This is a genomic window from Paraburkholderia sp. GAS448 (assembly GCF_050435685.1).
Lineage (GTDB): Bacteria > Pseudomonadota > Gammaproteobacteria > Burkholderiales > Burkholderiaceae > Paraburkholderia.
Map to the genome: position 1 here is coordinate 230,687 of NZ_JBNDKT010000006.1, position 57,671 is coordinate 288,357.

The 57,671-nt window shown below is 60.0% G+C and carries 49 protein-coding genes (1 of these 49 cut by a window edge); 32 read left to right on the forward strand and 17 right to left on the reverse strand.

Annotation, left to right across the window (positions count from 1 at the left end; all coding sequences use genetic code 11):
* Positions 1 to 817 carry the 5' portion of a TetR/AcrR family transcriptional regulator gene (locus P3T23_RS14560; RefSeq protein WP_429316868.1) on the reverse strand. 131 nt of this gene lie to the left of the window's left edge, so only the first 817 of its 948 coding nucleotides appear in the window; its start codon is at positions 815 to 817; its stop codon lies beyond the left edge, outside the window.
* Positions 818 to 996: 179 nt separating this feature from the next.
* Here P3T23_RS14560 and P3T23_RS14565 point away from each other — a divergent pair, with 179 nt between their 5' ends.
* The 7 genes from P3T23_RS14565 to P3T23_RS14595 all read left to right on the forward strand — a co-directional run bounded on the left by P3T23_RS14565 (position 997) and on the right by P3T23_RS14595 (position 11,223).
* Positions 997 to 1,851 carry an enoyl-CoA hydratase/isomerase family protein gene (locus tag P3T23_RS14565; RefSeq protein ID WP_429316988.1) on the forward strand — a complete coding sequence of 285 codons (855 nt, stop codon included), beginning with the start codon at positions 997 to 999 and terminating at the stop codon, positions 1,849 to 1,851.
* 555 nt (positions 1,852 to 2,406) lie between these two features.
* Positions 2,407 to 3,807, forward strand: coding sequence for an MFS transporter (locus P3T23_RS14570; RefSeq protein ID WP_429316869.1), 1,401 nt, complete (start codon positions 2,407 to 2,409; stop codon positions 3,805 to 3,807).
* A gap of 301 nt (positions 3,808 to 4,108) precedes the next feature.
* Complete coding sequence (locus tag P3T23_RS14575) at positions 4,109 to 5,848, forward strand: CocE/NonD family hydrolase (protein ID WP_429316870.1); 1,740 nt, start codon at positions 4,109 to 4,111, stop codon at positions 5,846 to 5,848.
* A gap of 65 nt (positions 5,849 to 5,913) precedes the next feature.
* On the forward strand, positions 5,914 to 6,702 hold the full coding sequence (locus P3T23_RS14580; RefSeq protein ID WP_429316871.1) for an enoyl-CoA hydratase/isomerase family protein: 789 nt from the start codon (positions 5,914 to 5,916) through the stop codon (positions 6,700 to 6,702).
* 84 nt (positions 6,703 to 6,786) lie between these two features.
* Entirely contained in the window at positions 6,787 to 8,508 is a 1,722-nt protein-coding gene (locus tag P3T23_RS14585; RefSeq protein WP_429316872.1) for an AMP-binding protein, read from the forward strand.
* 122 nt (positions 8,509 to 8,630) lie between these two features.
* On the forward strand, positions 8,631 to 10,385 hold the full coding sequence (locus P3T23_RS14590) for an FAD-dependent oxidoreductase (RefSeq protein ID WP_429316873.1): 1,755 nt from the start codon (positions 8,631 to 8,633) through the stop codon (positions 10,383 to 10,385).
* A 136-nt stretch (positions 10,386 to 10,521) separates the two neighbouring features.
* Positions 10,522 to 11,223 (forward strand): TetR/AcrR family transcriptional regulator, encoded by a 702-nt coding sequence (locus P3T23_RS14595; protein WP_429316874.1) that lies wholly within the window; start codon positions 10,522 to 10,524, stop codon positions 11,221 to 11,223.
* Between the two features lie 12 nt (positions 11,224 to 11,235).
* On the opposite strand, the gene P3T23_RS14600 is transcribed toward P3T23_RS14595, so the two are convergent.
* Positions 11,236 to 12,303, reverse strand: a complete 1,068-nt coding sequence (locus P3T23_RS14600; protein ID WP_429316875.1) for a maleylacetate reductase — start codon at positions 12,301 to 12,303, stop codon at positions 11,236 to 11,238.
* 100 nt (positions 12,304 to 12,403) lie between these two features.
* Positions 12,404 to 13,288 (reverse strand): intradiol ring-cleavage dioxygenase, encoded by an 885-nt coding sequence (locus P3T23_RS14605; RefSeq protein ID WP_429316989.1) that lies wholly within the window; start codon positions 13,286 to 13,288, stop codon positions 12,404 to 12,406.
* Positions 13,289 to 13,419: 131 nt separating this feature from the next.
* Here P3T23_RS14605 and P3T23_RS14610 point away from each other — a divergent pair, with 131 nt between their 5' ends.
* From P3T23_RS14610 to P3T23_RS14620, 3 genes are all read left to right on the forward strand, one after another.
* Entirely contained in the window at positions 13,420 to 14,385 is a 966-nt protein-coding gene (locus tag P3T23_RS14610) for a LysR family transcriptional regulator (RefSeq protein WP_429316876.1), read from the forward strand.
* A gap of 220 nt (positions 14,386 to 14,605) precedes the next feature.
* Complete coding sequence (locus P3T23_RS14615) at positions 14,606 to 14,908, forward strand: Dabb family protein (RefSeq protein WP_429316877.1); 303 nt, start codon at positions 14,606 to 14,608, stop codon at positions 14,906 to 14,908.
* Complete coding sequence (locus P3T23_RS14620) at positions 14,889 to 15,341, forward strand: BON domain-containing protein (protein ID WP_429316878.1); 453 nt, start codon at positions 14,889 to 14,891, stop codon at positions 15,339 to 15,341. The genes P3T23_RS14615 and P3T23_RS14620 overlap by 20 nt, the downstream gene beginning before the upstream one ends.
* A 31-nt stretch (positions 15,342 to 15,372) precedes the next feature.
* Here P3T23_RS14620 and P3T23_RS14625 read toward each other — a convergent pair whose 3' ends face one another.
* Positions 15,373 to 15,681, reverse strand: a complete 309-nt coding sequence (locus tag P3T23_RS14625; RefSeq protein ID WP_429316990.1) for a LysR substrate-binding domain-containing protein — start codon at positions 15,679 to 15,681, stop codon at positions 15,373 to 15,375.
* Between P3T23_RS14625 and P3T23_RS14630 the strand changes: the two genes are divergently transcribed.
* The 8 genes from P3T23_RS14630 (at position 15,645) to P3T23_RS14665 (ending at position 21,005) form a co-directional block, all read left to right on the forward strand.
* The gene (locus tag P3T23_RS14630) at positions 15,645 to 16,007 is read left to right on the forward strand and encodes a hypothetical protein (RefSeq protein ID WP_429316879.1); all 363 of its coding nucleotides are present in this window, start codon (positions 15,645 to 15,647) and stop codon (positions 16,005 to 16,007) included. The genes P3T23_RS14625 and P3T23_RS14630 overlap by 37 nt on opposite strands.
* Before the next feature lie 42 nt (positions 16,008 to 16,049).
* Entirely contained in the window at positions 16,050 to 16,472 is a 423-nt protein-coding gene (locus P3T23_RS14635; protein WP_429316880.1) for a DoxX family protein, read from the forward strand.
* Between the two features lie 105 nt (positions 16,473 to 16,577).
* Complete coding sequence (locus P3T23_RS14640; RefSeq protein WP_429316881.1) at positions 16,578 to 17,339, forward strand: SDR family NAD(P)-dependent oxidoreductase; 762 nt, start codon at positions 16,578 to 16,580, stop codon at positions 17,337 to 17,339.
* 102 nt (positions 17,340 to 17,441) lie between these two features.
* Positions 17,442 to 17,705, forward strand: coding sequence for an integrase arm-type DNA-binding domain-containing protein (locus P3T23_RS14645; protein WP_429316882.1), 264 nt, complete (start codon positions 17,442 to 17,444; stop codon positions 17,703 to 17,705).
* Between the two features lie 791 nt (positions 17,706 to 18,496).
* Positions 18,497 to 19,096, forward strand: a complete 600-nt coding sequence (locus P3T23_RS14650) for a transglycosylase SLT domain-containing protein (RefSeq protein ID WP_429316883.1) — start codon at positions 18,497 to 18,499, stop codon at positions 19,094 to 19,096.
* A 10-nt stretch (positions 19,097 to 19,106) separates the two neighbouring features.
* Positions 19,107 to 19,436, forward strand: a complete 330-nt coding sequence (locus tag P3T23_RS14655; protein ID WP_429316884.1) for a nuclear transport factor 2 family protein — start codon at positions 19,107 to 19,109, stop codon at positions 19,434 to 19,436.
* A gap of 18 nt (positions 19,437 to 19,454) precedes the next feature.
* Positions 19,455 to 20,222 carry a glucose 1-dehydrogenase gene (locus tag P3T23_RS14660; RefSeq protein ID WP_429316885.1) on the forward strand — a complete coding sequence of 256 codons (768 nt, stop codon included), beginning with the start codon at positions 19,455 to 19,457 and terminating at the stop codon, positions 20,220 to 20,222.
* A 243-nt stretch (positions 20,223 to 20,465) separates the two neighbouring features.
* Positions 20,466 to 21,005, forward strand: coding sequence for a MarR family winged helix-turn-helix transcriptional regulator (locus tag P3T23_RS14665; RefSeq protein WP_429316886.1), 540 nt, complete (start codon positions 20,466 to 20,468; stop codon positions 21,003 to 21,005).
* A 301-nt stretch (positions 21,006 to 21,306) separates the two neighbouring features.
* Here P3T23_RS14665 and P3T23_RS14670 read toward each other — a convergent pair whose 3' ends face one another.
* Positions 21,307 to 23,055, reverse strand: coding sequence for an FAD-binding protein (locus P3T23_RS14670; RefSeq protein WP_429316887.1), 1,749 nt, complete (start codon positions 23,053 to 23,055; stop codon positions 21,307 to 21,309).
* A 555-nt stretch (positions 23,056 to 23,610) separates the two neighbouring features.
* On the opposite strand from P3T23_RS14670, the gene P3T23_RS14675 reads away from it, so the two are divergent.
* Positions 23,611 to 24,141, forward strand: a complete 531-nt coding sequence (locus P3T23_RS14675) for a MarR family winged helix-turn-helix transcriptional regulator (protein ID WP_429316888.1) — start codon at positions 23,611 to 23,613, stop codon at positions 24,139 to 24,141.
* Between the two features lie 89 nt (positions 24,142 to 24,230).
* Here the strand turns inward: P3T23_RS14675 and P3T23_RS14680 are convergent, their stop codons facing one another.
* The 7 genes from P3T23_RS14680 to P3T23_RS14710 all read right to left on the reverse strand — a co-directional run bounded on the left by P3T23_RS14680 (position 24,231) and on the right by P3T23_RS14710 (position 32,255).
* Positions 24,231 to 25,343: a Gfo/Idh/MocA family protein gene (locus P3T23_RS14680; protein WP_429316889.1), complete on the reverse strand. Its 1,113-nt coding sequence runs from the start codon at positions 25,341 to 25,343 to the stop codon at positions 24,231 to 24,233.
* 94 nt (positions 25,344 to 25,437) lie between these two features.
* A complete protein-coding gene (locus P3T23_RS14685; RefSeq protein WP_429316890.1) occupies positions 25,438 to 25,947 on the reverse strand; it encodes a nuclear transport factor 2 family protein in 510 nt (169 codons plus the stop codon).
* Between the two features lie 245 nt (positions 25,948 to 26,192).
* Positions 26,193 to 27,140 carry a 3-keto-5-aminohexanoate cleavage protein gene (locus tag P3T23_RS14690; protein WP_429316891.1) on the reverse strand — a complete coding sequence of 316 codons (948 nt, stop codon included), beginning with the start codon at positions 27,138 to 27,140 and terminating at the stop codon, positions 26,193 to 26,195.
* Between the two features lie 634 nt (positions 27,141 to 27,774).
* Positions 27,775 to 28,059 (reverse strand): ATP-binding cassette domain-containing protein, encoded by a 285-nt coding sequence (locus tag P3T23_RS14695; RefSeq protein WP_429316892.1) that lies wholly within the window; start codon positions 28,057 to 28,059, stop codon positions 27,775 to 27,777.
* A gap of 73 nt (positions 28,060 to 28,132) precedes the next feature.
* Positions 28,133 to 29,215 (reverse strand): substrate-binding domain-containing protein, encoded by a 1,083-nt coding sequence (locus P3T23_RS14700; protein WP_429316893.1) that lies wholly within the window; start codon positions 29,213 to 29,215, stop codon positions 28,133 to 28,135.
* Between the two features lie 812 nt (positions 29,216 to 30,027).
* The gene (locus P3T23_RS14705; RefSeq protein ID WP_429316894.1) at positions 30,028 to 31,485 is read right to left on the reverse strand and encodes an NAD-dependent succinate-semialdehyde dehydrogenase; all 1,458 of its coding nucleotides are present in this window, start codon (positions 31,483 to 31,485) and stop codon (positions 30,028 to 30,030) included.
* Positions 31,486 to 31,496: 11 nt separating this feature from the next.
* Positions 31,497 to 32,255, reverse strand: a complete 759-nt coding sequence (locus P3T23_RS14710; protein WP_429316895.1) for an SDR family NAD(P)-dependent oxidoreductase — start codon at positions 32,253 to 32,255, stop codon at positions 31,497 to 31,499.
* Between the two features lie 176 nt (positions 32,256 to 32,431).
* On the opposite strand from P3T23_RS14710, the gene P3T23_RS14715 reads away from it, so the two are divergent.
* Positions 32,432 to 33,217 (forward strand): IclR family transcriptional regulator domain-containing protein, encoded by a 786-nt coding sequence (locus P3T23_RS14715; protein ID WP_429316896.1) that lies wholly within the window; start codon positions 32,432 to 32,434, stop codon positions 33,215 to 33,217.
* Between the two features lie 357 nt (positions 33,218 to 33,574).
* Here P3T23_RS14715 and P3T23_RS14720 read toward each other — a convergent pair whose 3' ends face one another.
* Complete coding sequence (locus tag P3T23_RS14720) at positions 33,575 to 34,405, reverse strand: IclR family transcriptional regulator domain-containing protein (protein WP_429316897.1); 831 nt, start codon at positions 34,403 to 34,405, stop codon at positions 33,575 to 33,577.
* Positions 34,406 to 34,527: 122 nt separating this feature from the next.
* Between P3T23_RS14720 and P3T23_RS14725 the strand changes: the two genes are divergently transcribed.
* The 4 genes from P3T23_RS14725 (at position 34,528) to P3T23_RS14740 (ending at position 38,574) form a co-directional block, all read left to right on the forward strand.
* On the forward strand, positions 34,528 to 35,799 hold the full coding sequence (locus tag P3T23_RS14725) for an aromatic ring-hydroxylating dioxygenase subunit alpha (protein WP_429316898.1): 1,272 nt from the start codon (positions 34,528 to 34,530) through the stop codon (positions 35,797 to 35,799).
* 2 nt (positions 35,800 to 35,801) lie between these two features.
* A complete protein-coding gene (locus tag P3T23_RS14730) occupies positions 35,802 to 36,272 on the forward strand; it encodes an aromatic-ring-hydroxylating dioxygenase subunit beta (RefSeq protein WP_429316899.1) in 471 nt (156 codons plus the stop codon).
* A gap of 55 nt (positions 36,273 to 36,327) precedes the next feature.
* The gene (locus P3T23_RS14735) at positions 36,328 to 37,314 is read left to right on the forward strand and encodes a 2Fe-2S iron-sulfur cluster-binding protein (RefSeq protein WP_429316900.1); all 987 of its coding nucleotides are present in this window, start codon (positions 36,328 to 36,330) and stop codon (positions 37,312 to 37,314) included.
* A gap of 261 nt (positions 37,315 to 37,575) precedes the next feature.
* A complete protein-coding gene (locus P3T23_RS14740) occupies positions 37,576 to 38,574 on the forward strand; it encodes an ABC transporter substrate-binding protein (protein ID WP_429316901.1) in 999 nt (332 codons plus the stop codon).
* A 352-nt stretch (positions 38,575 to 38,926) separates the two neighbouring features.
* Here the strand turns inward: P3T23_RS14740 and P3T23_RS14745 are convergent, their stop codons facing one another.
* Together P3T23_RS14745 and P3T23_RS14750 are read right to left on the reverse strand one after the other, a co-directional pair.
* Positions 38,927 to 39,799: a 4Fe-4S dicluster domain-containing protein gene (locus P3T23_RS14745; protein ID WP_429316902.1), complete on the reverse strand. Its 873-nt coding sequence runs from the start codon at positions 39,797 to 39,799 to the stop codon at positions 38,927 to 38,929.
* Positions 39,769 to 42,726, reverse strand: coding sequence for a molybdopterin-dependent oxidoreductase (locus tag P3T23_RS14750; protein ID WP_429316903.1), 2,958 nt, complete (start codon positions 42,724 to 42,726; stop codon positions 39,769 to 39,771). Before P3T23_RS14750 ends, P3T23_RS14745 begins: the two co-directional genes overlap by 31 nt.
* A 542-nt stretch (positions 42,727 to 43,268) precedes the next feature.
* On the opposite strand from P3T23_RS14750, the gene P3T23_RS14755 reads away from it, so the two are divergent.
* From P3T23_RS14755 to P3T23_RS14785, 7 genes are all read left to right on the forward strand, one after another.
* Positions 43,269 to 43,808: a MarR family winged helix-turn-helix transcriptional regulator gene (locus P3T23_RS14755; RefSeq protein WP_429316904.1), complete on the forward strand. Its 540-nt coding sequence runs from the start codon at positions 43,269 to 43,271 to the stop codon at positions 43,806 to 43,808.
* 1,166 nt (positions 43,809 to 44,974) lie between these two features.
* On the forward strand, positions 44,975 to 46,021 hold the full coding sequence (locus P3T23_RS14760; protein ID WP_429316905.1) for a cupin domain-containing protein: 1,047 nt from the start codon (positions 44,975 to 44,977) through the stop codon (positions 46,019 to 46,021).
* A 306-nt stretch (positions 46,022 to 46,327) separates the two neighbouring features.
* On the forward strand, positions 46,328 to 47,437 hold the full coding sequence (locus tag P3T23_RS14765) for a Gfo/Idh/MocA family protein (RefSeq protein ID WP_429316906.1): 1,110 nt from the start codon (positions 46,328 to 46,330) through the stop codon (positions 47,435 to 47,437).
* Positions 47,438 to 47,530: 93 nt separating this feature from the next.
* On the forward strand, positions 47,531 to 47,926 hold the full coding sequence (locus P3T23_RS14770) for a nuclear transport factor 2 family protein (RefSeq protein WP_429316907.1): 396 nt from the start codon (positions 47,531 to 47,533) through the stop codon (positions 47,924 to 47,926).
* Positions 47,927 to 48,762: 836 nt separating this feature from the next.
* Positions 48,763 to 51,240, forward strand: coding sequence for an ATP-binding cassette domain-containing protein (locus P3T23_RS14775; protein WP_429316908.1), 2,478 nt, complete (start codon positions 48,763 to 48,765; stop codon positions 51,238 to 51,240).
* A gap of 29 nt (positions 51,241 to 51,269) precedes the next feature.
* Complete coding sequence (locus P3T23_RS14780; RefSeq protein WP_429316909.1) at positions 51,270 to 52,265, forward strand: ABC transporter permease; 996 nt, start codon at positions 51,270 to 51,272, stop codon at positions 52,263 to 52,265.
* Positions 52,266 to 52,491: 226 nt separating this feature from the next.
* The gene (locus P3T23_RS14785; RefSeq protein ID WP_429316910.1) at positions 52,492 to 53,532 is read left to right on the forward strand and encodes a porin; all 1,041 of its coding nucleotides are present in this window, start codon (positions 52,492 to 52,494) and stop codon (positions 53,530 to 53,532) included.
* 551 nt (positions 53,533 to 54,083) lie between these two features.
* Here the strand turns inward: P3T23_RS14785 and P3T23_RS14790 are convergent.
* Both P3T23_RS14790 and P3T23_RS14795 read right to left on the reverse strand, forming a co-directional pair.
* Positions 54,084 to 54,686 (reverse strand): cysteine hydrolase family protein, encoded by a 603-nt coding sequence (locus P3T23_RS14790; protein WP_429316911.1) that lies wholly within the window; start codon positions 54,684 to 54,686, stop codon positions 54,084 to 54,086.
* 359 nt (positions 54,687 to 55,045) lie between these two features.
* The gene (locus tag P3T23_RS14795) at positions 55,046 to 55,462 is read right to left on the reverse strand and encodes a hypothetical protein (RefSeq protein WP_429316912.1); all 417 of its coding nucleotides are present in this window, start codon (positions 55,460 to 55,462) and stop codon (positions 55,046 to 55,048) included.
* Between the two features lie 747 nt (positions 55,463 to 56,209).
* Between P3T23_RS14795 and P3T23_RS14800 the strand changes: the two genes are divergently transcribed.
* Positions 56,210 to 57,403: a TIGR03118 family protein gene (locus P3T23_RS14800; protein WP_429316913.1), complete on the forward strand. Its 1,194-nt coding sequence runs from the start codon at positions 56,210 to 56,212 to the stop codon at positions 57,401 to 57,403.
* Positions 57,404 to 57,671: the final 268 nt, after the last annotated feature.

A 57,671-nucleotide genomic window follows, 5' to 3' on the forward strand; every position in this document is an offset into this window, starting at 1 on the left:
ATGAATCCACCACCTTGGGATCCGATGAGGAAACATTGGCGGTTGCCTGCATCTCCGGACCGAAGCCTGAAAGGGTTGACGTCAGGCTGATCAACAAATAATGGAAGATGATGGGTTCGCATTGGGGCAACGCGCCTTCTTCCTGTGCAGCACGAATCTGTGGCAGCAGCCAGTTAATCAGGGGCTTGAGCACCGTATCTGCGAGCCATTGCAGCCTCGGGCTATAGCTCAGGAATTCCTGAAGCATGAAGCGATGGAACTCCGGATAGTTGACCGTGAATTTAAACAGGGCCTTGTACATCCCTTTCACGTGGTCTGCGGCACTGACAGCGGGCGTCTCCGCCAGATAGGCGTCCCACTCGTGACGAATATGTTCGAAGACGTATTCGGCTACCTCCTGCCAAAGAATGTCTTTCGAACGGTAGTGGTAGGTGATGAGCGGGTGCTGCAATCCGACCCGGTCCGCGATACTGCGTATGCTCGCAGCCTCAAAGCCCTTCGCGGCGAATTCCGAAAGCGCGGCATTCAGGATGGCGGAACGCGTCTCCTGCGCACGTTGCTGCTCCGCACGCCGAAGCTCTGTCGGACGTCCCTTTCTGGCAGTGTTCTTGCTGGAAACTGTACGTTGCACCATATGGTTCTCGAATAGGAATTGAGTTGCCCGACCGCACTTTCGCAGGGGCCTGGCATGACGGTGGCGCTCGATGCCGCTTTCGGCTGCCGGTCTTAAGTGCCGCGCCGTGAGAGCAACCGCAAAAACTGTACGAAAGTATAATACATTGGATCCCGCGTTCTGCTTACTCCTCCGGGCGGCCACGCGCGTGTTTCCCCAACCTCTCTTTGCGGTAAGCCCTCCGCACAGAAGTCGCGCTTTTAAATTGAACAATAGTAAAATATAATGGCGTCGTGGGCGCGGGAAGATCCCGAATGACGCGTTAGGTCCACGTGATGTGTTAAGAAAATGCCGAATTGACGTGCCGACTCAGTGCCGCCTTGGTGGGGCATGCACCTGAACGGATCTCAGTTCCCCCACCAGAACACTGTGAACACGGGCATCGCCAAATGCAGAGAAACATCACCTTGACCTCCCGTGAAGATCTCGCGGTCATCACTTTGGGAAACGAAGCGCAGGCAAACGCGGTCGACCTGGAGTTCTGCACTGATCTATTGAATGCGCTCGCCGACATCGAGGCGCATGGCAGGTACCGCGCGGTCGTTCTGCGATCCACCGGGCGCATATTTTCAGCCGGCGGGAATCTCGTCCAGATTCTCGAAGGGCTGCAAAGATCCGACGGCTTTCTCGAAGCCCTGATCAGTCGGCTCAACGACCTGATTCTGAAGTTGCGGCGATTGCCGATACCTGTGATTGCGAGTGTACAGGGGGCTGCGGCAGGTGCAGGTTTTTCGCTGGTAATGGCGTGCGACCTCGTTGTCGCCTCACATGCGGCTCAATTTGTCGTCGGGTACGGCAAGCTGGGCACCTCGACCGACGGGGGACTTTCCTTCCATCTGGCGCGGCGCTTAGGGTCGGCACGCGCCCTCGAAATTCTGCTGGCGAAGGATTCGCTGAATGCGGAAGAAGCGAGCGCGCTGGGGCTGGTGCAGTCGGTTGTCGATCCAGCTTCGCTGGAAGAAGCGACATTCGCATTGGCGCGGCGTGTAATGGACGTGCCGCCGGCTGCTGTCAGCGAAATGAAAGAACTCGTCGGCAAGGCATCGGAGTATGGGCTCGCACAACATCTCGAGGACGAAAAGCAGGCGTTTTTGAGGTGTGCCTCGACGGAAGCATTCAGTCAGCGAGTCGCCGGATTCGTCGGGCGATCGAATTCACAAAGAAAATCGCCGACCTGAATTCTTCGGGAGCAAGGGATTGACCACCAGGCCAATTCCCAATACACGCCGCTTTTTCGAGAAATGACTTTGCCAGGGTCGTACTGTCTGGCGCGCTTGGGGTGCGCTGCCTGAATACCATCACCGCGTACCTTCACCGCGCAGATGAAATGCATGTCTGCATCCCCCACCGGTATCGCAACTGCCGGGCTTCTTCACTCATCCCCTTGACCATTCCAGGCACGCCCGGAGCGGCGGCAGTCCGTCCGTAAGACCGCGCCCCATAGGGATAGTCCCAGTCTCACAATCCTGTACGAGCGGAAAGCTTTTAACTAGAATAAACCTGCACGATCGGAAAATATAAAGTTCGGCGACGCGAGCGCAGATGACGTATGTCACAAGTACGTCAGTGGCGCTTCGTGGTGACCTGAGGCGACGACGTCAGTTTCACTCTGGCCGCCTTCGGGAGAGTGAATCCGACGTACATGTTTGATACGACACTGAAGATTCACTTCAGCTTCCTACCGCAATGAAGCGGGTCCGAAGACCCTGCCTCGCACGCTACAAGGACAAGTAATGGAACGCAGAGACTACGTTCATCGCGACATACGCGGATTCTTCAATGATCTTCCGATAGGGAAGAAACAGTGGGTGGTGTTTATCCTTTGCTTTGCGGCGACCACGACCGAGGGATTCGATACGATTGTCATGGCGTTCATCGCACCTGCCGTCAGTCACGAGTGGCACCTTCCTCCCGCAGCCCTCGCGCCATTGGTTGCGATTGGGTTGTTTGGGCTGCTGGTCGGGTCAATCCTCGGCGGAGCGATGGCCGATCGGGTAGGGCGTAAGGTGGTGACCATCGCGGCAATCGCATGGTTTGGTATTGCGGCGATCGCATCCAGCGAGGCGCAATCGGTAGTGCAACTCGTTTTGTTTCGTTTTGTCACCGGTCTCGGCATTGGCGCCGCCATGCCTGCAACTTCAGCGTTTGCTGCTGAATATAGCCCCGATCGTTCGCGCGCCGCGATGCTCGCCACAATCATGTGTGGAATTCTGTTCGGCTCTGCGGCCGCTGGCTTTGTCACCTCTTTCGGAATAGGTGTGTTGGGCTGGAGAGGAATGCTGGCTTTGAGTGGCGTCCTGCCGCTCTGCGTCGCGAGTCTATTCGTCTGGCAAGTACCCGAATCGCCGCTCTACCTGGTGGCGAGCCGTAAGTCTAACGAAGCTGTCCAGCGGGTCTTGACCAGAGTCTTCCCGGCGGTTGACTGTTCCGGTTTTCATTTCGTCATCCGGGCGCCACGCGGTTCGAAGAAAGGAAGCCTGGCGCTCGTAGGAAAGGATTATCGGCTCGGCACCGTGCTCACCTGGATTACGGAATTTGCCGGGTATCTGGTCTTCTTTCTCGTTGGATACTGGTTGCCGACACATTTGAAGCAGAGCGGCCTGTCGATGCATGAAGCTTCCCAGGTGTCGTCGATGTTCCAGTTCGGCGCGCTTACCGGCGCGGTACTCTTCGTGTTCGTGGTGCGCCGCATCAACATTGCCACGGTCATTTGCAGCTCCTTCGCCGTAGGGGCGTTGCTCGTCGTCGTACTAGGCCTGTCCGAAGCGACATCATGGCTCGCGGGAATCATCTTCCTGGCCGGATTGGCGACCGGCGGCCCGCTAACCTGCATTAACACCATTCCGGGCATCTTCTATCCAACGGCGCTTCGTGCATCCGGTGCAGGATGGACAGTTGCAGTCGGGCGGGTTGGTTCAATCATTGGCTCATCGCTGATTGGCCTGATAGTCATTTCGGGCTACCCCTTTGTGCTCGTATGCGCTGTGTTGTCGATACCGCTCGTGATAGCCAGCGTCTGCATGGCGTTGATGGCGCGTATTCTCGCGGCGCAGCGCCGGCTGGAAAGCGAACATCTCGAAGCGATCAGTCCGGCGCCGCCTGACAGCGCGCTGCCAGACATCCCCGTGCATTGATGATGCTGAATCCCCGGCGCACCCATAATCCGGCGCGCCGGGTTGCCAATACCGCGTCATAAGGAAGACGTAGCAGCAACGACACGAGCATTGCCAACTCTGTGCTCGAGTTCCTGCTTACAGCCGTTGTTCGCCTTGCATACTTTACGAACGTGAAGTATAGTGGTTTGCAGAAGTCGTATTGTCGTGGGACATCGCCGAAGGGCAGGCGCGAAGTCCGACTTCCAAATATCTGGGCCGCGTTCGAATTCGTCAGCGGCCGCCTGTTGAAGTCGAACGTACCGATGTATCTGGAGGAGACATGATTGAAGAACGTGACGTCTACGTAACGATGCAGGATGGCACTCGTCTTGCCGTCGACGTCTATCGACCCGAGGGGAGCGGGAAGTATCCGGTGCTCTACGCTTCCGCTTTGCATAACAAGGATCTTCAGGGTCCGGACATTGCCGACGTGTTGCCTCCGCAACCCGCGCACGCTCCGCTGTGGTTTGGGCCGGTGGAAGCGGGTGACACCCGGCGCTTTGTGGCGAACGGCTACGTGCACGTGATCGCGCAGCCGCGGGGTTCGGCCAAGTCCGAAGGCCACTATGGCGAAGAAAACACCGACCACTACGACATGATCGAGTGGATCACGCAACAGCCCTGGTCGGACGGGAAAGTCGGAATGGTCGGCATCTCGGGGTTCGCGGGCGAGCAATGGCGCGCGGCCGCACAAGGGCATCCGGCGCTCAAGGCGATCTTTCCCTACGACGCATGCAGCGCCTACGGTGGCATGTTCGGGTTTCGCGATTTCAATCCTGGCGGCGTCATCCATACGTTCCCGTATCTGCTTGACGTTTTCAGCACGGTGCATGAGTCGCGCAATGTGCCCGGACCGCTGCCGGATGAGCAGGAAGCGCTCTGGCGCGAGGCCATGCGCAATCCCGACTACAAGATGTACATCAACCTCTACAACATTCTGACGCAGAAGGGTCAGCGTACGTGGGTGATGTACCACATCATGACGAACCCCTGGGAGCCAGACGGGACCGTCGAGCGGAGCGAAGAGATCTTCAAGAAGATCAAGGTGCCGTTCTATACGGGCTCCGGTGCCTATGCATACACCTACAAACTGCATTGGCTGGGCGCCCAGCACTATTTCGCCAACGTCAAGCAACCGCGCAAGCTGGTCTTTACCGGTCCGGCCCACCTGGAACGCCCGTTCCACCAGTACCACGACGAAGTCATCCGCTGGTACGACTACTGGCTCAAGGGTGTCGACACCGGCATCATGGACGAGCCCCCGGTCCGTTACTGGGTCATGGGCGCCAACGAATGGCGCACGGGCACCGACTGGCCTCTGCCCGAGACGCAATGGGCGAAGTATTACCTTGGTGGCTGGGAGCGACTTTCCACGGAAGAGCCGCGACCCGCGGCGGAAGTGGGCAATGCGTTGCGCGAGCCGGACGTCTTCACCCAGATGCCGCTCAAGAAGACAAGCAAGGTCGAGCGCCTGCGCTATATGACGGATCCGCTTGCGCACGATGTCCTGGTGGCCGGTCCAATCTCGCTCACGCTCTATGCCGAGATCGACCAGCCGGACACGAACTGGATCGTCGTGCTCAAGGACGTGGGCCCGGACGTGTCGGTCGTTACCGCGCGCGTCGGCGAACGCAACGTTCCCGATACTTTGCCCGAACGTGAGCTGACTCGCGGTTGGTTGAAGGCGTCGTACAGGGCATTGGATACGGACCGCTCCACGCCTGGGGAACCGTTCCACAAGCTGACGAAGGATTCAATCGAGCCTGTTACTCCGGGCGAGATCGTCAAGTACGAGATCCAGGTGTTGGCGACAGCCAACCAGTTCAAGGCTGGCCATCGCATCTGCGTCGAGATTTGCAGTCTTGACGTGCCGACCGGAACCGGCGCGATGACCGACGTCGAATACATTCCGTATCACGTAGGCAGCAGCAATACGGTGACTCACAAGATTTACCGCGACGCTGACCGGCCATCACATTTGCTGCTCCCCATCATTCCGCTGAATGATGCGACGTCCTGAATTACAGAACCTTGAAGGGCGTCATGCGCGCCCGGTGAATTTGACCGACAACATGAGGTTAGCAAATGAAGAGCATTCGTTTTGAGCGTCGCGGGAAGGAAGGGCATATCGTGCTGGCGAATCCGCCCTACAACCGGCTTGACGCGCGTTTTGCCCAATGCCTCCGGGACGCGGTTCACGAGGCGAGCGAAAGCGATATCCGGGTTCTCGTCGTTCGTGCAGAAGGGCCGCATTTCAGTCTCGGCGGCGAGGTTCGCGAATGGCCGGGCAAGGACCTGAACTGGTTCCGCACGTTCGTCGCGGAGGTCAATACGTCGTATCGCGCCATCGAGGCCTTGCGTGTGCCGACCGTGGCGGTCGTGCAGGGGCTGGCATTCGGTGGCGGACTGGAGCTCGCTCTCGCCTGCGATTTCATCGTGGCCGCGTCGAATGCCGTGTTCAGATGCGTCGAGGTCACCACCGCCATGCTGCCCATCGCGGGTGCACTGCAGCGGCTGGCCGAGCGCGTGGGGCGTAGCCGTGCTTCGCGTTTTGCCATGCTGGGCGAACCGATTCCGGGAAGCCTTGCCGGGGAGCTTGGGATTGCCACACACGTGGCAGAACCGGATCAGCTCGAAAGCGTCGCCCAGGCACTGGTGACGCGGCTCGCGGACGGCCCGACGCTGTCGTTTGCGGCGACGCGCACCCTGCTCAAGACGTGGTCGAGTGGCGGTGTGGCAGGTGCAGATGTAGCACTGCTCGATATCACGATGGGCTTGTACGTCACGGAAGACGCCACCCGCGGCTTCGCCAACACGGCCGAAGCGTTCGACCGCGACGAGGAGCCTGGCGATCTGGTGTTTTACGGCAAATAGCGCGGCGGCGGTTACAGCAGACGTATGACCCTGGTTCAGCGCACACCTGAACCGGGATTCACAGCAGCGTTGGAGAATGGATTTATGCAAACCTTACCCGGTCCCCTTGCGCTTATCGCACCTGCCGACGGCATTGCCTATGTGCGCGGTGCCGCGAATGTTCCGTTGACCGAAGCCACAATCGGCGAGTTTCTGAGGGATACGGCGCTACGTTTTCCGGACCGGCCAGCCGTGGTGTTCCGCGACCAGGGCGTGCGCTGGACATGGAGAGAATTTGACGAGCGGGTCGATCGGCTTGCCGCGGGTCTGTTGTCCCTGGGCATAGCAAAGGGTGACCGCGTCGGCATCTGGTCGCCCAATCGATTCGAATGGCTGCTCACGCAGTTCGCCACGGCACGTATCGGGGCAGTGCTGGTCAACATCAACCCCGCCTACCGGGTCTCCGAACTCGAGTATGCCTTGCGCAAGGTGGGGTGCAAAGCGCTCGTGACGGCCGAGCAATTCAAGAAATCGAACTACATCTCGATGCTGCTCGACATAGCGCCGGAACTTGCGACGCAGCGTGCCGGCGAGCTGCAATGTGCGCGCCTGCCAGAGCTTCGCACCGTGATATCTGTCGGGGAACCCGGCGTACAAGGGATACTGCCGTTTTCTGCTGTGATGCTGGAGGGCGAGGCGATGCTTCGCGCCGAAGGACCAACGACGGTGGTGCTGTCTGCTCACGACCCAATCAATATCCAGTTCACGAGCGGCACGACGGGAAACCCGAAGGGAGCCACGCTGACGCATCGAAACATCGTCAATAACGGGCGCTTCGTTGCGATGGCGATGAATTTTTCCGAAGTTGATTCGCTCTGCATCCCCGTTCCGCTTTACCACTGCTTTGGGATGGTGCTCGGCGTGCTGGCGTGCGTATCGGTCGGCGCGCAGATGGTCTTCCCGGGCGAAGGGTTCGATGCGGGCGCGACCCTCGCGGCGATCGCTGAAGAACGCTGTACGGCGCTTCACGGGGTGCCGACGATGTTCATCGCAGAACTCGAACATCCGGAATTCTCGACGTTCGACCTGAGCAGTTTGCGCACGGGCATCATGGCGGGTTCACCGTGTCCGGTAGAGACCATGAATCAGGTGGTCGCGAAGATGCACATGCGCGAGGTCACCATTGGGTATGGAATGACGGAGACCAGCCCGATATCGTTTCAGAGCTCAACGACAGACCCGCTCGATAAGCGCACGACCACCGTCGGGCGGATTCAACCTCACCTCGAAGTGAAGATCGTCGATACCTTTGGCAATACGGTTCCCGTTGGTGAAGCTGGAGAACTCTGCACAAAAGGATACTCCGTGATGCTGGGGTACTGGGACGACGACGAAAAGACGCGTGAAAGCATCGTTGGTGGATGGATGCGGACGGGAGACCTTGCAACCATCGACGCCGACGGCTATTGCAATATCGTCGGCCGGCTCAAGGACATGGTGATTCGCGGCGGCGAGAACATTTACCCTCGCGAGATCGAAGAGTACCTCTTCAGGCACCCCAAGATTCAGAATGTGCAGGTGTTCGGCGTGCCAGACGAGAAGAATGGCGAGGAACTATGTGCGTGGATCGTGCTTCGGCAAGGAGAGTATGTGACCGAGGAAGACATCCGGGAGTTTTGCCAGGGACAAATCGCGCACTACAAGATACCCAGGTATGTTCGCTTCGTCGACGATATGCCGTTGACCGTTACAGGGAAGGTTCAGAAATTCGTGATGCGAGAGGAGATGATTCGATTGATGAGTTTGAGCGAGAAAAAGACAGCGTGAGAGGGATGTGAAAGCCGGCTTGGCAAGCAGAACGCGCAATACCAGCTCTCTATTTAATTAGTCATCCACATCAAATATCCGAACGCACTGGGTGACAGGATTTGATATCAGGAGAAGTCGTCATGGCAGAAATTACTACAGATGTGCTTATCGTGGGAACCGGGCCCGCAGGCTCCGCTTGTGCAGCGCTGCTTTCCACCTACGGTGTCGAGAACATGGTCGTCAACATGTACCGCTGGCTGGCCAACACGCCGCGGGCGCATATCACGAACCAGCGAACGATGGAGGTCCTGCGTGACCTCGGAAAGGAAGTAGAGCAGGAGGCTTACCTGCACGCGACCAGTGATGATCTCATGGGCGGAACGGTATTCTGCGAAAGTCTGACGGGCGAGGAAATCGGCCGCGCGCCGAGCTGGGGCTTGCATCCCACGTCGCGAGGGGAGCGCCGCCTGGCGAGCCCGACCAAAATGAACGATTTGCCGCAGACGTTCATGGAGCCGCTGTTGTTCAAGACGGCTTGCTCGCGCGGCACTGAGGCGCGGATGAGCACGGAATACGTGAGCCACACGCAGACGGACGACGGCGTGATCACGGTATGCCGTGACCGGTTGAGCGGTGAGGAGTTCACGGTCAAATCAAAGTATCTGGTCGGCGCAGACGGCGGGAACTCCCAGGTCGCGAAGAATGCGGGGCTGCCTTTCGAAGGGAAGATGGGTGTGCGCGGCTCGATGAACATCTGGTTCCGCGCCGATCTCACGGAGCTTGTCGCGCATCGGCCCGCGGTGCTTTACCCGATCATGCAACCGGGTGCGGAAGTCGGCGGCATCGGAATGGGTCTGATCCGGATGGTGCGGCCGTGGAATGAGTGGTTGATCGTCTGGGGCTATGACATCAACGACCCGGCTCCGGTCATCGACGAAGCCAAGGCCACGGAGATCGCGCGTCAGCTGGTCGGCAAACCGGATCTCGAGATCAAGCTGCTGGGGGCGAATACGTGGACGGTCAACAACATGTACGCCACGCGCATGCAGGACGGGCGGGTTTTCTGCATGGGAGACGCCACTCACCGGCACCCGCCATCGGGCGGTCTGGGTTCCAACACTTCCATTCAGGATGCGTTCAATCTCGCCTGGAAACTCGCCGCCGTGATCAACGGGAAAGCGGGTGAAGCGCTTCTCGATAGCTATACGTTGGAGCGCGCCCCAGTCGCAAAGCAGATCGTCACGCGCGCCAATCAGTCGATTGCGGAATTCGCGCCGCTTTATGAGGCGCTTGGAATTGCGGAAACGACGGATGGGAAGGTCATGCAGGCCAACATGCATGCTCGCAGCCTGTCGACTGCGGCTGCTGAAAAGCAGCGAGAGGAAATTCGCGAAGCGTTGGCGTTCAAGAAATATGAACTGGACGCCCACGGGGTCGAAATGAATCAACGCTACCGCTCCGGCGCGATTGTGACCGACGGTCAGAAGGAACCGGCCTTCGAGCGCGATTCAGAGCTGTATTACCAGCCGACGACGTGGCCAGGCGCTCGCTTGCCCCACGCCTGGGTGTTCGACAAACAGGGACGGCAGCACTCGACGCTTGACCTCGCTGGGCATGGACGGTTCACTGTCTTCACCGGACTCGGAGGTGAGGCATGGGTTGAGGCCGCTGCACAGGTCGGCGAGGGACTTGGCGTCGAAATCGATGTGCGCGTCATTGGCCCGCGACAGTCGTATGCGGATCATGCCGGCGAGTGGGCGAGCGTGAAGGGGATCAGCGACTTCGGCTGTCTGCTGATCCGCCCGGACCACCACGTGGCCTGGCGCAGCTTTGAAGGGGTGGCTGATCCGGCTGCCGAACTTCGCCGCGTCATGCAGACCGTACTCGCAAAATAGGCGCTGCCGGCCGCGTCTTACCCCACGGCGTTCGCGCCGTGTAAGGGGTAAGACGCGCAATAGAAGGAGAGAACGGTGAAGGAGTGGATACCGCGGACACCAGGTGGGACCGATGGTTTTCCCCAGCGGGTGCGTCATGATGAAACAAAACTCTACCGCTAAAAATTCCGTCCGGACGCGCCAGGCGGCGGAGCTGAAGCGTGCTGGGCAGCAGAGGGCCCAGGAAACCCGTTCGGCAATTCTGGACGCCGCGTTGCTTGAATTCGCCTCCAGGCGTTTCGATGCTGCAAGCATTCGCAGCATTGCAGACCGGATTGGTGTGCAGCATCCGCTCATCACATACCATTTCCGATCCAAGGAGATTCTGTGGCAGGCCGTTGCCGAATACGTATTCGAGCGTGTCCGCAGTGAACGCGATGCCAATCTGTCGGGCTCGGATTCGGCAAGTGCAGTCGAACGTGTCAAACTGGCCTATCGGGCGCTATTCCGCTTCAGTGTGGAGTACCCTGAGTTTCATCGCTTCATGCTTCAGGAAGAGCTAGGCTACAGTTCAAGGCTGCAATGGATCGCGGATACGATTCTCAAACCACTGATTGCGTGGCTCCTGCCGCAGATTCGCGCCGCTCAAGACGAGCATGCTTTGCCGAAGGTCGAGCCTATCATTTTTCACTATATGTTAGTCAGTCTGACGTCGACGCTATCGGGCTTTGGCCCTGAAATCTCGGCGACGAGCCATCTCTCTCCGTCCGACCCGGCGTTGGTCGATGCATGCTGGCGCACAATCGAGCAGCTCGTCTTTAAGACATCACAGGCGTCCACGGCGCCGGCGGGCGTGTGAATACTTTGGAGTTCACGGCTTTGGCGCACTCCCTTCGAATGCGCGCTGAAGCAAGGCACGAATCGCATTGCGTTCCAGCGGCCGGGGATTCCAGTACGCATTGCTGCACGCGAGGTCGGCGGCGTGGTCCAACTGGTCTTCGCGCATGCCGATGTCTTTCAACGCGATGGGCGCGCCGTTTGCACGCGCGAGCTCGAATAGACCCTGTGCCGCGCTCTCATGTCCTACTGCTCTCGCGACGCGTTTCATGGCGTCGGGCGCAGCCTCGGCGTTGTAAGCCAGTGCATGCGGCAGTACGATCGTATGAGTCGGGGCATGCGGCAGATCGAAGCTGCCGCCAAGCGTATGGCAGAGCTTGTGATGCAGGGCCATACCGACGCTTCCGAGAACGGCGCCGCATAGCCAGGAACCGTACAGGGCGTCGGCGCGTGCAGACGGGTCGTCCGGATTGGCGACGATATCGGGCAGGCTGCGCGCGAGCGCTGTGATGCCTTCTTCCGCCATCAGGCTCGTAAGCGGATTCGCGTCACGCGAATATAAGCCTTCTGCCGCGTGCGCAATAGCGTTGATCCCGCTTGTTACCGACATGCCAACGGGCAGGGTGAGTGTCAGGTCTGGGTCGTAGATCACGGTTTTGGGCATGACGCGAATATCGGTTCCAGTCCGCTTCAGGCCTGTGTCCGTCAGCCCGTATATCGGTGTCATTTCGCTGCCGGCATAAGTGGTGGGCACGGCGAGAATGGGCAGGCTCGACTCGAGCGCGATCGCTTTGGCAAGCCCAATTGCTGACCCGCCACCGGCAGCGATGATGCAATCGGCGCCCAACGAGGCCGCGACCGTTCGTGCTTCGACAGCCAGTTCGAGTGGCACGTGCATGGCGGCGCGATCGAAAAGACCCGCTGAGTGGCTTCCCAGCTGCTCCGCCACCGATGCGCCGAGCGCGTGCTGTTCCGGACTGCAGAGAACCAACGCGCGCTGTGCGCCGAGCGCCAGCAGTTCGCGCTTTAGATGCACGCGTGATCCATTGCCAAATACGACACGCGTTGCGCGACCGTTATAGACAAAGTCGGAGAGGGGCACGGTGGACCTCGTGGAAGGAGGGGATTTGCTGTTGACGGGCTCGTCGAGAGCCCTTGGTCAAGACCAGGCTTTCAGGCGCGGGGCAACTTGAAACGCCGGATCACGATGCGTGGCCGACAGGATTCAGAACGAACCCATAGTCGAGCGTGTAAAACGGCGTGTCCATCGACGTACCGTCCGGTGCCACGCCTGGCGGGTGCTCAATCCAGTCAGCCACCAGGGTCGAGCGCACGCCGAACACGGCGTCCGAGTCGAGGTACTTGTCCCCGTTACGGAAGATATGCGTGATCAGAGGCTCGTACCCGGCCGCGTTGATCCAGAAATGCAGGTGTGCGGGCCGCCAGGGATGTCGTCCGAGCGCTTCGAGCATTCGCCCAACCGGGCCGTCATGAGGAATTGGATACGCCTCGGCGAGGATCGAGCGAAAGTGAAAGCGTCCATCAGCAAGCGTGCGCAGGCGACCGCGGCCTTGATGCTTCACTTCGGCTTGCTGCTGGGCAGCATACTGTACGTCGTAGTAGCCATCTTCGTCCGATTGCCAGACTTCGAGCGTCGCATCCGGCACCGCTTCCCCATGAAGGCCGCGAACGTGGCCCGTAACAAAGCACGGCAGGCCTGCTGCGCCATTGGATATGTCTTCGCCGTTCTCATAATCGGGTGCCCCTTCGACAAAGAACGGCCCGAGCACTGTGGTCTCGGTGCATGTGGGAGGCTTACTGTTGTTTTGCGTCGTGGTCAGCATCGACAGGCCGAGGGTGTCCGATAAAAGGATGAACTCCTGGCGTTTGTCATCAGTGATGTGGCCGACTTCGGTAAGGAAATTGATTGCGTACGTCCACTCGCTCTCGGTCAGCTTGACTTCACGTGCGAAGGAATGCAAATGTTGGACGAGACTGATCATGACCGTATGCAGCCTGTCATTCTTGCAGCCAGACATTGCCGCTAGCACTGCTTGCGTGATGGTGTCCTCGCTGATATTGCGCATTACTGTCTCCGGGATTTTGCTTGCTGAGCGCACCACCGAAAGGTGGTCATGTCAGGACTCTAGCGATGTTCCAGAAGAAAAAATATGCGCTATAGTGAAAACAAATTTCCATTGAGTGGAAAAATCATCGTATGGACCGCTATACGCAAATGGAGTTCTTTGCGCTGACAGCCGAACTCGGCAGTCTGTCCAAAGCTGCAGAACGCCTGGGCATTTCGAATGCAGCGGCGAGCCGGATGCTGAGCGCGCTCGAAGATCGTTTAGGAACACGTCTGGTCGAGCGTACTACGCGCCGACTGTGGCTCACGGACGCAGGACGCGAGTATCAACAGCGTTGCGCGTCGATCCTCGCGGAGATCGCGGAAGCCGATACCGCTGTCAGTGATATGGCGCGGCGACCGAGGGGAGTACTGCGTGTAACGAGTTCGGTGTCGTTTGCTGTCTTGCATATTGCCCCGTGGCTGCCGGAATTCAGGCAACGCTATCCTGAACTGTCCGTGCAGATTACGGCGGCGAACCGTTATCCGAATTTCATCGAAGCGGGCATCGATTGCGCAATTCGCACGCGCGAACACGAGGGAGACTCGGGCATAACCGTCCGGCGGCTGGCGCACACGCGCCGCGTGCTGGCCGCGTCGCCGGCGTATCTCGCCAGGCATGGCGTGCCGGAGACGCCCGACGACATTGCAAACCAGAGCGTGCTCGTTTATAGCTACGCAACGAATCCCTTTCTGCTCGAATTCAAGCGAGGCCGGGAGCGGCGCAGCATTGCAATCAACGCGGTGCTGGAGTCGAACGAAGGACAAGTAATCTGCGCAGCGGCGCGGGCCGGGCTGGGAATTGTGATTCAGCCGCTCTACATCGTGCACGACGATATTGTCGCCGGACGACTGGTTCCTTTGCTGGGTGACTGGGAATTGCCACCGCTGACAATCAATCTCGCCTATCAGAGTCGACGAAACCAGCCTGCGAAGATTCGGGTATTTGCCGATGCGTTGACCGAGCACGTCAGGAATCTGGACCTGGAGAATCGCTGGAACGCGGTGCCCCAAAGTGCCCTCGCGGCACGAGCCGCGCAGAGAACCCAGGTTCGCTGATTCCGGATAGCTCAACAGCGTGCCTGGCGGGTTTCAGATGCAATTTTTCCACCAGGTGGAAATCAATTTTTCCGTAGATACATTGTTCTAGCCCAAAAACAGACCTATCGTTAACGCAAAACTTGGCGATTGGAAAATATAAAGCGGTGGAATGGCTGGTAAAGAAATGCTGCAGCTTCGACTACGACTTCGTTTTGAATTCACTTCGTGAGACAGAGCAATGATCAGGCACATTGTGATGTGGCGTGTTGCAGGCAAGACCGCGAGCGAGCGCCGCGAGACGGCCAGACGCGTCAAACAGGAGTTCGAGCGCCTTCGAGGCTTGATTCCGGGCTTGCTGGAGATCGATGTGGGGCTTGATATCAGTGAAGTCGACTATGCGTGCGACGTTGTTCTCGTGGCCGATTTTGAATCACGCGCTGCCCTCGAAGACTATGCGAACCACCCGGAACACCTTCGGGTTCGCGAGGCACTTGCCGGCATGCGAGAGACGCGTCACCAGGTTGATTACGCTGCAAGCTGACCGCGCTGCCGTGACTACTGTGCAATCACTTCAAAACACCAGGGTGGAACCGATGAGGAACACATATAAAGCGGCATTGTGGGCGATAGCGGGTTGTCTTTCGACGGCTGCTCTTGCCCAGGGACCGACATCGGCCCCGGCTGCGCAAAGCGGCGCCACAGTAACCGGTCAAGCGTCTCAACCCGGCGGCTCGAAGAAAGCCGACCGCGCCGCGAACCGCTCATTTGCGAAGAAAGTGCACCAGGCGCTGAACAAGACGAAGGGCCTGGCGGGGACAGATATCGCGGTATTTGCGAACGCACAAACGGGGGAGGTGATCCTGAGCGGCTTTATTGATACCCCAGACCAGGAACACATCGCAACGGACGCTGCCAGCAAGGTGCAGGGTGTCACGTCGGTTAGCAGCAAAATCGTGCAGCGGCCCCAGCTCTAGTTCAAAAAATTACACGACGCGCACTGGCTCATCAACGGCCGCCGTACCGCTTTTCATTGAACGCTTCGAATCCCGCAACGAGTGCGTCGAGCAGGTGTCGGACAGCCGGAACCATGCCTCGGCGCGTGGCGAAGATCGCGTGCACGAGGCCTGGCGTCGTAGCCAGATCGGGCAGCAGGTGCCCTAGCCGGCCAGCCTGAATGTCGTCCCCGATAAGTTTCCGAGGCGGCAAGGCCACGCCGACGCCTTGCATTGCCGCGATCATCAGGCTGGCCAGATCGTCTGTCGCCAATCGAGGCTGATGTGTCCACGACGTCGCCTGACCCTTGGTGTCGACCAGGTTCCGCGCTCGACCACCTCCGCGAAGATCCTCAGGTCATTGAGGTCAGAGATCTGGTTGCGAGCGGTTTCGCCAGAGACGAAGGCGCGCTTCCCATTCGCGCGAATGCGCGCCTGCCTGGCGCAATGCTAAAGGCAGGCGAGCGCATCTGGCAGGCGTTGAGTCCGTCGCGTTGTGCCTATCTAGTGGTGGCATCGGGACGAATCGAAGTCAACGGCGAACCCATGGGTCCGCTCGACGGTGCCGCGATCACGAAAGTGCCGGCGGTTGAAATAATCGCGCTCGAAGATTCCGGGCTGGTGATGGTGGACATCGGCCAGGTGTAATTTTCATAGTCCACCTACGTAAGTCAATTTCGGGAGGTCATCATGGATCGTTACAAGTTTCTTCCACTGTTGGGTCGTATCATGATCGGAGCACCGTTCGTCATGAGCGGGCTGGGCAAACTCGGCGCATACGCCGTGACGGTCGGCCATATCGCGGCTATGGGTTTGCCTGTACCGCCGCTTGCGTACATTGCCGCCGTGGCCGTCGAACTGGGCGGCGGCTTGCTCTTGCTGTCGGGATACCGTGCCCGCTACGTGTCGCTCGCGATGGCGGTGTTCTGTCTCGTCACGGCGGCCTTCTTCCACCACAATTTCGCCGACCAGAACCAGATGATTCACTTCCTGAAGAACGTGATGATGGCTGGCGGCCTTCTGCAGATCACCTACTTTGGTGCCGGTGCGTTCAGCCTCGATGCGCGCGCCGGGCGGGCGGCCTCGCGTGCTGCGTCTCTGAGTGCGAGCTAGGAACACGGATCCGTCGAGGCGAACGCTTGCCTGAGCGGGTGGTTGATCGTCTCGTCCGGCTCGTTCCTCTGTCTCACCATCGCTATCCTCAAACGGAGATCCACCGTGTCGAACAGGCTCGCGGGAAAGGTGTGCATCATCACTGGAACAGGCGGGAGCATGGGGCGCGAGGCCGCGCTGACGTTCGCGCGAGAAGGTGCGCTCGTGGTCGGCTGCGGTTTGTATGCCGACGATGCGCAAGCCACTGTCGATGCAGATCGTGCCGCCGGCGGCACGATGGTGTCCCTGCATCCGTGCGATCTGACGAGACCCGCCGACTGTGGGGCACTCGTCGACCTCGCTGTGCGGTCATTTGGCCGTATCGACGTCCTTTTCAATAACGCCGCGATGGCGTACTTCAACTGGATCGAGGACGTCTCGGACGACGAATGGGAGCGCAATCGTCGCGAAGAGGTCGATCTGGTGTTCTACCTCACGCGGGCCGCATGGCCGCATCTGAAAGCAAGCCGCGGCGTGATTGTGAACACGGCTTCCCTGACCGCACTCATGAGCTTCAAGAACCTTGGCTCGCTTGCCCACACCACCGCCAAGGCGGGGATTATCGGCATGACGCGACAGTTGGCGATGGAAGGCCGGGACCATGGGATTCGCGCCAATTCGATTTCGCCCGGGGTGATTGAAACCAACCAGACGCGAGAGCAGCTGAAAAATCCGGAGTGGGCCGGCTACATGCTTGGCAAGACGCTCCTCGGTCGACTTGGACGGCCCGAGGAAGTGGCGAACGTTGCTCTCTTTCTGGCCTCCGATGACAGTTCGTACGTGACCGGCGTGGACATCGTCGTCGACGGCGGAATGAAGGTCTGGTGATCGCCCGGTCGAGGGCTCGATCGCCGGGCAATTCGTCCTGCTGATCCCGGGTACATCATCGCTCAAACATTTGCGAGAAAACCTGGCGGCGGCTTTCCTGACTTGCACCTGCGGGCGACTCACAGCCGCGAGTCATGGACCTACCGCTACAAATCGCCGCTCGATCATTGGATGGGTCAAATCAAACTCGGCGAGTGGCCTGCAATGGGATTGCCGGCTGCGATAACGGAGCGGGCGAAGCAACGGGCATCGCGTGACGGCGGCGGAGATCCAGCGGCGGCAAGTGTCAGTCCAGACAGGCGGCTCTCGATACGCCGGCGTCGATATCCGGATACACAGTCAAGGATTTGTGTCGTGACTACCTGATCGGGACATTGAGCCGCATCGCAAAAGCAAAGGCGCGAATCCTTTCCCGCTGATCTGCAAGAGGGCGCGATGTAATCCAGGGTCCCATCGATTGCGGTGGAGTGGGACTTGGCCATTCGATCATTCCTCGCCATATAGCGCGGCTCAGCGGTTAGCACGATCGTTCGCTAGAGGCTGCCGCCACGGCATTTCCCAGGGAATTCCCTGGTATCCTTGACTTCTGTCGCTCCAAGACACATTATTCGATATAAATCGATGTTGCATAGAACGATCTTAATACGAATGGTTTGATTGCGCGAGTGGTAGACCTGTCGTGTTGAGACGCTGTTCGAGGCTGGGTCGTTTTGAGAAGGAGAAGATGATGGCTAGCGCAGGAAAATCTTTGCACCTGATGGTCGATCACTGGCTCGGCACGGTGCCTGGGGACAAGGTCCATGTCACAGAGTTCAGAAACAGGCGATCCACAGATCAACGTTATGTGTGCGTCGAGACCCTGAGGGCGGCAGGCCCAGTCGCACTGTTCTTTTTTCGCCATCGAGACGGTACCTGGTGCATATACCCTCCAAACCGGGAACGACCGATGATCCGGATGTTTGACTGATGCCATCGTGGGCGCGGCAATCTCCGCTCACGGCCGACGTGTGGCGGCGCGGTCTCCATATCGAGCCGCCTGAGTTGTGGGCGTTAGACGGCCGTCATTTGAGCGTGTGAGCGACGAGCGTTCAATACAGCCCGGTGCCAACCTGGGGAATGCTCTCGCTGCGCGGTATTTGTTGTCAGGAACATAGGCGATGTTCGCGAACCTGAACCAGGATTCTTTTTATTGGCCACGCGCTATTGCGCATCGCCTCCGCGGTATCGTCGTCGCGGCGGCGATCGTGGTCCTCGGGTCGCTTGCGGGACTGTGTTATGGCGCTGATTCGTCGGTCTGGCCGATGTCCACAACTTTCGACGCGCCCAGAGAGGGCACGCCCACAGCAGAGGAAATCGCAACTGTTGTGAGTGCCCGCTTTCATATAAGGTTGCCCGACGCATTGGAAATTGGTCGCGCGGTGCTGAACGCAGCAGGGCGCTACACAATCTCGCCGTTGTTGCTGCTTGCAGTGATTGAGGTCGAATCCAGTTTCGACAGATTCGCGGTAAGTGTGGTTGGCGCCAAGGGACTCATGCAAGTGCTTCCATCTCAGCACAGAGACCGCGTCCTTCGCACGTCCGATTTGACTGACGCGCGTACGAATGTCCGCATTGGGTCAGAAATTCTGCATAACTACATCACGGCATCAGATGGAAACCTCGAGGACGCCCTATATCGCTATAGCGGCGGCGCCAGGGGCTACGCGCGGCGCGTAGTCGATCGCATGAGCATGATGAAAGCGGAATTCGGTTTGTGACGCGGCATTGATGCGATTGGTTCGATGGGCGAGCAGGGGGCTCGCGAACTGTCTGACGCAGAACTGCACTTTCGTCTATGCGAATAGCGATCCTGTCATCGGTCGCGCAAACGTTGCTGCGGCTTCACAGAATTTCCTGAAGCATCTCGCGGACATCAAGCATCACCTCCTTAACGTATGGGCGTTCGAGGATGTCGTCGCTTCGCAACTATCAGTGACCTACACACGCAAGGATGGTTGGACACTGACGATTCCGGCCGTGACGATCTGGAAGTTGCTGGACATGTTGATCGATGAATACCGCATCTACGTCGATATTTCTCCACCGTTCGAGCGTTGATCATAAGGAGATAAAGATATGAACCGCGATCTTGAAGGGAAGATCATCATCGTCACCGGCGGTGGCTCGGGTATCGGACGTGCCGCGGCTCTGGCGTGCTCCGTGGCGGGGGCACGCGTAGTGGTCGCCGATATTGCCGTTGTGGCGGGAGAGGAGACGATCTCGGCGATTCGGCGGGCAGGCGGTGATGCAATCTTCGTGGCAACGAACGTAGCTGATGAAGAACAGGTCGAGGCGCTGGTGGATGCGGCATGGAGCAAGTATGGTCGGCTCGATGGCGCATTCAACAATGCCGGTCTTTCCCAGACGAACGTCCTGCTGCATGAACTGACTGCCGAGCAATGGCGTCGAATTCAGGCGGTCAATTATGACGGCGTGTTCTTCTGCATGAAGCATGAGATACGCGCAATGCTGCAAACGGGTGGCGGCTCCATCGTCAATACTTCGTCCACGCTGGGCCGCGTGGCGGTGCGCAGTGCGGCGGACTACTGTGGCTCCAAGGGCGGTGTTCTGGGAGTGACAAAGGGCGCGGCGGTCGACTACGGCGACAAGCAGATCCGCGTCAACGCCATTCTCCCCGGTGCGGTGGACACGCCGATGGTTCAGGCGCTGGTGTCCGATCCGCAATTTGCCGATTTGATCCAGAAGCTTCGAGCCAGTCACCCCTTAGGAAGAATCGGCGTTCCGGAGGAGATCGCTGCTGCCGCCGTCTGGCTTCTTTCGGACAAGGCGTCTTTCGTGACTGGAGCCGAGTTGGCGGTCGATGGGGGATTTCTTGCCATCTGATGTTGCTATGCGCTTGATGCGGCCGTCCTGTCACCCGTGGACGGACGGCCCTCCACGGAATTCTTCGGACATGCAGGCGTACCGCTTGCTGCAAACGAAGCCGTAATCGCGGGTCTCAGCCGCTTCTCATCCCACCGTCCATAGAAGCCGTGCTAATCCTGTTGTATGATTTCTCTCTGGTTGAATCCATTTTGAACAGATAGCACCGATCGATGGCTCGATCCCATGTCGAGGAATGAGTGAATGCCCAAATCCAATTCGTCTGCAATCAAGGCAGCCACCACCGCTCCGAAGTTAGTAGAGGCAACAGCGAAGAGGCCATCAGATGTATTTGATGATCGCGGCAGGACCGTTCCGTGGATCGCGCGAACGATACACCGACTCTACGATGCACAGGCGCAGAAGCTCCTCGACAGGGAGACCATTCCGATTGCGTACTGGTACTACCTTCGTGTGCTGGCCGAACGCGGCGAGGTCAATCAGCTTGAGCTCAGTAAGCGCGTGGGCATCGCGTCGACGACCGCGGTACCCGCGCTCGACTATCTGGAAAAGCGCGGCCTGGTGAAAAGGGTGCCCGATCCAAACGATAGGCGAAAGTATTTCGTCAAACTACAGGATGAAGGCAAGCGCCTCGTCGACGAAATGCTGCCCGATCTGACTGACATGATTTCGGTGTCGCTCGACGGAATCTCGCAGAAGGACATGCGCGTCTTCTGGAAGGTCATGCACCAGATCGAATCGAACCTGATTCAGATGGCCCAAGGCGCCACGGTCGTCGACTGATTGTCTGCGCGCCGACGACGCCGAGGCCGTTAGGGCGGAGGGCCGGACGATGATTTCGGATCATCCGTGTGACCTTACAAAGCCATCGGACGTATGGGAGAAACTGCTGCGTATTGCCTCGCGTGGCTAGATCTTCTACTGCGTTGCCATCGAGATCCGCAATGCCGCCCCGGGTGGGGCGGCGGAGGATGCATCGACGCGACCGGCGGCACCAGGGCCGCGAAACTGGCCTGGCGAATTCGCTCGTGCGGCCGGAGTCAGGCGCTCGCCCACGCGTCGCCCGATCTCGCCAGCACGCCTATCAGGCTTGAGCGCTATTCTGGACCGCCGAAGAAGCAGCCACAGAAGCGAGACCTGCCTGTGACCGACTACCAGGCTTCGCCAGCGCCATAGCCGCCAGGTAACCAAACGTGATCGCCGGTCCCAGTGTGATGCCTGCGCCGATGTAGTGACCGCCAACAGGCGAGTTCATGTCGTTGCCGCATGCAAAGATGCCGGGAATCGGACGGTCGTTGCTGTCCAGGACTTCGCCGTTGGGGCCCGTCACGAGACCGCGGCTGGTGCCGAAGTCGCCCGGCATCAGCTTGACTGCATAGAACGGTCCCTTCGTGATCGGACCGATACACGGGTTCGGGGTGTGAGTGGGGTCACCCTTGTAGGTGTTGTACGCCGACGCGCCCTTGCCGAAGTCCTCGTCGACTCCGGTCTCCGCGAAGCGGTTGTTGCGTACGACGCTGCGCGCGAGCCCGCCGGCATCGATGCCTGCCTTGGCGGCGAGCTCCGCGAGTGTCTCGCCGCTATAGAGATAGTCCGACTCCTCATAGCGACGCAGCGACATGCCCGGCAGGATGACGCCAATGCCATACTTCTTCACGGCTGCTGCGTCGGCGACCAGAAACGCAGGGATTGCGCCGGCGTCGAACATCCCCTGGGTGAAGGCGTGATACGACGCGGCTTCATTGGTGAAACGGTTGCCTTCCTCGTTCACCGCAATGAAACCGGGCTTGGGCCGATCGAGCATGAAGTGGCCCCACAGCGTATTGCCTTTCTCGTTCTTGTATTGCGAAATCGGCACGTAGTAGCCCGTGTCGCGCCCGTTGTGATCGAGCCGGCCGCCGACTGAAAGGCCGAGTTGAATGCCCTCACCGACGTTGCTCGGCAAGCCGAGGCCGAGTTCGACCGTCGGTTGACGGGAATGCTCGCGTCGCATTTCGAGGTTACCGCTGTAGCCGCCGGTCGCGATAACGACACCGCGGTGTGCGCGTACGCGAGACGTGCGGCCATCGCGCGTCACTTCGGCACCGATCACGGCACCATTCTCGGTGATGAGCCGGGTCGCGTGAGCGCCTGGCCAAACCGGAATCTGCTCATCGAGGATCGTCTTGTACAGGCGCGCGATGAGCGCATTGCCGCCCACGAGACGGGTGCCGCGATGATAGCTCAGGCGGTCTTTGCCGTAGCGCAGGAAGCGCTTCACGACATGCGAGAACGACTTGAACGAGCGCGTGAACGACAAGAAGTGGTTCAAGTCCAGAAGGTCGAGCATCATGCCGCCGAATGGCGCGAATGCCGGCAGCGGTGCCCGCAGGTCCTTGAAGTGCGCACCGAGTTGACGCCCGTCGAACTCGAGCGGGGCGTGAGCCCGTCCGAACATGCCGCCATCGGACTCCGGATAATAGTCTGGATAATGGACCGCCATCACCTTGAGTTCGGAATGGCGGACCAGGTAGTCGAGTGCAACCCGGCCCTGGGTAATGTAGCTTTCCTGGAGCGGGCTACCCACGGTGGTGCCAACGGTCGCCGCAAAGTATCGACGCGCTTTCTCGAAGGAATCCTGGAAGCCCGCCTCCTGCATCGGCACGCTATCGACGAACCACATCATGCCCACCGACCAGGCGGAGGTGCCGCCGACCTGGTCCGTCTTTTCGAGGACGAGCGGCTTGAGGCCCTCGTTCTTCGACACAATGGCCGCCGACATGCCGCCTGCACCCGCTCCCAGAATAATGACATCGACCTCGAAATCCCAGTTTGCCGTCATATCAGTGCCCATAGCGTTTGTCCTGTTTGAGAGGTCCGGGAAGGAATGTCGGGAAATTGCCGCTCTGACTCGCAAAATTCCAGTCGCCCCGGCACGAATCGTCTCGCACGCGACCGGCGGCACGGTTCGTGAACTGAAACTGCCTTGAACGCACACGGTGCAGAGGCCCTCGACTAAAGCGGAGCACCAGACACAACGATAGCGCCGATGCCCAAACCAGGCGACTGCCGGAGCAATGGCGACGATGACGTCGAGAGTCTCTATCGGCGCGTCAAGAGCAAATCGCACCGAACAGCATCATCGTGTCAACGATAGATCTATATCGAATAATGCGTATAAGAATGACTGATGTCAAGGCGCTTGGGGATTCTCCTGGGCGCGTTGCAAGTCAGCCTTCGAATCTCCCGATCGGATGAGCGCAAGCATAGCCCGCTCATCGGCACATGCTGCCTTGACAATATCGATCACATTTAGGATTATTCGATATAAATCAAATTCGTCGGGACATGACGCTTGCCGCCCAGCCCGTCCGTTGCCGGCCGTGTGACCCTAGTTGAGGAATGGCCAATGTCAAAGTTGAGTTCGAATGCAGTGAACGAAGCGCTCGAGGGGCTGGAAGCGGCGGGTGGTCGCCGCTCAGTCGTTTTTGACGACCGCGGCCGAACCGTGCCATGGATGGCACGCACGCTGTACCGCCTCTACGAGGCCCAAGCCCAGAAGGTGCTGGACAAGGAGGGCATTTCGGTTGCGCACTGGTTCTATCTTCGTGTTCTTGCAGAACGCGGCGAAATGAACCAGCTTGAACTCAGCAAGCGGGTAGGCATTGCGTCGACCACGGCCGTACCGGCGCTCGACAGCATGGAAAAGCGCAATCTCGTGCGACGCACGCGCGACCCTACGGACAGAAGAAAATACGACGTCAGCCTGCAGGATGAAGGACGACGCCTTGTCGACGAATTGCTGCCCGAGCTCACCGAGATGATTTCATCTTCGCTCGAAGGCATCTCGGCGAAAGATCTTCGGGTTTTCTGGAAAGTCATGCACAAGGTCGAAGACAACCTGACCCTGATGTCTCAGGGCGACTCCGCGATCGACTAGCCGCCGGCCGGTCGGTGGTACGACGACGATGGCGTGGGGCCATTGCTGACCGGTGCGTGTGCGGCGCAGACGAGAGCCGCACACGCTTGCTACTTGCTCACCTCGATCCGATTGCCCGTTTCACTCGACTGCTCGATTGCATAGAGCACTTCGTGGAGTGCGCGTGCGTGATCGAAGCTGGGCGCCGTGCGCGTGCCATGGCGCAGATCATCGGCGATCAACCGGTAAACGCCGGCGACATTGCGCGCTGCAACGGCATCGTCGGCATCGATCGGGAACGGGTCCGGGACGTCGAGTTCCTCATAGCCATTCTGGCCTTTGCGTCCGAACTCGACGCGCAAGGGCGAGATGTTGACCGCCGGGACGTATTCGTTCCTCGCGGTGACGCGCAGATCGCCCTCGCTTCCGTTGATCTCCCACAGCAGCTTCGTCCCGCGCGGCAGGCCACCGCGGAGTTGCAACGACAGCGGCGCTCCGGAGCGCAGAATCGCGTTCGCCATGAGGTGGTCGGGCGTTTTCATCTCGATGGTTTCGCCCGTCTCGATGACGCGCACGGTTTGCCTGCGTTGCGAGAGCACCGCGTGGATCTGTTCGATATTGCCGAGGACGGCATCAATCGCCGAAATCGCGTGCCCCCCGATCACGGAAAGCAGTGTGGCGCCGTTCCGGTTGTCCATGGCGTAGGCATCACCCTGCAGAATGTCGTCGCCCCAGCTGAAACCCGAACCGACGTACGTCGAAGACAGGACATCGCCGATCTTGCCGTCCGCGACGAGCTTGCGCATGAACTGCACTTCGGGGGAGGCGATCGCCTGCGCGCCAACGACGGCCAATGCCTTCTTCTCGCGCGCGAGTTCGGCAAGCGCGATGGTTTCTTCGAGCCCATTGCCGAGCGGCCATTCGCTGTACACGCTCTTGCCCGCCTGCAGGGCCGCCGTGACGACTTCCTTGTGGTGCTGAACCTTGACGGTGACGACGACGATGTCGATGTCCGGCGATGCGGCCAGCGCAGCGGCACTTTCGAATGCCCGCGGGATGTCGAACGCGGCGGCCGCGGCCTGCGCGCTCGCGAGGCTCGTATTCGCCACGCCGGCGAGCTCAAAGACGTCGGACAACGCCCGCAACGCCGGAATATGGGCTGTCGCCGCCCAACCGCGTCCTGGGCTCAGGCCGACGATACCAACACGATATTTTCCTTCCATTGCTTCCTCTAACGTTTAGGTAACTGCAGTACCTTGAGCGCCTGATCTCAAAGGTTGGCCCTATGGAGCCGGCCACAGACACCGGCCGCACCCGTCATGCGATCTGGTATTTGTACGACGGGTCTTCCTTGTCACGGCGCCCGACATTGAAATTTTCGAGCGGGGCCAGATCTCCGGGAACCGGGTCTGATCGCTGGGAGTCGAGCACGACCATCCGATCGGCAATGCGCCATTCACCGTTGCGCCGCTCCATGCGGTCGACGTAGCGAATGTTCACTACCCAATCCATCGCAGGCTTGTCGCCGTCGGGTTTCGTGCGGTGACTTGCCTGCGCATAGTGTTCCGCAAACGCCACATCGCCGTGGACCTCGACATACTGGTTGCCGGTGAAGTGCTGCGTCGATTCGAAGTTCGGCAACAACTCGGCTGCCCAGTCGATGAAACCTTCGACACCTCCGTTGTACGCGCCGTGCCTGTCGATCGCATCCGGGTGATAACACGACCGCACGAGATCCCAGTCCATCCGATCGATGCCGCGGCAATAGCGGATATGCACGCGGCGAATCTCCGCTTCATCCAGTAGCTGTTGAAGTTTCGCTTCCAACTTCGGTCTCCTTGATTGAATCGTCGCGGCTGAAGCAAATTGATGCCACGCCGTTTGGGGGGAGTGGATTGAAACCAATCGCGAGCGCAATCCACTTGCGAATCCGGAGCGTGACCTGACGATCGAGTCGAACGGCTCCGCACATGCGGAGCGGGCTTCGTCTGCGTTGATCTTCGCATCCGATCGCCCACTCCCGTCGTGCCTGCGCCGCTGTCCGCTTGCGCGGTCATGGCCGCGCGATCCTTTTAAGTCCGGGGCGGCTTGCCGACCAGTTCCCGGTATTCATTGGCCGTTGCCGGCTTGCGGCCGAGCAGACCGGCAATGTCGCGCGCCATGCTGAACATCTCCAGATTGTCCTTGAGGCGCTCGTCGCTGTTCGGATACTTCCACGGCGTGTCTTCGGTGCCAATCCGGATATGCAGGCCCATCATCGTGGCAAGGGTCGTCATATAGAGCGTTGCGCGGCCGGCCGCACAGACGCTGATGACCGACGTCGGATCGATCTGGCGGATCTGGTCGACCATCAGGAACATGTGGCGCGTCATGTCCTGGGCGTTGCTCACCCACGTGCCGGACACCAGCGTGCGACCGACGTTGAACGGCAGGCCATAGAGAATCAGCCAGTTGTAGGGCTTCTTGAGAATGCCGGTATCGATCAGTTTGCGCTTCGCGAGTTCGATCTCGCCGGAGCTGTGGACGGCCAGTTCCGGCTTGACGCCGGTTGCCTCGAGCTCCGAGATGGCGGGCACCATGAACGCTTCCGGATGGCCCGGCGCGCACGGTGCGACTTCGCACAGACCTTCGCGAGCGGGGCTCACGCATATGTCGAATGTCGAGCCGTTGAGGACGTTCAAATTCGCCACGAAGTCGTTACCAAAGCGCGAGCGCAGCGGCTCGAGGACCGCGGAGTACGCCTCGACGGGCGGGATGTCGCGGTCGAGGCGTCGCCCCTTCTCGTCGGTCATGAACGAGAAGTCGATGTGCACGCCGCAAGCGCCGGCTTCGATGACGCTCGACGCGGCGTCCACGTACTCCTCGAGCGACGTGGTGCTATCAAAGCGCCCCGACACAGCGGCATTGATTGCGATCTTTTCCGATACGTCCCATTTGGGTTGCAGCTCGGCTCCCGCGATGAACTGGTACTCCTCCATTTCACGTTTGGCGGCTTCCCAGAGCGACAGTTTTTCGGCCATGATGATCCTCGACACAGGTAGTGAATTTAGGTTCGCAAATCTTTCGAACCCACGGAAATCAAACAGGAGAGGTTTTGGCGGGTCGCGCCGGAGAAGCCGCGACCCGTGTCCGCCTTGAGCGAGACGCGAAACGTTTTGCGCTGCGTGGAGGCTTCCCGGATTGCCTGTATAGGCGCTTCGAGCCGTACGTCGCTGGAGGGGGAGCCCGAAACTCCCCGACCGGAGTGCTTGCACACGACGGCGACCTCCTCACCACGTCCATATCCACACATTTGAGCTCCTCGAGACCGCGTCTGCCCCCGCGACCCCTGCGCACTAAAAAACGCCGGGATGCAAGGAGCTGGCCCCTCTCGCAATCAGATCGTTTGCGCTAAGATAATTACGCACAAGATCGATTTACATCGAATCATGCGTTGTAGAATCAATTAAGTCAAGTAACCCAGGGAATGCCCTGGTGAACGGCGCGTGAGCGGCGGTTCTGTACATCAGCGATGTGCGATGATCACAAAAGGGACTACCGGCTCTTTCGCGAGCAGGGCCTGCCTTAATGGCACAAGCGGCCCAGGCGAAACAGGTCAGCAAGGTTGCGACTACCGGAGCAGAAGCAACCGTTGAGCCCACTCGCTCGTGCTCATCAGGATGGGCGCTGCCCGGCCGGCACGCCGGGACAGAGATTTTCGGCAACGGTCAAGCCGGGAATCAGGGCCGGCTCCTGCCGGACGATCGCGAGCCCGAGGCGGCGCGCCGGTTCGGTGTCCGCCAAGGTTTGCTCGCCAATGATGGCGACGCGTCCACTGTCGGGGACGAGGGCGCCCGACGCCACAGCCCTGAAGGTGAATTTGCCCGCGCCGTTTTCTCCGACGAGACCGTGGACTTCGCCCGCGGGCACCGAGAACGTAACGTTGTCAGGTGCCCGCACGCCGGGAAAGGTCTTCGTGACCCCATCGATCTGCAGAAGTAAATTCTGTTTGTTCGTGACTCGCCCTCAGCTATCAATGCTCGAACACGGCCTTCAGCTTCTCCGGCGGAAGCGCGGAGGTGAGGTCGGCATCAGGCGGAGCGGACGGATCGCACTTCGGATCGAGGCCCTTGGCACTATCTGCGTAGGCAAAGGGCAGAATCGACGGCGACTCCTTGTCAGCTGTGCCCTGATAGGCCGCTACACCCTGCCGCACGGCAAAGCGAACGTAAGTCGTCGTGCCGTCGAGCGTGTAATAGGGATATGGCTTGCCCGACTGCTTCGCCGCGACAAAATGGCAATTCACCTGATTGTCGCTTGCAATCGTCGCGATGGCCGGGACCGGAAGGTGAGCCTGTTCGAATGCCTTTACGGCGGCCAGCGCGGTTTCGCCACCATCGGTCACGATGGCGTCGATCTTCGGATACTGCGCGATGAGACCGACCGTGGCCTTCTGGGCGTCGACGGGATTCCAGTTCGTCACGATGTACTGCTGATTGAGCAACTTCAGATCCGGATATTTCTTGAGTCCGTCTCTCAGACCGTCCATGAAGTTTTGGGAGGTGGTCGCGCCGGGCGATCCACCCATGAACACGACATTGCCCTTCTTGAGTGTTGTTCCGAGCCAGTCGGCCCACAGGACACCGATCTGCTTCGTATCGCCCACCACGTTGACGACGTAGTCACGGCCAGGTGTGCCAGCGAGCTGAGCCGAGTACGGGACAACCGCGACGCCCGCCTTCATGGCCGCCCGCATTGCGGGAAGCTGCACCGCGCCGAAGTCAGGAAGCAGAATGAGAACATTGATGCCCTGCGCGACCATGCTGTTGATGTCGGAATTCGCCTTCTGCGGATCGCCGTTGGCATTGCTGTAGATGATCCGCGTGACGTTCTTGCACCGACTGAGTTCGTCCTTGACTTCTGCGAGCCCGGTCTTGCGCCACGTATTGCCGCCGTAGCCGTCCGACACGCCGACGATCATCGGCTTCGTGCCGCACAACGGCGTGATGTCGCCTTGATGGTTCGTGATGGAATCTTGCGCCGCGTGGGCGGCGGTACAGGTCAAACCCGCGGAAAGAAGCAGGCTGGCGCATATTTGCATAGCCGAGACGAGCATCTTCGATCGCCAGTATCGAAGATCGCGCCGGTTCTCGAGGCCGCATTGATGAGCAGTCGAAGTCTCTTTCGCAAAGAACGGACTTTGCAGTTTTTGCACTGCAGCTTGCGATACGCGAAGCCTGAAGAGCATGGTGATCCTCGCCGTGGGTGGTTGATGAGTAATGGAAATGGGCCGATCAGGAAAATGGAGCTTTCCTGTAGCGGTATTGCTACGCGATCCTAAATGCAACAGTACGTTGTAAGATCGATTTATATCGAATAATGTGTTTTGGAATGAGTGAAGTCAAGGCCCCCTGGGGAAAGTCCCTGGCAAGGGCGCACAGTTCTGCTCCGGTCGCCGAAAACCGGATGCACCTCCATCCTCGTTGAGGCGCGGGTTGGTTCGAGAATATCCCGCGCCACGGCGATCGCAGTCGGGTCGGACTTAGTCATTCGCACACGTTGGCAAATGCGATGCACCAGACCGCCGCCGCGCACGGCAGTGGGTCGGGGAATTCCCTGGCGTCCCGGACTTCGTCAATTCCAGAGCGCAGCAATCGATATAAATCGAGCCCTTATAGAATCATTGCAGCGCAAACGATGAGGCGGGGACGAAGGGCACGTAGCGATGCATCGGAAGACATGCTGGATTGTCCGCGATGCGCCGACGCTCCCGGAGACGCCAGCGAAACTCGGCTTCATGAAAACGCATGACAGGCATTCGCGCGACGCCAGCAGCGCCTACGCCGTGGTCAGGCGCTTTGTGCAGTCCGGATGCACGAAAGTTCGCTCGTACGGGGGCACTGACGAAGAGGTCCGGTCGCGTTGTTGTCAGGGCACCCGACTGGCCTGCGACACGAACTTGGTTACGAGGTAGCCATCGAACGTCTCGATGCCTCCTTCGCTGCCCATACCGCTCTCCTTCACGCCGCCCAACGGCGTTTCGGCCAGTGCCAGGCCGAAATGGTTGATGCCAACCATGCCGGCCTCGATACGGCCAGCAACGTATTCGGCGGTCGCGATCGAATTGGTGAACACGTAGGAAGCCAGCCCGTATGGCAGCGCGTTGGCACGTGCCAAAGCCTCTTCAGTGGTACTGAATTTCGTTATCGGCACAACAGGTCCGAACGGTTCCTCGACCATCAGACGCGCGTCAGCGGGTACGCCGGTGAGGATGGTCGGGGGGAAGAAGTAGCCTGTTTCAGCCAGACGGCTGCCACCACACACCAGCGATGCGCCGCGCTCCCGCGCGTCCGTCACCAGGGACTGCATTGCGTCCACGCGTCGCTCGTGGGCCAGCGGGCCCATCTGGGTCTGCGGATCGAGGCCGTCTCCGACCCGTAGCGGTGCGTATTCGGCGGCGAAGGCATCCACGAACCGCTCATGGGCTCTTTCGTGCACGAAGAAGCGGCTCGGTGCCATGCAGACCTGACCGGCATTGCGTGTCTTGGTACGCGCCAGAAAACGCGCGGCCTGTTCTACGTCGGAATCATCGAACACCAGCACCGGCGAGTGGCCACCCAGTTCCATCGTCATGCGCTTCATCTGCGCGCCGGCCATCGACGCCAGCTGTTTGCCGACAGCGGCGGAGCCAGTGAACGAAATCTTTCGCACCGCCGGAGCGTTGATGAGATGCGTAGAAACCTCAGACGGCACGCCCCAGACGACGTTGAGGCATCCCGCTGGCAAACCCGCATCGTGGAATATACGCGCCATCGCCACCACTGCGCTTGGCGAATCCTCCGGGCCCTTGAGCACCAGCGTGCAGCCCGCGCCCAAGGCCGCGACCACCTTGCGTAACGACAGGTTGAAGGGAAAGTTCCAGGGTGTGAATGCAGCGCAAACACCTATGGGCTCACGGGAGACCGTCTGCTGCACGCCCGGCGTGCGCGCCGGGATCACGCGCCCATAAATGCGCCGGCACTCCTCCGCATGCCATTCAGCGTGCTCAGCGCAGCTTTGTACTTCAAGAATGGCTTCGGCCAAAGGTTTGCCCTGGTCGAGCGTAATGTTACGGGCGATCTGCGGCGCTCGCTCCCGGATCAACGAGGCGACGCGGCGCAGCAACGCTGAGCGTTCGATCGCCGGCGTGTGTCGCCATACCTGGAATGCATCCGCCGCTGCGTTCACGGCATCATCCAGATCCTGGGGCGTAGCGTGCGGCAATCGGGCGAACGCCTTGCCAGTCGCAGGGTTGATCACATCCTGTTCGGGCCGCCCATTAGCGCTCAGGAAACGGCCACCGATGTAGAGGGCGAGTGCTTCGTATTGTGCAGTTGTGGTGTCCATAGCTGCCTGACTCAAAGAAATACACTACCGCCGTCCACGGCGAGGGTTTGGCCGGTGACAAAGCCCGCACCATCACTGACCAGATAAGCCAGCGCCGCTACGAGGTCGTTTGGCACCTGATCGCGCTGGATACAGCGGCCGGCAGTACGGGCGTTTTCACCAATGCGGTCTTGCAGATCGGTCTGCAGCACGCCGTCGCTTAGCGTGAAGCCCGGGGCAATCGCATTGACCGTAATGCTGTCCTTCGCCAGTTCCCGCGCAAGTGCGCGAGTGAAGGCAATGACGGCCCCCTTGCTGGCCACGTAATGCGCCATATTCACGGGCCCCTTGATTGGCACGGTGGAAGCGATGTTCACGAGGCGCCCCCGACCGCTCTGGCGCAGATGTGGCAACACCGCTTTGGCACAGTTGAACGGGCCCATAGTGTTGACTTCCATCACCCGCATCCATTCCTGATTGGTGATCTGCTCAAACGGCTTGAGCGTCAGGGTGGTAAACAGTGCGGCGTTATTGACCAGGCCATCGATTCCGCCGAACTCCGAGACTGCTGCGGCCGCCATGTCAGCGACATCTGCCTCGCTGACAACGTCCGTGCGCACGCCGATGACTTGATGTCCGGACCCACGAAGACGCCCTGCGGCTTCGTCCGCGCCACGCAGGTCGGCGATGACGACACGATGCCCCAGCAGTGCAAGGTGTTCGCTGAAAGCGTAGCCAATGCCGCTGGCACCACCAGTGACAATAATGCGCTTGGGTAATTCAGGTTTCATGGTTTCCTTCGCACGTCAGAAGACTTCAGGTGGCAATGAGTGATCTACGTTCCTGTGGGTCGCTTGCCCTGTGGTATGTAGCGAAATATCAGCAAAGGCTGATCAGGTGTCAACGATCCTGGCTACAATGTCCGCATACCGGACTTTTGTACGAAATTCGAATTTCGCGAGGGTCTATGGCGTCTCATGCGGGCGGGAAAGAATCACGGGAAAACGAACCCGAATACGTGATGGGGCTCGAAAAAGGGCTGTCCATCATCGAAGCATTCGGTATGAAAAAAGGGCCGTTGACCGTGACACAGGCGGCAGAGATAACCGGCCATACAAAGGGTTCGGTACGTCGCAGTTTGCTGACGCTGTGCAGGCTGGGCTATGCCGCGCAGAATGGTCACAGTTTTGTCCTGGCACCGCGCGCTCTGAGGCTGGGTTATGCATATGTAGTCTCAGATCCGTTGACCAAGGTTGCGCAACCTATCCTGGAGATCACCAGCGAACGCACGCAAGAATCTGCCTCGATCGCTGTGCTGGATTTGCAGGATGCAGTCTTCGTCGCGCGCTCAACGCATCGGCGCAGCCTGTCCAGCGGGTTGGGTGTTGGCTCGCGCTTGCCTGCTTACTGTAGTGCCACAGGGCGCGTTCTGCTGTCAGGACGACCGCCGGCCGAGGTGAGATTCATGCTGAACAGAATGGCACGTCCCGCTCTGACGCCTCACACCCTCACCACGATCACCAGCATCATGAAAGAGATCGAATTTGTGGGCAGACACGGGTACGCCATCATCGATGAAGAACTGGAGATCGGTATTCGCTCAATCGCCGTTCCGATCCGCAACGCACGTGGCGAAATGATTGCGGCCATGAGCCTTTCGGTGTCCACAAGCCGCATGACGCGCGAAGGCGTAGTGGATCACCTGCTGCCAGAACTTGAAATCGCACGCCGCCACCTTGCCGCCCTGTTGTAGCGCTTCGCCTGTCCTGCCATGCATCTTCAGCGAGCCTGCGTGGCTCGCACTCGCACGGTTGATGGGCCTCGGTAGCTGCGAAATCTGCATCCCACATGTCGCGAGCGGGCAGGGCGCGCGATCGGCGAATCGACGAAGTTTTATATAACCGGGCGCGCGCGCAGGCGCGTCTGGATCACCCATCACCTGCCACCGTTGCGCCGCGGTCCTACGCGGTCACGCTCGCTGATTGAGCCTGTTGGCCGCCGCGCTGGTTCCGACTGGCACCAGTGCGCGTGAGTCGCGTGCACCATACGTCAGGAAACGTCGGTAGTCGGGAGCACGCCTCTTGGCCGGATACGCGAATCGCCAGCTGGCCTATAGCGAGCGTTGCAGACGCCCGGCGGTTTCGCGCAGCGCCGGCAGGAAGCTTTCCCGCAACGTTTCGATGCTCACGCGCCCTGAAAATACGCTCACGCTCAGCGCCGCCTCGATCTGCCCGGCGCTGTTCTTTACCGGTACCGCCATCGCCGACATGCCGATTTCGAGCTCTTCGTCGCTGATAGCGTAGCCGTCCTCTGCCGCTCGCCGGATCGCCTTCAGCACCCCGTCGAGATTTGCCACTGTGCGATCGGTGAGCCGCTTCATGGGCACGCTTTCGAGGTGCGCGCGCACCTGCTCTTCAGGCAGGCCGGCAAGCAGCACGCGTCCCGTGGCTGAGCAATAGGCGGGCAAGCGGCCGCCGAGCTTCACGCCCGTCGACACGATACGGACCGCCTCGGCGCGTGCGATGAACACCGCATAACCTTCGTCCAGCACGGCCAGCGAGACGGACTCCTGTAGCCTGTCGCGCGTGCTCGCCAGCAGCGGTTGCGCAATCTGCGGCAGCGACGACGTGCTGAGGTAGGCGCTACCCAGCCGTAGCATGCGCGGCAGCGGCGTGAAGAACTTGCCGTCGTGGGCGAGATAGCCATGCTCGACGAGCGTCAGCAGGCATCGCCGCGCCGCGGGGCGGCTCAGGTCAGCCAGATTTGCCGCATCCGAGACGGTCATGCGCGTGGTGTTCGGGCCGAACGCCTCAATGATGGCCAGCCCCTTGGCCAGCCCCCCCATGCCTTCCTTCGCGTGGGCCTGGATTGTCCCGGCCTCGTCCTTGACGGGCGACAAGGCTCGGTCCTCTGTATTGACAGGGCTTTTGATGGGTGTCATATTGGGTCGTATATCGAACAATGTACGGTATTCGAACACACCCGGGTAGGGCTGTCAACTACAGTCCCGCCGAGGTCCCCGGTAATCGGCGTTTGGCAAACGCCCTCTACGGAGTCAGAAACTTGAACATCATCCCCATCAAGCCGGCGCGCCGCGTCAGCATCGAGTGGCCCACCGAGGGTGTCACGCGCGTGCCCTATGCGCTGTTCCAGAGTGACGAAGTCTATGCGGACGAGCAGGAAGTGATCTTTCGTGGTCCGAACTGGAGCTATCTGTGTCTCGAAGCCGAGGTAGCGAATCCGGGTGACTTTCGCAGCACGTTCGTCGGCGATGCTCCCGTGGTGGTCACGCGCGACACGGACGGCGAGCTCTATGCGTTCGAAAACCGCTGCGCGCATCGCGGCGCGATGGTTTGCCTGGAGGACGAGGGCAACGCGAGGGAATTCAGCTGTGTCTACCATGCCTGGACCTACAGCCTGCAGGGCGATCTGCTCGGCGTCGCGTTCCGGGACGGCATCAACGGCCAGGGCGGCATGAAGGAAGGTTTCTGCCTCGGCGATCACGGCTTGCGCAAACTGCGCGTGGCGACGCTGCACGGTCTGGTGTTCGGCAGCTTCTCCGACGACGTGCCGCCGCTCGACGAATACCTTGGCGAGGAGATCGTCGAACGGATTGCGCGTGTGCTCGAAAACCGCACGCCCGTCGTGCTCGGCCGCTTCACGCAGATGCTGCCGAACAACTGGAAGCTCTATTTCGAGAACGTCAAGGATTCCTATCATGCGAGCATCCTGCATCTGTTCTTCACGACCTTCCAGTTAAACAAGCTGTCGCAGCGCGGTGGCATCATCGTCGACCCCAGCGGCGGCCATCACGTCAGCTATTCAGCAGTCGATCACGCGGCTGAAGCGGCGAAACAGGCAGCCACGAAGGACTACGCGACCCAGAACATCCGCTCGGAGAGCGGCCACCGCCTCGAAGACACCTCGGTGCTCGCGGGCACCGACGAGTTCGGCGACGGCATCACGCTGCAGATTCTTTCAGTCTTTCCGGGCTTCGTGCTGCAGCAGATCCAGAACGCCATCGCGGTGCGCCAGATCCTGCCGCGCGGCGCGCGCCAGACTGAACTGAACTGGATCTATCTCGGCTTCGAGGACGACACGCCCGAGTTGCGGGAAATGCGTCTGCGCCAGGCGAACCTCGTGGGTCCGGCAGGCTATGTCTCGATGGAAGACGGCTGCGTCGGCGGCTTCGTGCAGCGCGGCATCGACGGTGCAAGCGACGCACGCTCGGTGATCGAGATGGGCGGCGATGGCACGACCAGCAGCGCGAGCCGCGTGACGGAAGCCTCGATTCGCGGCTTCTGGAAGGCCTACCGTAACGCGATGGGATATTGACGATGACGCAGGACATCCACCAACTGATCGCCCGTGCGCAGGCCGAATACGTGCGCTGCATCGACGACGGCGACCTCGGGCAATGGCCCGGGTTCTTCACCACGTCGTGCGTCTACAGGGTAACGACCGCCGACAATCATCGCCGCGGCCTCGTGGGTAGCATGATCTACGCGGCATCGTACGGCATGCTGGTCGACCGGGTCGCGTCGCTGCGCGACGCCAATGTCTACGAACGGCACGCCTACCGCCATCTGCTCGGGCAGCCGTACGTGATCAGCGACGACGGCACTGAGGCCCGCAGCGAAACCTCGTTCATGGTCGCGCGCATCATGCGCGACGGGACCACCGACCTGTTCGCGACGGGCCGCTATTGCGACGTGTACGTGCGCGACGAGGCGGGCGTGCGGTTGCGCGAGCGCGTCGTCGTGTGCGACAGCTCGCATATCGACACGTTGCTCGCGTTGCCGCTATGACGCCCGCAAACCTGCCTTCGACCGACGCCGGCTGACAACGCATCGAGGTGATATCGTGGATCTTCAAATTTCCGTCGCTGACAGCGACATAACGTTTCCGTGCGCGGCCGGTGAAACCGTGCTCGACGCGGCCGAACGCGCCGGCTATGCGGTGCCGTACTCGTGCCGCAAGGGCGTCTGCGCGTCCTGCGAAGGACGCCTCGTGGCGGGCGAGGGGCGTTCGCCGGTGCAGGGCGCAGTGGTGGCGCCGGCCGAGCGCGCGCTGCTGTGCTGCCTGCGCCCCGACACGGACCTGACGATCGCGCCGCGCCGCATCGAGAAACGCGACCCCATCGCTCGCAAGACGCTCGAGGCCTCTGTGTACCGCATCACGCAGCCGGCCGGCGACGTCAGCATCCTGCAGTTGCGGCTGCCCGCGGGCGTGCGCGCGAAGTTCGGCGCCGGCCAGTATCTGCAGATCGATCTGGAGGACGGCACGCGGCGCAACTATTCGATGGCGAACGCGCCGCACGAAAACGACAGCGTGCAGCTGCACGTGCGCCACGTTCCCGGCGGTCGGTTTTCCGAAGGCGTGCTGGGTTGCCTCGCGAAGGGCGACAGGCTGCGCATCGAGCTGCCGTTCGGAGAGTTCATGCTGCGCGAAGGGTCGGACAGGCCGGCTGTGCTGCTTGCGACAGGCACAGGATTCGCGCCGGTGAAGTCGATCGTCGAGGACGCCATCAAGCGCAAGCTCGAACGGCCGTTGCATCTGTACTGGGGCGCGCGCTGCGCCGAAGACCTCTATCTCGCGTCACTCGCGCAGAAATGGCATGACAGTGGCCGTGTGAAGTTCGTGCCGGTACTGTCCGAAGCCGACGAGGCGTGGACGGGACGGCGCGGCTTCGTCCACGAGGCCGTGCTCGAAGACTTTGGCTCGCTTGCGGGATATGAGGTGTACGCATGCGGCAACCCATCGATGACAAGCGCCGCGCGCGACACCTTCGTGAAGGCCGGCTTGCCCGAAGACGACTTCTTCAGCGACGCGTTCGTTCATACCGGCTGACGCGCCTGTATCCGTTTTCGTGCCCGCCAGCCCCTGACGTTCCAGCAATACAGGCAAGGAGACAACAACCATGGCGGCTTTGTCCCTGAACGTCGTTGACGTCGCCGAAGTCATGGCACCATGATCCTTGACATAGTTAATCCTCAGCAGGATCATGCGACATAGGATAAATTGATAGCGATCTGGCCGGTCTCCCAGCCCGCATGGCTGGCCCGTGCTGACGCTTTCGTTTCGATCGTTCCGCAACAAGGAGAAGAGGTAATGGGAAATCACAAACTCCGGCTGTCTATCGCCGTTGGCAACTATGACCGCATGCGGCCGCTCATCGATGGGGATGTTCAGATCGACGGCGTAGATCCGGTTTTCATGCTGCAGGAACCTGAGGAGATCTTCTTTCGCGCGTTTCGGCACGCCGACTACGACATCTGCGAGCTGTCGCTCAGCAGCTATTCTGTCAAGGTGGCTGCGGGCACGTCGCCCTATACCGCCGTGCCGGTCTTTCCGTCGCGGGCGTTCCGACATACGGCGATCTACGTGCGTGCGGACCGGGGAATCAACAAGCCTGAAGACCTGAAGGGCAAGCGCATTGGAGTACCCGAGTACCAGCTCACTGCCAATGTCTGGGTCCGGCTTCTTCTCGAGGAAGAGTACGGGGTAAAAGCGTCGGATGTGACCTGGGTGCGCGGCGGCTACGAAGATCCAACCAGAGTCGAGAAGATCTCGCTGAACCTGCCGGACGACATCAAGCTGGAAGACGCCCCCGAAGGCGAAACCATCTCCAGCCTTCTGGCGGCGGGGAAGATCGATGCCGTCATCGGTCCGCGCGCGCCTTCCTGCTTTGACCAGGGCCATCCGCAGGTTCGGTATCTCTTCGACGATCCACACAAGACTGCCGCCGATTGGTATGCGCGCACGAAACTGTTTCCAATCATGCACACGCTCGGCGTCAAAAAGGCTCTCACCGATCAGCATCCCTGGCTGCCGGGTGCACTCGTCAAGGCATTCGAGAAATCGAAGGCCCTCGCACTCGAGCGGCTCAGCGAGACCGGTGCGACCAAGGTTACTTTGCCGTTTGTCGAAGACCAGTTGCGGGCGGCGCGCAAGCTGATGGGCTTCGATTTCTGGCCATACGGTTTTGCGGAAAACGAGCAGACTATCGACCGCTTCCTTGTCCGCCATCATGCCGAGGGATTGTCCAGCCGTCGGCTTCAGGCGCGTGAGTTGTTTCACCCTGCGAGCCTCGAGAGCTTCAAGATCTGATTCGAGCGTCGAGCCTTGTCCGCGTCGAAGCGGGGTGTGGGCCCCGTAAACGCCAGATCCTGGCTGCTGGCAAACCGATCGCCCCGAAAGTCGCATGTCCGCCAACGAACAGGCGGACATGATTCAAGACTCAACCGGCAGGCCACGTGAAGCCATCCCCACGTGTTGAGCGCAGGACAAGATGGGTTGCGATTGGTCGCGCTTATGGGCTGTTCTTCGATACGAACGCAGCGCTCATGTCAGCCGCGCCCGTACCAATGATGATGAAGTCGACCTCGTGATCCTGGCGCATCTTCGTAGCGGTATTCACGGCGTATGGCCTGTGTTTCGCGCTCACCCCAGAGACCTGGTTTCAATAGAGCAGCGTGCCGAGGTTGACGCTTCCAGTGCGGTCTCTTGTAGCGAGGACCTTTTCCGTTCCGTCCTTTCTCACCCGCAGCTCGATACGCGAGGACGGCGCGATCAGCCCAGAGAATCGGAAGTCGCCAAAATGATCGGTCCTGGTTGTGCGTTCGCTTCCATCGGAGGAGTCGCGCAGGACAACTTCGGCACCCTCCAGATTGCGCAGTTTACCGCCACCCAGATCCTCGCAGACGTTGCCTGCCACCAGATGGCTGAGCGCGTCGTCCAGATTTTTGTAGAAGACGCGCGGCTTGGTGCCCAACTCGGGGCGAATGACTGACAGCTGCTCTTTCTCGACCATTTCCGCCAATTGGGCGTCTTCGACATTCAACGCACGGATCGCCTTGGTGGGGCAGGCTTGCGCGCAGCGCGGCTCTTTCCAGCCGGCGTCAAGCAGGTGAGCGTCGAAGTTCCAGTTCTGCGGCACCTGTTCCTGTTCGTTCCATTCGATCATGCCGTAAGGGCATGTCCCGACCAGATCGCGCCGGCCATGCGACTTGACCGGGTCGATCACGACGACACCGTCCGGACGTTTGTAGATCGCACCGTCTGAGGCCGCTTTGACGCAGGGCGCGTTGTCACAGTGATTACAGGTCTTCGGGATATAGGTGACATCGACGAGCGAGCCTTCTCCGCGAATGTGACGTTCGATCCGGATCGTTTCCAGGCCTTCCGGCGGATGGGGCGCGGAATAACCCGGAAAGGCATTGCCGGCGTACTCGTCTTTGGTCGCGAGGACGCAGTTTCTGCAATTGATGCAGAGTGAAACGTCAATGACCAGCGCCCAACCGCTCACGCTGCTTTCTCGAGTTTTGAGTCCCATTTTTCCACCTCCACCCAGCAAGTATTAGGCATGATCCCGTCCGCGGTCGGACTCATTTTTCCACCTGGCGTCAGGAGATTGAGACAGCCTCCGCGATCGACCAGGCCCACTGAAGTCTCGATCAGGTCGAGCTCGGCACACGACTCATTGCCGCGCGTCACCCCCGTCTTGACGAGCTGAGAAACGTCCACGGCACAGATGACCGACGCCTGCGCGTTGTGGACCCGAACCAGATCGCCACGCTGTATGCCTCGAGTCTCGGCATCGCGGGGATTCATCCGCAGGACCCAATATCGATATCCGCCGACCTCCATCCGGTGTTCGTCGATCGTGCTGACGTGACTGTTCTTCCCGTCCGCATGCGTATGGAAGCTGTAGACCGGATGGTTGGTCACGAGCTGCAGCGGAAACGGTTGTTTCGCGGCACTGGCTCGGTTTATGTATCGGTTGACGGCCGGTCTTGCTGGATCAATCTGTTCGATGCGACGCAGGCTCGACGGGACGAACTCGAACTTGCCTGACTGCGTCGGCAGCCCGTCGCCGAAGCCGGCCGTATACGTGCCAGGTAGCGGATTCGCTTCCGGCAAATCCTTCAGACGTCCTTGCGCAAACCAGCGCATGTCGACAGGCGGCTGATCGTCGTCTTTCGGCGGCGGCACTACGTGATAGCCTTTTTGCAGGAACTTCTTCCAGGTGGTCTGCTTGGGCAAGTCGGTTGAATTGAACATCCGCTCGCACCAGGCCAATTCGGAGCAACCGCCTTCCGAGTACATCCCGCCGTAACCGAGCCTTGTCATGATATCCAGAAAGATCTGATAGTCCGACTTCGATTCGCCGAGGGGCTCGATGCATTTGTGCTGCATGATCACCATTCGGTGATTGAGCTGGCTCTGTGCATGCTGGATGTAGCCGCCGCAGTTGGCCCATTCGGAGATGTCATCACGTTCGAGCGCGGTGCAGGCGGGCAGAATGATGTCGGCGAACTGGGCCTCGTTCTCCATCCATATCGACTGGTTGACGATGAACTCCAGGGATGGGTGACGATACGCTTCAACAAGCCTGTTCGAACCCGGAGTTGTGCCGAACGATGACGAGCCGTAGCGGTACAACATGTGGATGCGGGAATAACCCGGCCTCGGATACGAGTATTCGGCAAATTGTCCCTCGATCGAGAAGCCGTCCCACGTGTAGCCTTGTGCGCTTCCCTGCACGATGGCTTCGGCAAGTCGTTGCCGGGGGACGGACTGCTTCACCGGGTTGATCGTGATGATGTGTGGCATGCGGCAGTAGTTGTTGGCCGCGCTCGCAGTGTTGTTCAGATCGCCTGAGATTCCGCCCTCGGCGTACCCGGGAAAGTAAAAATTGAGGTCCTGCGGTGCACCGATCTGCAAATTGCCGAAGTTGATCCCCGGTTTCCCCCACCCCTGCATCGCCATCATCATGACGACGCTTCGCGCCCATTGAGCACCCGTCTCGGTGCGGCATGCGCCACCAAAGCCTGCGCCCAGGCCGCCAGCCGCGAGATAAGTCTTCTTTGACGCCCACAACTGCGCCAGACTGCGGACATCCTTGGCGGGCACACCTGTTTCGGCCTCTTGCCACTCCGGCGTCTTCGGTACACCGTCCTCTTTGCCGAGGACGTAAGCGCTCCACTCGTCAAAACCCGTCGTATTCGATGCTACGTATTCCTTATCGTAGCTGCCGCTAACCATCCATTCGTGCATGATGGCGATCGCGAGCGCCGAGTCGGAGCCGGGTTTGATCGGCAGCCATTTCCCGCCAAGGAACTGAGCGGAATGGGTCAGATAGGGATCAATATGCACGAACTCGATGCCGAGTTGTTTGGCCCACAGCCGCCGCTCGGTGCCTTCGAATCCGCCATAAACACCACTTGTCGATTCGGGATCGCTCGACCAGAAGACGATTACCTCGGCATGCTGAAGGCAGTCCTCGGTCGTGCCGTAAAAACTCGGTGTGCCCAGGCGCAGGCTGTTGCCGTAATGATGCATGGCCCCCCAGTACCAGCCTTCCCAACTGATCGGACTCGGCTCGACGCGGGTATGGCCGATCAGGTTGCCAAAGCGCAGCATCGCGCTCAGGTAGTAGTTGATGTTCCCCCACTGGTGGTGTGCTCCCGTGGCCATGGCTATGGCCCCGGGGCCGTAGTCCTTCTTCATGCGGCGGATTTCTCCGGCAACGATATCGAGCGCTTCGTCCCAGCTGATGCGTTCATAGCCCGAGATCCCGCGGTTCTGGGGATTGCGTTCGCCATTGGGGTCAAAGTCGACGCGCTTCATCGGATAGAGGAGGCGCTTTTCGGAGTACACGAGCGATTTGAGGGAGAGCGCGTGCGGGCTGACCGTCGCGCGCCGTGCCGGCGAAAGCCGGCGACCTCTTGCCGTGATACTCCAGCTCGGTCCGTCATCCTCTTCGAGATCAATGGGCGTGGTGCGGACGATCTTGTCGTCCTTGACGAAGACGAACACGGGTCCGCCGTTGGTGAGTGTGACGTAACGCGTGGTTCCGTCCTTCATCGGCATGCCCTTGCGCCACGCCGCCGTCTTCATCGTGTTGACGAGTTGGCCGAACCACACGAGCTTCTGGTCGCTTCCGCCCTGCGTGATCTTGAAGTTCTTGAGCGCATCGATCAGGAACGCATGATCGGTGTTCGGCGCGAGCATCTGGCGTGCGGTTGCCACGTCCATGAAGACAAGCTCGGCGTCGGGTTTGGGATGCACACCCCAGCTCCCCGACACGGTACCGTTTCGGAAATGGAGCTGCCTCGCGAGGCTGTTGTCTCTGAGCCGCAGCTGGATGACTCCACTTCCTGTGGCGAGATGTGCGCGCATGGACGGAAACTTGCGTGCCGCAATACGCAGGACGGTCGGCATGAGCCAGAGGATAAGTACAAGGATTTTTCGCTGCATGAGCATGTCACCCCTGAGCAGAACTGCGCTTTGATTGGATGCAACGACTGCCGGTCAGGCATCGGTCGACCGGCCGGCCATCGGTGCTGGTCAGAGACGTCGTTGCCGATAGGTAAAGATTTGCGTGCGCGGATACGTGTTTGCGGGTCACCCCGTCAAAGCCTGTTTCAGGCGGCCACGGCATCGAGCGGCCTCTCGGTTCGCGGCTATGCCCTGCGAAATTGGCGATCTTTCCCATTTTCGGATCTGCCTGTGTCTCCGTGTTTCCGGAACGAACCGCGACATCGGTCCAGGCTGTTCCGAATTGCGCCCTGACGAGCAAATGCTGCGGAGCAGCGCGACGCAGCGGTCGATCACGTTGTATGATCTTACCTGCAACGGATCATTTTCAGGGCGATGATACCGCAAACAATCAACCTATGTCGAATGATGTTATATAGTATAAATGAAGTCAAGGGCTCATATGGTGAGGGGTGCCCTGACTACCGTTTGTTTGTGGCCCGGAGATCTGCCCGGTCTGCCCATACATAGAGGAATGTGAAATGCCCAAGTCGAATCCCAGCGTCGCCGAGGCAACTTTGGATCGCGAGCCGCCAGGCGAGGCAGCCGCGAAGCTGTCGCCCGAACTATTTGATGAGCGTGGCCGAACTGTGCCGTGGATGGCCAGGACGGTGCGCCGGCTCTATGATGCACTGGGCCAGAAAATTCTCGATAGGGAAAACCTTGCCATTGCGTATTGGTATTACCTCCGCGTACTGGCCGAGCGCGGCGAGTTGAATCAGCTTGAATTGAGCAAGCGAGTGGGGATTGCCTCGACGACCGCAGTGCCGGCACTCGACAACCTGGAAAAGCGCGGGCTGGTGCAAAGGGTCCGGGATCCTAAAGACCGAAGAAAGTACTACGTCAGTCTTAAGGACGAGGGTAGGCGCCTGGTCGACGACATAATGCCGGAGATCGCGGACTTGCACTCGACCTCGCTCGACGGAATTTCGGCGCGGGACATGCGGGTGTTCTGGAAGGTCGCGCACCAGATTGAGAAAAATCTGATTCAGATGTCAAAGGACGATGCGGCCTTGGACTGACGGCTTCGAGCGGATCATTACGTTTACAACGTGCGTCGTCGCCATCCAATTGAAGAGGGAAATAGATCAATGAGCCGCAAGCGCATCGCTTCGAGGGCAGGATTGCCGTGACGAGGAGAGGGCAGGGCGCGACCTGACAGGTTCTGCCGCTTCACTCCGGCTGCCTACGTGTTGCCTTGTATGGGTCGAAGGACGTGGCGACCGTATCGGCATCCGAGGCCAACAACATTCCGATTGCTTGCGGTAACCTGAGAAGTTCACATCCCGGGATTGGTATTTCCCGGGACGCGAGTCAGCTGGCACACCTACCTTTCTTTACCCGAATTTTCAGCAAAACGGACCGACTGCCGCCGCCACTTGAAGCAGCGTCTGCGCTGCCCTCGCGCGCTTCGAGCGGATGACAACATCAAAACACGCTGTCACGAGGGCAGAAGACGGGAGAACCACGAAGTCCGTCGTTATTCCAGCGGCGTGACCGTGTTTTCCACATTCAGCAAGGCCTTACCGTAGACCTCTGCCCCAATGGCCGGGAGCACGATTGCATGACGCGCCGCCGTATTCGAATCGCGCCACCAGCGTGTTCACCGCACCGATGATATCCGGAGCGACAACACCGCTATCGAACATCACTTCCCGATATCCGTTCTCATCCGATTGATGCATAAATGCCCACATGTATCCTCCCCTCGTCGCTGTCTTTTAGTCATACGTACATTCCTCGTCAAATTGAATGCCCTCGGGAGGTACTGTGCCGCACATGCACGTGGCCCGAGATCTGTCCAGGGAATTCCCTGGCGCTCTTGACTTGATTTATTCTATAGCACATCATTCGATATAAATCGATAACTTGTGCGATGGACAACCCCGAAATGTTCAATACGGCTTGGGACATTGCGGCACTGCATAAACGTGCGCCGGCCGCGACGATCGAATACCGGGCCTTCGTGGGTAGACCAAACAAATTTCGATGGAAATGCCAGTGGTGCCAGCGCTGCTGGCATAGGCTGGATATTGGAGCGTTGACTCGGGCGATGACAAGAGCCGATGCGTCTTGATCGAATCACCGGCACGCCCAGTGCAGTGCCATATGGACTTTACTTGCCGACGTCGACCAAGCGAAGTGAGAAGCGGCGGAGGCGGTCTTAGAGAGCGAAGGAGGTGGACAAATGAGTGGCAAGCCGCATGATGCAGGCCCCCCCCTGGTGCAACTCTGGAGCCGTGACGGATTCCAGGGGGCGCTGTCAGTGGTGACCCGGCCGACATACGCGCCTGATTATCTTTCCGTGCAGGGACCGCACGCACCGCGGCGAGCCGTCCTTGACCGCTTGACGCCTGATGATCAGGACGACCCTGAGGCTCTTCCGACCACCGTGGCGACTTCCAGGCTCGGCGTCAAACTGCATGTCTCGGCACGGCGCAAACCGATGCCGTACGTGGTGCGCAATGTCGAAGCGGACGAGATTCATTTCATCCAGTCCGGCACGGTCAGGTTCGAAACGGACGTGGGCTGTCTCGTCGCGACGGAAGGGGACTTCGTCTGCATTCCCCGATCCGTCGCGTATCGATATGCACCGACGGGCGATGCCATGCGAAGCATCATCGTCGAGAGTCCTTCGGCCCTGAAGCTCGCGCCGCCCGCGCCAAGTGGCCTGCTCAACGTTGCGCGGGATCTGAAGTTTGCCGATATCGACTCCACCATGCCGGCCGGCGGCCCGACGCGGCTGCTGCTGAAAACTCTCGACACCGAGAACACGGTCTTCACGATGCCGCACGATCCGCTTGCGCTCGGCGTGCGCTTGTCGGAGTCCGTCCCGGTGTGGAAGCTGAATCTGGCCAATATCCAGGTTCACGCCTACCTGCCTGAGGGCGGTCCGCCCAGCCAGTTTCTGTCATCAGGCACGGGCGACCTTCTGATGTTCAACCTCAGCGCGCGTCCCGGCGGGCGTCCACCGGTTCACATCAACGCCGATTTCGACGAGGTGATCTGCTACGTGCGAGGCCCGGGCGCCTGGGGCGGGTGTACGGAACCCGGCACATTGACCTGTGTGCCAAAGGGGGTCATCCACCACGGGCCGTCGGAGGACGTTCCAGAGGGCTATCAGGCCTGGTTGCTGGAAACACGCGCGACGATGCGATGGACACCGAAGGCCATCGCCGCTTCGGAGCTGATGGAGACGGGCCAATACCGGCCGCATCCCGGTGTGGGCAAATGACCGGCGTGACGTTGCGCGTCGATGTACCTGAGGCGTAACAGCCCAGACGCTCGGACATGCGATGCACCACTGAAGGCATCGCCAGCCGTCTTGAGTGAGTGAAGTTAATCCGTTAAGTCTTTATCCCGCTGTTTCCGGGCCGCATCGAGCGGCCCGGACGATGCGCTGTGGCTAACGCGTTGCCCGGGCGCTACGTCAGCGTGCAGGTCAGGTCGGATGGCGTGCCGCGAGCGGGATTCGGTTCGGGCCGTACCTGGCGATAGGCGGCGGCCTGGATACACATGACTCAATGGTTTCGAGGATGCAATGGAGAAACGTTTTCGAGTGGGTATCGTGGGAGTGAGCACGGAGCGCGGTTGGGGTACGACAGCTCATATTCCTGCGTTGCGTGCGCTGTCCGACGTATTCGAGACCGCCGGCGTGGCAAACACGAGTCTCGCGAGCGCAAAGGCGGCCGCTGCTGCCTTCGGCATTCCGCGCGCGTTCGAGAACGTGGCGGAGCTAGTGGCCTCCCCGGATATCGACGTCGTGGCCGTAACGGTCAAAGTTCCCCACCATCGTGAAGTTGTCACAGCGGCTTTGGAGGCGGGCAAGCATGTCTACTGTGAGTGGCCGCTCGGAAACGGCCTTGCAGAAGCGATCGAGCTTGCAGAGCTCGCCAGGCGGGGCAAGGTACGGGCAGTGGTGGGCACCCAGGCCACCGCGTCGCCCGAGGTCGAACTCGTGCGCAAGATCGTGGCTGACGGCTACGTGGGCGACGTGTTGTCGTCGACCTACCTTGGCAGCGGTCCTACCTGGGGTGACGAAGTCACGCGCGGCGACTCCTATGCTATGGATTCGCGCACGGGCGCAACCATGCTGTCGATCATTGGTGGGCATGCACTGGCTGCCGTCCAAAGTGTGCTCGGCCCCGTCGACGAGGTGGAGGGCGTGCTGTCGCAGCGCCGTAAGACCGTGCGCATTGTCGAGACGGGCGACACGATCCCGATGCAAACACACGATCATGTGATGGTCAATGCCGTTTTGAAGTCGGGAGCACCGTTGTCGCTGGAGCTTCGCGGCGGCCTGCCGCGCGGCACGCGGCTGCTGTGGGAGATCAACGGAACGCTGGGCGATCTGCGCATTACCGCGACGAATGACCAGGTTCCCGTCATCAATATCACGCCATTGCGCGTGGAGGCTGGTCGGAGGGGGGAACAGGGTTATAGCGAGGTTGAGGTAGCGAAGTCGCACTACTTCGATTTCGTGGATACCGGCTTTGCGCGAAATGTGGCAGCCATCTATCGGCAGATGGCCGAGGACCTGGTTCAGGGAACCAACATTGCCCCTGATTTCGAAGACGCGGTAGCCCTTCACAAGGTGATTGATGCCATCGAGAGGTCAGATCAGACACGCAAGCGGGTGCGAATCGACTGATCGGCATCCAGGTCGTGAATTCGTTGAGCGGTCGGTAAAGAATGCTTTGTCTGAACTAACAGTGATCTTCGAAAAGAGGATCGATTTTCTTGTTTGAAAGGGATCGATATGCTTACCAACGCACACACACCTGCATTCGAATACTCATTAGAGGTTTATGAGGCAGTGGATTCGATGGATGAGCAGCGGCTAATGCCCTTCCTGACGGAAGGATGTACGTTTGTCTTTGGCAATCAGGATCCTGTCGTCGGGCGCGCACATATCGCCGAGTATTCGAGGCAGTTCATGACACAAATTGCGGCCATCAATCATCGTTTGCTCGATGTCTGGGGATTCGACGATGTCATCGTCTCGAGAATCGAAGTGACCTATACCCGCAACGACAGATCGACGGTGATCGCGCCGGCCGTGACGATCTGGCGCGTACGTGACAGGCAAATCGATGACTACCGGATCTATGCCGACGTGACGTCGCTATTTGTCCACTAGTGGCAGGAAAACGAACATCTGGATCGCGCTCTCGAAAGAAGCGCGATCATCGTTACGGGTGGTGGTGGCGGTATCGGACGGGCTGCGGCAATCGCTTGCCCTGAAAAGAGGTGGCCTCACCTTGCAATGGCATTGAGCGCATAGCCGCCCTGAACGGAACGATTGCGCGCGACGCGAGATGATGTTCGAGGTCCGGGAGGGGCAGTGCCGCTACGTGGTCGTCAACGTGGCGAACTGCCGGGCATCACATTCATAAGTTGTACACACGATATCGACGACAGTCCGAACACTGTCGCCGTCTCGGTCGTCGCCCCCTCGGCGATCGACAGGCACCGATCCCGCGAGCGTGTCCAGTTACGACTTGCGCATTTCCCCCGATCTGCGCGTCGACCTGCGAGTCACACTGCTGGCGGGCTCGTCCGTCTTTGCATTGCACCACGCTCAAGAAGAACCAGGTGATCACGGATTGCAGCGAAGAAGCGTCACGCAGTCAGTTGCGGCATCGCCATTCGCAGTCGCGGCCGCTTTGAGACGACACCCATGTGACATCCGTGGCCCGTGCGATATGGGTAGGGAGATTCCCCAGGGTTCTTGACTTTGTTAATTCCGAAACACATCATTCTATATAAATCGATCTTGTATTGAATGATCGTACTTGAAGTGATGTGCCCGAGAGCACGGATGGAGTGCTTCGCCAGGTCACACCGCGCCCCTCATTCCGCTGTTTATTTTCGAGCTATCGCATTCCGCTGTCGAGGCTATCAATCCGCATTCCTCCGCGCTTCCTGCCGACAAGCTCAAGGAAGTATTTGCACAGTAATTGTTCGAGACGAATCATGAATGACCAGAAAACGCTGCTGCAGGTCGATGGTGTCACCAAGATCTTCCCCGGTGTCCGGGCGCTGGACAACGTGACGTTCTCGGTGGTCGAGGGCGAGGTACACGGTCTCGTTGGCGAGAACGGGGCGGGCAAGTCCACGCTCATGGCCGTCGCGTCCGGCGCCCTCGTTCCGGAGAAAGGGCGCGTCGTGATCGACGGCACGGAAACGCGAGGCGACACGGAGCAGGCACGCCGGTTGGGGTTGGCTATCGTACGGCAGGAACCGGCGCTCATGCCCGACCTGACCGTAGCGGAAAACCTTTATCTCGGCGTGCCTGCCGAGCAGCGTCCGTCCTTGATGGAGGTTGCGCAATGGGCGCGAGGGCTGCTGAAGCAATGGAGCGACGATGTTGCGATCGATGCGAACGAGCGCGTGGTGAGCCTGGGGCCCGAGCAGCGGTTCATCGTCGAAATCGTCAAGGCGCTTGCTGCAAAGCCCAAGGTTCTGGTCCTCGACGAACCGACCGAGCATCTGTTGACGGAAGACGTCGACCGTCTGTTCGAGCGCATCCGCAAGATAACGGCTTCGGGTTGTTCGGTCGTCTATATCTCGCACCGGATCCGCGAGGTGCAGAGAATTGCGCATCGCCTGACGGTTCTTCGTGACGGTCAGGGCCAGGGCACCTATGAGGCCGCGGGTCTCAGCGAACAGGAAATCGTCGAACTGATCGTTGGCGGTGCGCTCGACCGCGAATTTCCGGCCAAGGGTAACAATGACGGCGCAAGCGTCATTCTCGACGTGACGAAGCTGCGTGGTGCCGGCTTTACCGACATATCGGTTCGGGTCAGGAAAGGCGAGATTGTCGGCCTCGCGGGGATCGACGGCAACGGCCAGCGAGAGTTCATGCGGGCCCTCGCGGGACAGACGCGAAGCCGCGGCAGCGTCACGGTGGCCGACATTCCCGCGAAGCTCCACAACTCGCAGGCTGCCGCCGGTTCGGGCATCCGTTATCTGCCGGGCGACCGTCATCGCGAGGGCATTTTCGGCGAATTGTCGGTGCGCGAAAATTTTTCGATCCGCAGTCTCCCATTCGATTCCATCAAGGGGTGGGTGAGCCAGCGCAGCGAAGCAAGGCGCGCCAGGGACGCCGTGACGCGATTCGCTGTCAAGACGCCGTCCATCGACACGCCTGTTCGTAGCCTGTCGGGCGGTAACCAGCAAAAGCTTGTGCTGGCGAGTGTGCTCGCCAGTCGTCCCAAGGTGCTGCTGGTCGACGAGCCGACCCAGGGTGTGGACATTGGCGCACGGATGGAAATCTACAAGGTGCTTCGCGAGGCCGCAGCTGCAGGCACCGCCGTGATTGTCGTTTCGTCGGATGCGCACGAGGTGGCGGGACTCTGTGACCGCGTGCTCATCTTCTCGCGCGGCCATGTCGTCAAGGAACTGGGCGAGAACGCCGTCAGTGAGAACAACATCACGTCTGCCGTCCTGACCGCAACGACTGAGCGGGAGAAGGGCGCTTCCCGGACCTCCGGGCTCTGGAAGTGGGCTGCTGGGGATTGGGCGCCGCTCGTGATGCTTGCCGTTGCAGTCTGTGCGCTCGGCCTGTATGCGGCGCACGTCAATCCGGCCTACCTTTCTGCGCGAAACTTGAGCGGCATGCTGGCGCTCGTTGCGACACTGGCCATCGTCGCATACGGTCAGCAGATGCTCATGCTGGTCGGCGGGATCGATCTTTCGGTCGGGCCGCTCATGGGGCTGATCGTCGTCATACAGTCGTTCTTCCTGAATGATGGCGCCTCGTTGGGTCATCAGCTCTCTGGATGGGGAATCGTGTTGCTCGTTGCTCTCGCCGTCGGACTCGTGAACTGGATGCTGGTCGGCCCGTTCCGGTTGCATCCGATGGTGGCGACGCTCGCGACGTACATGGCGCTTCAAGCGGTGTCACTGCTCCTGCGCCCGGTTCCGGGTGGCCTGATCGCGGATTCCATTGTGGAGTCGATCGGTGCCCAGATCGGCGTCATGCCCATTGTCGCGATCGTGGCAATCGTGATTGCCGTGGTGCTCGAAATCGCGTTGTTCAAGTCGAGGGCCGGTCTCACGCTGCGCGGCGTGGGCTCCCGCGTCGAAGCGGCGCGCATGTCCGGCGCCCGCCCGCAACTGACGTCGCTCGCCGCGTACATGGGATGTTCGTTCCTTGCGGGCGTCGCTGCCGTGCCCATGATGGCGCAGGTCGGCTCTGGCGACCCCAGCGCCGGCATCACCTACACGCTCGGAAGCGTCGCAGCGGTGGTGATCGGCGGCGCAAGCCTGTTTGGCGGACGCGGTTCCTTCGTCGGTTCGCTGCTGGGTGCGCTCCTCATCATTCAGGTGAATGTCGTCACCTCATTTCTCGATATCGGGGACTCGTGGCAGTCGTACCTCCTTGGCGGAATGATCCTCACGTCAGTCGCGCTCTATTCCAAGAGCAGAGAAATGGTGGTGGCGAAATGAAAAACGCAATGCACAATCAGGCGGAAGTCATGTCAGATTTTCTTGAGCCCTCCAAGTCGAAATCAAAAGCAAAGCCGGCACGGCTACCCGCGGTTGATGAATTCTCATGGATCTGGGTCGGGCTGATCCTGCTCTTCGTGTGCAGTTCCATCGTCGCCCCGGGCACGATGACGCGAGGCTCGATCCTGGCCATGCTTCCTTTCGCCGGCATTCTCGCGATCGTCGCGACGGGCCAAACGCTGGTCATCCAGCAGCGTGGGCTGGACATGTCGGCAATCGGTATGGTTTCGATCGCCGGCATCGTCATGGCCAGAACGGGATTCGCATTCAATTCCATCGTCCTTGCCGTCATTTTTACTGTTTGCGTCGGCGGGATCGTCGGAATCATCAATGGTGCGCTCATTTCCAGGGTCGCGATTACGCCGCTGGTGGCGACGCTTGCCGTCAACGCGCTGCTGATAGGTTGCGCACGCTCGTTGACCGGTAACGTTCCGGTTGACGTCCCGACCGTCATGCAAACCATTTCGCACGCCCAGTTTCTTGGGCTCCCGTCCAACGTCTGGTTCGCCTTCGCGTTCGTGACGACCGCGTGGATCATTACCCGCAAGACCACAGTAGGGCGCAGGTTCGTCGCCGTGGGGGTGAACCCGCGTGCGGCCGAAGCCGCAGGCGTCAACGTGCTGAGGTACAGGATTGGGGCGTACCTTGCCTCCGCCGTTTGCTTTTCCGCGGCGGGCATGCTGCTCGCCGGATTCATCGGAAGCGCGTCGCAGACTTCGGGTAACGACTATCTCCTGCCGGCGATCGCGGCCGTGGTGGTCGGAGGCACGCCCTTCACGGGCGGCAGAGGCAGTGTCGTCGCGAGTGCCGTGGCTGCACTGTTCATGGCGCAGCTCGGTCAGCTCGTGCTGGCGCTTGGCGCAGGCCCCGCTGTTCAGCTTCTCGTTCAGGCCTGCGCAATTCTGCTCGCAACCACCGTCCGCCATCTGCCATCGGCGGTAAGAACGTTTCGCAAAAGCGCATAGTGGAAAGTAGTAGCGGGTGTCTGCGCCATTCTCTTCCGGGCGCCCGTAGTCGCTCGAAAAGCGGGCGTTTCGGGGTTGGGACGTGGGAGCGAGGAGCCGGTTAGCGACCGACCTGCCTCTGCAAGCCGATTGCAGCGACCCGAAAGAGGTCGTCAAGCGATCTTTGGAGACTCTTTTTTAAAGTAAGGATAACGAAATGAGAAAGATAGTTTCTTGCATAGCCCTGATGGCATGCGGCGTCTGCAATAGTTACGCGCAGAGTACCGTGACGCTGTATGGACGAGTCGCCGCTGGGCTTGATTTTGTTACCAACGTTGCGACGCCAGACGGTCAGTCGAAAAACAACTTCAGGTTTGGCAGCAATCAGTATGGATACAGCTGGTTCGGTCTGAAGGGCGATGAGGACCTCGGAGGGGGCCTGCACGCTGTCTTTAAACTCGAAAGTCTTTTCACTTCCGGAACGGGTCAAACGCCACCGAACACGATCTTTACCCGCGACGCGTATGTGGGTTTGGCCGACGATAAATACGGAAGTATCTGGTTCGGGGAGGCCATGAGCCTGACCGACGAAACCGGTTGGTACCTTGACCCGCTGGGGGAGCAGGTGGGAGTAGGTGTTGGCAACTTCGCATTCGGGCGAGCGTGGGGACCGCGATCAAACGTCGTCACATATAATTCACCTACCTGGGCGGGTTTCTCCTTCCGCGTGCAGAACGGATTTGGCAACAAGGCTGGCAACTTCCGCGGCGATCGCCAGTTCAGTGTAAGCGCCCAGTACACACTCACCAACTTCGCCGCGTACGGCGTGTATGAAGAAATCCGCGACGCCAACGGGCGTTTTTCAGACCTGTACGCCGCGTCACGGGAATACATGGCCGGTGTCACCTACCAGTTGGGCCCAGTCAAGCTCTACACGGGCTATCAGCAACTGGTCTCATCCGGACAGGACACGGTCGCCACTGCGTTTAACCCGTTCGCCGCCACACGCAGCCAGCAGGCGTGGCTCGGCGCCTCGTATCAGGCTACCGCTGCCCTCGCTTTTCAGGCCGCCTGGTATTACGGTAACGTCAATCATGGCGGTGGACAGGGCAATCTCGGCGCACTCGCCACCACCTATAACCTCTCAAAGCGGACATTCCTCTACCTGACCGTCGGGGCGATGTTCAACGGCAAGAGTTCCGCGTTCCCGGTTGAAGCGACCGACTCCCCACCGCTGCCGGGCCACAACCAGCAAGGTGGCTACCTGGGCATCATGCACTACTTCTGAGTGCAACTGATGACCTTGACGCGCGACCGGCGGTCAATCGGCGCGACGTTCGCGTGGTCACGATCCGGGGCGCCGACATGGTCTGTCATGTGGCGGCGTCCCCGGTCGATCAATCCACGCGGGTGGCGGTTCACGAACCGCTAACCGACTGCAGTCTCTCCATAAGAAACATGCCGATGGCATCGAGAGCCTGTGCCGAGGCTTTCAACGTTCCGATACTGCCGTGGAATCCGTGCGGCATGCCCAACCAGACGTCAACTCGCGCGTCGACGCCTGCGGCGACCGCACGCTGGACATACAGGCGCGGTCAGTTCCCATACCCAGATCGATTGATCGTCCTGCCGATCATAACCGCTGCTCGCCACTGCAACTGATATGACAGAAAGCGTTGTCCATCCTCTGTATTGATCTTGTCGATCCACTTGGATTTGCGTGTCCCAGTCGCGCCCGCCACCCACTCCTGAAGGTAGTCGAGCGAGAACGTGACGGCTTTGGGATGGGGATTGGTGAAAGAGTCGCGACGCTTCTCCAGGACTATCGCTCGCGTTCGTTCATGAAGACCTGCCGGGCAGGGCACCGGCGAGCTGCGCCATGGTGACGACCGCAGCCTGCTTCGCGATGACAATGTCGAGCAGCATCGCATGCACCTCTGCATCTGGGTCGGCGCAGCACTCGCGGACGACGACCAACCGATAATCCAGATCGCCGGCGTGGCGAACGGTCGACAGCACGACGCCGCTGGTGTGGACACCGGCGAGCACCAGCGTGTCGATGCCGCTGGCGCGCAGCAGTGTCTCCAGGTCGGTGCCAACGAACGGGCTGATGCGGTGCTTGACCACTATCGGTTCCCCCTCTCCTGCCGCTGCGGCCGGATGGATCGCGGCGCCTTCGCTCCCGGCCACCAACATTCCGTTCGCCTTCAGCGCGCTGAAGAGGGGGTTACGGGGGCTGACCTCGGGATGACCCGGCCGGAATGCGACAACGACATGAATCACCATCATGCCCGCGTCTCGTGCCGTGGCGATCAGCTCAGGCACGCACGCGATCGCATCGGCGGACTGCGCAGCCGTCATGAACCTGGTGAGGGTATCGACCTGATAATCCATCACCAGCAGCGCTGCGCTCCGGGGATCAATGTGCGAAAGCTCAGGCATGGGTTTCTCCTTGCAGATGATGGGTCTTCTTACGATGTGCCGCTGACATGATCGCTGAGCATCTTCAGGTTGGGTTTGTTGCAAGGCGTTTCTTAACGACCTGGACCAGCTTGAATCTGGACTCTCCGGTCCGATCATACCAACGCGGATACTTCAATGTGCTATTGAACAAATTTCACTACGATGATGGACGCTCGAAACAGGTAATAACGCCACTGAACGAGCGTTGCGGTTCGTGGCCCTCGGGCGCAAAGCTTTCTGAACTTCGACCGTCGCCAGGCGGCAGTACACGACCCATTGCAAAGTCGAGCCACTGTCGCTATCGATCCGCTGCAAAGGCGGGACAGGTATGCCTCGCCTCAGCGCGCAACGACGAACGATGTGTGCATGCCCATCTCATAGTGCCCCGGCCGGTTGCAAATCAGCACGTAGCGTCCTGGCGCAAGCTTCAATGACAGGCGCCTGGTCGAACCCTGCGCCAGGTCCTCCACCTCGCCCATTTTCTTGAACCGGCTTTCCGTGACCTGGTCTTTGTGGACGGGCAGATGCGCGTCGTCCATGTCTGTTCTCAGCACCACGAACTCATGTTCGGTATTGCCGCTCGCTGCGTTGTTCACCTCGAACGTGACGTGCCCGGCATTCGCTGTGCCGGGATCGAGTTGAATCGCGTTGTCCGTGAGCTTGACATGGATCGTCTCGTCCGCAAGACCGCCCAGCGGCGCAACGCCGAGCGCAACCACCGCCAGCACGAACGCAGTATGGTTTCTGTCGATCATGATGTTTCTCCTCGAAAGGGCCGCGTTGCCGCAAGACGCGTCGAACCACGGCGCCGGATTCGCCGGCCCCGAAGGCTCGTGGATCAACTGTTCTCTCGATGACCGTCGCGCATCAGCAGGCATGGGTAGGGACCCTCGTCATCGTCGTGGCCGCTGGAGACCACTTTTCGCGGCGCACATAGCTTCGCCTTCACGCAACGGCGCAAGCAGGCTTGCACGCATTGCGCGCGTGAATTCATCGCGGATGAAGGACCCGTGCTCGCCAGTGCTGGCGAACCTCGCTGGTAGAACGTGAGTGGGCTTCGAAATATTCCGCCCGATGTCGCGCGGGAAGCCGCTTTCTGGCGCGCGCCGTGCTGGCGAACACAAACGATTCGAGTGGCTTCCCGGTTCACCGATGTGCTACCTGGTTCTCCAACGCGCAACTTTCCCGTCGCGCCGCGTGGCCATCATTCGACGTGACGCAGCTCGCAGCGACGAATCTTTTCGACCTTCGATTTCGGAAGCGCATCGTGGCTATCGCAACAGCATGTTCGTCAAGCGCATTTGCAAGAGGCGCCGTGCTTGCGCAGCCCATCGTGATCTTGTTGAACCAGCCGCTGTCGACCCTGTCGCGCCATACGACCGGGTGGCAAGTGGAATGTTTTTGAAGGACAGCGGGAATATTTGAAGGACAGCGGTCGTTTAGCCTCCTTGGGCGCCAACTCTCGGAGCAATTTCTCACCAGTCAGACTAAGGAGGGTAGTCATGTCGCAGGTCTCTTGGGGTCTCAAAGCGGTGGCCGTGATCGTCCTCGCCGCCGGTTTCACAATCGGGCATGCCGCTGACGATGATGCTTACGTCGTCACGCCATTAGTGTCCAACCTGGCAGGCGGTGCCCCGAAGGTCGACGGGGTACTGCAGAACGCCTGGGGTATTGCCTTTAGTCCGGCAGCAAGTCCATTCTGGATCAACGACAATGCCACAGGCTGCTCCACGCTGTATGACGGCGTGGGGGCAAAGGTGGTGGCGTTGCAGGTCTCCATCCCGCTGCCAGGCAATGTCATACCGGCCAGTGCCTGTCATCCCGTCTTTCCCAACAATCCACCGAATCCCACGCCTGCGGCGCCGACCGGAATCGTGTGGAATCCCTCACCGGCGTTTCTCGTGCCAGGTACCAAAATCCAGGCCGCATTCATCTTCGCGACCGAGGACGGCACGATTTCCGCCTGGGCCGGCGGGTTGAATCCGGCGAACAACGCCGTGATCGCGGTCGATAACTCGTCCTTTCCATCCGCCGCCAGCGGGGCCGTCTACAAGGGTCTCGTCTTCGGCGTAAACGAGAACGGAGGATTCCTGTTTGCGACGAACTTTCGCTCGGGTCACATCGATGTATTCGGGCCAGGCGGCGGTACGAACGACTTGTTTACGCCCGCGACGACGGACGGCGGCTTCACCGACCCGGACATCCCGGTTGGCTACGCGCCGTTTGGTATCGCGAACATCGATGGCGACCTTTTCGTCACCTATGCCCAGCAGAACGGTCAGAAGCACGACGATGTTGCAGGCCGCGGTCATGGATTCGTCGATGTATTCGATACAGACGGCCACCTGCTGCGCCGCTTCGCCAGCCGAGGGGCACTCGACTCGCCCTGGGGAATCACGCGCGCATCGTTTGCATTCGGCCGCTTCAGCGGCAAGATCCTGATTGGCAACTTCGGCGACGGCCGAATCAATGTCTTCAACGATGACGGCACGTTCGTCGATCAGTTGGAGAATCCGTACGGCAATCCGCTGGCTATCGACGGGCTGTGGACTCTGACACTCGGTGGCGGCCGCAACTCGAGCCCGGACACGCTGTACTTCTCGGCAGGTCCTAACAAAGAGACCAATGGACTGTTCGGTACCATCGCTCCATTGAGTGCCTCCAGGGCGCGAGCATCCGCTCAGCAACGGCAATAGCCGGCAGTCGCACGTGGCTCCCTGCGCCACTTCCTGGCGGTGACCTCGTCACCGCCATCAAACCACAAAGCAGACGCCCATTAGCCGCGTCCACCCCCTGGATATCGAACGGCCCATAAAGCAACATTCGTTGTCGTGAATCGAATGCCCTCTTGCGGCACGGAACCGCCGCCTGAGCGTCGGAAGAAACTTCCAGGCTCGGTCGCAGCCGTCACGTGACGGAGACAACAAACATCGATCGACAACCTGATTGAGACCGGCTGACATG

What these genes read in the sequence shown, in the direction of transcription:
- P3T23_RS14570 (WP_429316869.1), top strand. Translation starts at nt 2,407, where the DNA reads ATGGAACGCAGAGACTACGTTCATCGCGACATACGCGGATTCTTCAAT.
- P3T23_RS14575 (WP_429316870.1), top strand. Translation starts at nt 4,109, where the DNA reads ATGATTGAAGAACGTGACGTCTACGTAACGATGCAGGATGGCACTCGT.
- P3T23_RS14580 (WP_429316871.1), top strand. Translation starts at nt 5,914, where the DNA reads ATGAAGAGCATTCGTTTTGAGCGTCGCGGGAAGGAAGGGCATATCGTG.
- P3T23_RS14585 (WP_429316872.1), top strand. Translation starts at nt 6,787, where the DNA reads ATGCAAACCTTACCCGGTCCCCTTGCGCTTATCGCACCTGCCGACGGC.
- P3T23_RS14590 (WP_429316873.1), top strand. Translation starts at nt 8,631, where the DNA reads ATGGCAGAAATTACTACAGATGTGCTTATCGTGGGAACCGGGCCCGCA.
- P3T23_RS14595 (WP_429316874.1), top strand. Translation starts at nt 10,522, where the DNA reads ATGATGAAACAAAACTCTACCGCTAAAAATTCCGTCCGGACGCGCCAG.
- P3T23_RS14605 (WP_429316989.1), bottom strand. Translation starts at nt 13,288, where the DNA reads ATGCGCAATATCAGCGAGGACACCATCACGCAAGCAGTGCTAGCGGCA.
- P3T23_RS14610 (WP_429316876.1), top strand. Translation starts at nt 13,420, where the DNA reads ATGGACCGCTATACGCAAATGGAGTTCTTTGCGCTGACAGCCGAACTC.
- P3T23_RS14615 (WP_429316877.1), top strand. Translation starts at nt 14,606, where the DNA reads ATGATCAGGCACATTGTGATGTGGCGTGTTGCAGGCAAGACCGCGAGC.
- P3T23_RS14635 (WP_429316880.1), top strand. Translation starts at nt 16,050, where the DNA reads ATGGATCGTTACAAGTTTCTTCCACTGTTGGGTCGTATCATGATCGGA.
- P3T23_RS14650 (WP_429316883.1), top strand. Translation starts at nt 18,497, where the DNA reads ATGTTCGCGAACCTGAACCAGGATTCTTTTTATTGGCCACGCGCTATT.
- P3T23_RS14655 (WP_429316884.1), top strand. Translation starts at nt 19,107, where the DNA reads ATGCGATTGGTTCGATGGGCGAGCAGGGGGCTCGCGAACTGTCTGACG.
- P3T23_RS14660 (WP_429316885.1), top strand. Translation starts at nt 19,455, where the DNA reads ATGAACCGCGATCTTGAAGGGAAGATCATCATCGTCACCGGCGGTGGC.
- P3T23_RS14665 (WP_429316886.1), top strand. Translation starts at nt 20,466, where the DNA reads ATGCCCAAATCCAATTCGTCTGCAATCAAGGCAGCCACCACCGCTCCG.
- P3T23_RS14670 (WP_429316887.1), bottom strand. Translation starts at nt 23,055, where the DNA reads ATGGGCACTGATATGACGGCAAACTGGGATTTCGAGGTCGATGTCATT.
- P3T23_RS14675 (WP_429316888.1), top strand. Translation starts at nt 23,611, where the DNA reads ATGTCAAAGTTGAGTTCGAATGCAGTGAACGAAGCGCTCGAGGGGCTG.
- P3T23_RS14680 (WP_429316889.1), bottom strand. Translation starts at nt 25,343, where the DNA reads ATGGAAGGAAAATATCGTGTTGGTATCGTCGGCCTGAGCCCAGGACGC.
- P3T23_RS14690 (WP_429316891.1), bottom strand. Translation starts at nt 27,140, where the DNA reads ATGGCCGAAAAACTGTCGCTCTGGGAAGCCGCCAAACGTGAAATGGAG.
- P3T23_RS14700 (WP_429316893.1), bottom strand. Translation starts at nt 29,215, where the DNA reads ATGCTCGTCTCGGCTATGCAAATATGCGCCAGCCTGCTTCTTTCCGCG.
- P3T23_RS14705 (WP_429316894.1), bottom strand. Translation starts at nt 31,485, where the DNA reads ATGGACACCACAACTGCACAATACGAAGCACTCGCCCTCTACATCGGT.
- P3T23_RS14710 (WP_429316895.1), bottom strand. Translation starts at nt 32,255, where the DNA reads ATGAAACCTGAATTACCCAAGCGCATTATTGTCACTGGTGGTGCCAGC.
- P3T23_RS14715 (WP_429316896.1), top strand. Translation starts at nt 32,432, where the DNA reads ATGGCGTCTCATGCGGGCGGGAAAGAATCACGGGAAAACGAACCCGAA.
- P3T23_RS14720 (WP_429316897.1), bottom strand. Translation starts at nt 34,405, where the DNA reads ATGACACCCATCAAAAGCCCTGTCAATACAGAGGACCGAGCCTTGTCG.
- P3T23_RS14730 (WP_429316899.1), top strand. Translation starts at nt 35,802, where the DNA reads ATGACGCAGGACATCCACCAACTGATCGCCCGTGCGCAGGCCGAATAC.
- P3T23_RS14740 (WP_429316901.1), top strand. Translation starts at nt 37,576, where the DNA reads ATGGGAAATCACAAACTCCGGCTGTCTATCGCCGTTGGCAACTATGAC.
- P3T23_RS14745 (WP_429316902.1), bottom strand. Translation starts at nt 39,799, where the DNA reads ATGGGACTCAAAACTCGAGAAAGCAGCGTGAGCGGTTGGGCGCTGGTC.
- P3T23_RS14750 (WP_429316903.1), bottom strand. Translation starts at nt 42,726, where the DNA reads ATGCAGCGAAAAATCCTTGTACTTATCCTCTGGCTCATGCCGACCGTC.
- P3T23_RS14755 (WP_429316904.1), top strand. Translation starts at nt 43,269, where the DNA reads ATGCCCAAGTCGAATCCCAGCGTCGCCGAGGCAACTTTGGATCGCGAG.
- P3T23_RS14760 (WP_429316905.1), top strand. Translation starts at nt 44,975, where the DNA reads ATGAGTGGCAAGCCGCATGATGCAGGCCCCCCCCTGGTGCAACTCTGG.
- P3T23_RS14765 (WP_429316906.1), top strand. Translation starts at nt 46,328, where the DNA reads ATGGAGAAACGTTTTCGAGTGGGTATCGTGGGAGTGAGCACGGAGCGC.
- P3T23_RS14775 (WP_429316908.1), top strand. Translation starts at nt 48,763, where the DNA reads ATGAATGACCAGAAAACGCTGCTGCAGGTCGATGGTGTCACCAAGATC.
- P3T23_RS14780 (WP_429316909.1), top strand. Translation starts at nt 51,270, where the DNA reads ATGTCAGATTTTCTTGAGCCCTCCAAGTCGAAATCAAAAGCAAAGCCG.
- P3T23_RS14785 (WP_429316910.1), top strand. Translation starts at nt 52,492, where the DNA reads ATGGCATGCGGCGTCTGCAATAGTTACGCGCAGAGTACCGTGACGCTG.
- P3T23_RS14790 (WP_429316911.1), bottom strand. Translation starts at nt 54,686, where the DNA reads ATGCCTGAGCTTTCGCACATTGATCCCCGGAGCGCAGCGCTGCTGGTG.
- P3T23_RS14795 (WP_429316912.1), bottom strand. Translation starts at nt 55,462, where the DNA reads ATGATCGACAGAAACCATACTGCGTTCGTGCTGGCGGTGGTTGCGCTC.
- P3T23_RS14800 (WP_429316913.1), top strand. Translation starts at nt 56,210, where the DNA reads ATGTCGCAGGTCTCTTGGGGTCTCAAAGCGGTGGCCGTGATCGTCCTC.